Origin of the sequence: Streptomyces sp. NBC_01233, from assembly GCF_035989305.1 — a bacterium.
In the GTDB taxonomy this organism is placed as follows: domain Bacteria; phylum Actinomycetota; class Actinomycetes; order Streptomycetales; family Streptomycetaceae; genus Streptomyces.
In genome coordinates this window covers 170547-226053 of sequence record NZ_CP108514.1, presented here as the reverse complement: position 1 = coordinate 226053, position 55507 = coordinate 170547, and the positions used below count along the sequence as shown (strand labels likewise).

54 protein-coding genes and 7 pseudogenes (2 of these 61 only partly in view) are annotated in these 55507 nt (G+C 71.6%); 29 read left to right on the top strand and 32 right to left on the bottom strand.

What is annotated here, in order from left to right:
* Window positions 1-268, top strand: partial view of a hypothetical protein gene (locus OG332_RS01125; protein WP_327411642.1) — the final stretch only. The gene continues 353 nt to the left of window position 1, outside the view; the window shows 268 of its 621 coding nt (coding positions 354-621); its start codon lies beyond the left edge, outside the window; it ends in the stop codon at window positions 266-268.
* Window positions 269-1171: 903 nt separating this feature from the next.
* On the opposite strand, the gene OG332_RS01120 is transcribed toward OG332_RS01125, so the two are convergent.
* Both OG332_RS01120 and OG332_RS01115 read right to left on the bottom strand, forming a co-directional pair.
* Window positions 1172-1981 (bottom strand): polysaccharide deacetylase family protein, encoded by an 810-nt coding sequence (locus tag OG332_RS01120; RefSeq protein ID WP_327411641.1) that lies wholly within the window; start codon window positions 1979-1981, stop codon window positions 1172-1174.
* A 903-nt stretch (window positions 1982-2884) separates the two neighbouring features.
* Window positions 2885-4357 carry a hypothetical protein gene (locus OG332_RS01115; protein ID WP_327411640.1) on the bottom strand — a complete coding sequence of 491 codons (1473 nt, stop codon included), beginning with the start codon at window positions 4355-4357 and terminating at the stop codon, window positions 2885-2887.
* 204 nt (window positions 4358-4561) lie between these two features.
* On the opposite strand from OG332_RS01115, the pseudogene OG332_RS01110 reads away from it, so the two are divergent.
* The 3 genes and pseudogenes from OG332_RS01110 to OG332_RS01100 all read left to right on the top strand — a co-directional run.
* Window positions 4562-5605: pseudogene (locus OG332_RS01110) on the top strand (diaminopimelate decarboxylase family protein); the annotation flags it as partial.
* 378 nt (window positions 5606-5983) lie between these two features.
* On the top strand, window positions 5984-7180 hold the full coding sequence (gene rocD / locus OG332_RS01105) for an ornithine--oxo-acid transaminase (RefSeq protein WP_327419066.1): 1197 nt from the start codon (window positions 5984-5986) through the stop codon (window positions 7178-7180).
* Window positions 7181-7565: 385 nt separating this feature from the next.
* Window positions 7566-8717 (top strand): sensor histidine kinase, encoded by a 1152-nt coding sequence (locus OG332_RS01100; RefSeq protein WP_327411639.1) that lies wholly within the window; start codon window positions 7566-7568, stop codon window positions 8715-8717.
* Between the two features lie 100 nt (window positions 8718-8817).
* Here OG332_RS01100 and OG332_RS01095 read toward each other — a convergent pair whose 3' ends face one another.
* The 4 genes from OG332_RS01095 to OG332_RS01080 all read right to left on the bottom strand — a co-directional run bounded on the left by OG332_RS01095 (window position 8818) and on the right by OG332_RS01080 (window position 11258).
* On the bottom strand, window positions 8818-9207 hold the full coding sequence (locus tag OG332_RS01095; protein ID WP_327411638.1) for a hypothetical protein: 390 nt from the start codon (window positions 9205-9207) through the stop codon (window positions 8818-8820).
* Window positions 9208-9233: 26 nt separating this feature from the next.
* Window positions 9234-10031, bottom strand: a complete 798-nt coding sequence (locus tag OG332_RS01090; protein ID WP_327411637.1) for an inositol monophosphatase family protein — start codon at window positions 10029-10031, stop codon at window positions 9234-9236.
* Window positions 10032-10035: 4 nt separating this feature from the next.
* Window positions 10036-10680: a hypothetical protein gene (locus OG332_RS01085; RefSeq protein WP_327411636.1), complete on the bottom strand. Its 645-nt coding sequence runs from the start codon at window positions 10678-10680 to the stop codon at window positions 10036-10038.
* Window positions 10681-10856: 176 nt separating this feature from the next.
* Entirely contained in the window at window positions 10857-11258 is a 402-nt protein-coding gene (locus tag OG332_RS01080; protein WP_327411635.1) for a RidA family protein, read from the bottom strand.
* Window positions 11259-11355: 97 nt separating this feature from the next.
* On the opposite strand from OG332_RS01080, the gene OG332_RS01075 reads away from it, so the two are divergent.
* A complete protein-coding gene (locus OG332_RS01075; RefSeq protein ID WP_327411634.1) occupies window positions 11356-12336 on the top strand; it encodes a helix-turn-helix transcriptional regulator in 981 nt (326 codons plus the stop codon).
* Between the two features lie 31 nt (window positions 12337-12367).
* Here OG332_RS01075 and OG332_RS01070 read toward each other — a convergent pair whose 3' ends face one another.
* Window positions 12368-12700 carry a hypothetical protein gene (locus OG332_RS01070; protein WP_327411633.1) on the bottom strand — a complete coding sequence of 111 codons (333 nt, stop codon included), beginning with the start codon at window positions 12698-12700 and terminating at the stop codon, window positions 12368-12370.
* A gap of 557 nt (window positions 12701-13257) precedes the next feature.
* Between OG332_RS01070 and OG332_RS01065 the strand changes: the two genes are divergently transcribed.
* Window positions 13258-13632 (top strand): ribosomal maturation YjgA family protein, encoded by a 375-nt coding sequence (locus OG332_RS01065; RefSeq protein WP_327419065.1) that lies wholly within the window; start codon window positions 13258-13260, stop codon window positions 13630-13632.
* Window positions 13633-13789: 157 nt separating this feature from the next.
* Here the strand turns inward: OG332_RS01065 and OG332_RS01060 are convergent, their stop codons facing one another.
* The 4 genes from OG332_RS01060 to OG332_RS01045 form a co-directional block, all read right to left on the bottom strand.
* A complete protein-coding gene (locus tag OG332_RS01060; RefSeq protein ID WP_327411632.1) occupies window positions 13790-14056 on the bottom strand; it encodes a hypothetical protein in 267 nt (88 codons plus the stop codon).
* Window positions 14057-14120: 64 nt separating this feature from the next.
* The gene (locus tag OG332_RS01055; RefSeq protein ID WP_327411631.1) at window positions 14121-15335 is read right to left on the bottom strand and encodes an FAD-dependent monooxygenase; all 1215 of its coding nucleotides are present in this window, start codon (window positions 15333-15335) and stop codon (window positions 14121-14123) included.
* Between the two features lie 52 nt (window positions 15336-15387).
* On the bottom strand, window positions 15388-15795 hold the full coding sequence (locus OG332_RS01050) for a hypothetical protein (protein WP_327411630.1): 408 nt from the start codon (window positions 15793-15795) through the stop codon (window positions 15388-15390).
* Between the two features lie 105 nt (window positions 15796-15900).
* Window positions 15901-16065: a hypothetical protein gene (locus tag OG332_RS01045; RefSeq protein ID WP_327411629.1), complete on the bottom strand. Its 165-nt coding sequence runs from the start codon at window positions 16063-16065 to the stop codon at window positions 15901-15903.
* 89 nt (window positions 16066-16154) lie between these two features.
* On the opposite strand from OG332_RS01045, the pseudogene OG332_RS01040 reads away from it, so the two are divergent.
* Window positions 16155-16457, top strand: a pseudogene (locus OG332_RS01040) (IS630 family transposase); the annotation flags it as partial.
* A 320-nt stretch (window positions 16458-16777) separates the two neighbouring features.
* A complete protein-coding gene (locus OG332_RS01035; protein ID WP_327411628.1) occupies window positions 16778-17026 on the top strand; it encodes a DUF6087 family protein in 249 nt (82 codons plus the stop codon).
* Here OG332_RS01035 and OG332_RS01030 read toward each other — a convergent pair.
* Window positions 17010-17897: a LysE family translocator gene (locus OG332_RS01030; protein WP_327411627.1), complete on the bottom strand. Its 888-nt coding sequence runs from the start codon at window positions 17895-17897 to the stop codon at window positions 17010-17012. The two genes, OG332_RS01035 and OG332_RS01030, sit on opposite strands and share 17 nt — an antisense overlap.
* A gap of 53 nt (window positions 17898-17950) precedes the next feature.
* On the opposite strand from OG332_RS01030, the gene OG332_RS01025 reads away from it, so the two are divergent.
* The 3 genes from OG332_RS01025 to OG332_RS01015 all read left to right on the top strand — a co-directional run bounded on the left by OG332_RS01025 (window position 17951) and on the right by OG332_RS01015 (window position 20400).
* On the top strand, window positions 17951-18661 hold the full coding sequence (locus tag OG332_RS01025) for an MOSC domain-containing protein (protein WP_327411626.1): 711 nt from the start codon (window positions 17951-17953) through the stop codon (window positions 18659-18661).
* A gap of 553 nt (window positions 18662-19214) precedes the next feature.
* A complete protein-coding gene (locus OG332_RS01020; RefSeq protein WP_327411625.1) occupies window positions 19215-20042 on the top strand; it encodes an NmrA family NAD(P)-binding protein in 828 nt (275 codons plus the stop codon).
* Window positions 20043-20211: 169 nt separating this feature from the next.
* The gene (locus tag OG332_RS01015; protein WP_327411624.1) at window positions 20212-20400 is read left to right on the top strand and encodes a hypothetical protein; all 189 of its coding nucleotides are present in this window, start codon (window positions 20212-20214) and stop codon (window positions 20398-20400) included.
* Between the two features lie 20 nt (window positions 20401-20420).
* Here OG332_RS01015 and OG332_RS01010 read toward each other — a convergent pair whose 3' ends face one another.
* The 3 genes from OG332_RS01010 to OG332_RS01000 are packed head-to-tail and all read right to left on the bottom strand — an operon-like array spanning window position 20421 to window position 23620.
* Complete coding sequence (locus tag OG332_RS01010; protein WP_327411623.1) at window positions 20421-21275, bottom strand: PEP/pyruvate-binding domain-containing protein; 855 nt, start codon at window positions 21273-21275, stop codon at window positions 20421-20423.
* Window positions 21272-22978 carry a PEP-utilizing enzyme gene (locus OG332_RS01005; protein WP_327411622.1) on the bottom strand — a complete coding sequence of 569 codons (1707 nt, stop codon included), beginning with the start codon at window positions 22976-22978 and terminating at the stop codon, window positions 21272-21274. The genes OG332_RS01010 and OG332_RS01005 overlap by 4 nt, the downstream gene beginning before the upstream one ends.
* Window positions 22979-22996: 18 nt before the next feature.
* Window positions 22997-23620: a TetR/AcrR family transcriptional regulator gene (locus tag OG332_RS01000; RefSeq protein ID WP_327411621.1), complete on the bottom strand. Its 624-nt coding sequence runs from the start codon at window positions 23618-23620 to the stop codon at window positions 22997-22999.
* Window positions 23621-23705: 85 nt separating this feature from the next.
* Between OG332_RS01000 and OG332_RS00995 the strand changes: the two genes are divergently transcribed.
* Window positions 23706-24140 (top strand): transposase, encoded by a 435-nt coding sequence (locus OG332_RS00995; protein WP_327411620.1) that lies wholly within the window; start codon window positions 23706-23708, stop codon window positions 24138-24140.
* A 54-nt stretch (window positions 24141-24194) separates the two neighbouring features.
* Here OG332_RS00995 and OG332_RS00990 read toward each other — a convergent pair whose 3' ends face one another.
* Entirely contained in the window at window positions 24195-25331 is a 1137-nt protein-coding gene (locus OG332_RS00990; protein ID WP_327411619.1) for a cytochrome P450, read from the bottom strand.
* A gap of 699 nt (window positions 25332-26030) precedes the next feature.
* Window positions 26031-26501: a hypothetical protein gene (locus OG332_RS00985; RefSeq protein ID WP_327411618.1), complete on the bottom strand. Its 471-nt coding sequence runs from the start codon at window positions 26499-26501 to the stop codon at window positions 26031-26033.
* A 459-nt stretch (window positions 26502-26960) separates the two neighbouring features.
* Between OG332_RS00985 and OG332_RS00980 the strand changes: the two are divergent.
* Window positions 26961-27371 (top strand): annotated as a pseudogene (locus OG332_RS00980) (helix-turn-helix domain-containing protein); the annotation flags it as partial.
* Window positions 27372-27896: 525 nt separating this feature from the next.
* The gene (locus OG332_RS00975; protein WP_327411617.1) at window positions 27897-28370 is read left to right on the top strand and encodes a DUF1772 domain-containing protein; all 474 of its coding nucleotides are present in this window, start codon (window positions 27897-27899) and stop codon (window positions 28368-28370) included.
* 29 nt (window positions 28371-28399) lie between these two features.
* Here the strand turns inward: OG332_RS00975 and OG332_RS00970 are convergent, their stop codons facing one another.
* A complete protein-coding gene (locus OG332_RS00970; protein WP_327411616.1) occupies window positions 28400-29299 on the bottom strand; it encodes an NAD-dependent protein deacetylase in 900 nt (299 codons plus the stop codon).
* A 147-nt stretch (window positions 29300-29446) separates the two neighbouring features.
* Here OG332_RS00970 and OG332_RS00965 point away from each other — a divergent pair, with 147 nt between their 5' ends.
* A complete protein-coding gene (locus OG332_RS00965; protein WP_327411615.1) occupies window positions 29447-30814 on the top strand; it encodes an AMP-binding protein in 1368 nt (455 codons plus the stop codon).
* 95 nt (window positions 30815-30909) lie between these two features.
* On the opposite strand, the pseudogene OG332_RS00960 reads toward OG332_RS00965, so the two are convergent.
* Both OG332_RS00960 and OG332_RS00955 read right to left on the bottom strand, forming a co-directional pair.
* A pseudogene (locus OG332_RS00960) lies at window positions 30910-31110 on the bottom strand (ATP-binding protein); the annotation flags it as partial.
* A 226-nt stretch (window positions 31111-31336) separates the two neighbouring features.
* Window positions 31337-32194: pseudogene (locus OG332_RS00955) on the bottom strand (creatininase family protein).
* 236 nt (window positions 32195-32430) lie between these two features.
* Between OG332_RS00955 and OG332_RS00950 the strand changes: the two are divergent.
* The 3 genes from OG332_RS00950 to OG332_RS00940 are packed head-to-tail and all read left to right on the top strand — an operon-like array spanning window position 32431 to window position 34818.
* A complete protein-coding gene (locus OG332_RS00950) occupies window positions 32431-33369 on the top strand; it encodes a class I SAM-dependent methyltransferase (protein ID WP_327411613.1) in 939 nt (312 codons plus the stop codon).
* A complete protein-coding gene (locus OG332_RS00945; RefSeq protein ID WP_327411612.1) occupies window positions 33366-33890 on the top strand; it encodes a hypothetical protein in 525 nt (174 codons plus the stop codon). Before OG332_RS00950 ends, OG332_RS00945 begins: the two co-directional genes overlap by 4 nt.
* A 46-nt stretch (window positions 33891-33936) precedes the next feature.
* Window positions 33937-34818 (top strand): isocitrate lyase/PEP mutase family protein, encoded by an 882-nt coding sequence (locus OG332_RS00940; protein WP_327411611.1) that lies wholly within the window; start codon window positions 33937-33939, stop codon window positions 34816-34818.
* A 136-nt stretch (window positions 34819-34954) separates the two neighbouring features.
* Here the strand turns inward: OG332_RS00940 and OG332_RS00935 are convergent.
* A pseudogene (locus OG332_RS00935) lies at window positions 34955-35959 on the bottom strand (AraC family transcriptional regulator); the annotation flags it as partial.
* A 103-nt stretch (window positions 35960-36062) separates the two neighbouring features.
* Here OG332_RS00935 and OG332_RS00930 point away from each other — a divergent pair.
* Window positions 36063-37001 (top strand): MBL fold metallo-hydrolase, encoded by a 939-nt coding sequence (locus tag OG332_RS00930; RefSeq protein ID WP_327411609.1) that lies wholly within the window; start codon window positions 36063-36065, stop codon window positions 36999-37001.
* 14 nt (window positions 37002-37015) lie between these two features.
* Here OG332_RS00930 and OG332_RS00925 read toward each other — a convergent pair whose 3' ends face one another.
* Complete coding sequence (locus tag OG332_RS00925) at window positions 37016-37777, bottom strand: 4'-phosphopantetheinyl transferase family protein (RefSeq protein WP_327411608.1); 762 nt, start codon at window positions 37775-37777, stop codon at window positions 37016-37018.
* Window positions 37778-37806: 29 nt separating this feature from the next.
* On the opposite strand from OG332_RS00925, the gene OG332_RS00920 reads away from it, so the two are divergent.
* Window positions 37807-39093, top strand: coding sequence for a hypothetical protein (locus OG332_RS00920; RefSeq protein WP_327411607.1), 1287 nt, complete (start codon window positions 37807-37809; stop codon window positions 39091-39093).
* A gap of 71 nt (window positions 39094-39164) precedes the next feature.
* Here the strand turns inward: OG332_RS00920 and OG332_RS00915 are convergent, their stop codons facing one another.
* The 4 genes from OG332_RS00915 to OG332_RS00900 all read right to left on the bottom strand — a co-directional run bounded on the left by OG332_RS00915 (window position 39165) and on the right by OG332_RS00900 (window position 43216).
* Complete coding sequence (locus OG332_RS00915) at window positions 39165-40160, bottom strand: GlxA family transcriptional regulator (protein WP_327411606.1); 996 nt, start codon at window positions 40158-40160, stop codon at window positions 39165-39167.
* A gap of 121 nt (window positions 40161-40281) precedes the next feature.
* Window positions 40282-41427, bottom strand: a complete 1146-nt coding sequence (locus tag OG332_RS00910; RefSeq protein WP_327411605.1) for a 3-oxoacyl-[acyl-carrier-protein] synthase III C-terminal domain-containing protein — start codon at window positions 41425-41427, stop codon at window positions 40282-40284.
* 43 nt (window positions 41428-41470) lie between these two features.
* On the bottom strand, window positions 41471-41932 hold the full coding sequence (locus tag OG332_RS00905; protein ID WP_327419064.1) for a methyltransferase: 462 nt from the start codon (window positions 41930-41932) through the stop codon (window positions 41471-41473).
* Window positions 41933-41989: 57 nt separating this feature from the next.
* Window positions 41990-43216: a tryptophan 2,3-dioxygenase family protein gene (locus OG332_RS00900; protein ID WP_327411604.1), complete on the bottom strand. Its 1227-nt coding sequence runs from the start codon at window positions 43214-43216 to the stop codon at window positions 41990-41992.
* A 386-nt stretch (window positions 43217-43602) separates the two neighbouring features.
* On the opposite strand from OG332_RS00900, the gene OG332_RS00895 reads away from it, so the two are divergent.
* Window positions 43603-44298 carry a DUF4328 domain-containing protein gene (locus tag OG332_RS00895; protein ID WP_327411603.1) on the top strand — a complete coding sequence of 232 codons (696 nt, stop codon included), beginning with the start codon at window positions 43603-43605 and terminating at the stop codon, window positions 44296-44298.
* Window positions 44299-44388: 90 nt separating this feature from the next.
* Here OG332_RS00895 and OG332_RS00890 read toward each other — a convergent pair whose 3' ends face one another.
* Window positions 44389-45879, bottom strand: a complete 1491-nt coding sequence (locus tag OG332_RS00890) for an MFS transporter (protein WP_327411602.1) — start codon at window positions 45877-45879, stop codon at window positions 44389-44391.
* Between the two features lie 207 nt (window positions 45880-46086).
* Here OG332_RS00890 and OG332_RS00885 point away from each other — a divergent pair, with 207 nt between their 5' ends.
* The 3 genes from OG332_RS00885 to OG332_RS00875 all read left to right on the top strand — a co-directional run bounded on the left by OG332_RS00885 (window position 46087) and on the right by OG332_RS00875 (window position 48604).
* A complete protein-coding gene (locus tag OG332_RS00885; RefSeq protein WP_327411601.1) occupies window positions 46087-47238 on the top strand; it encodes a winged helix DNA-binding domain-containing protein in 1152 nt (383 codons plus the stop codon).
* 152 nt (window positions 47239-47390) lie between these two features.
* Complete coding sequence (locus OG332_RS00880) at window positions 47391-48323, top strand: hypothetical protein (RefSeq protein WP_327411600.1); 933 nt, start codon at window positions 47391-47393, stop codon at window positions 48321-48323.
* On the top strand, window positions 48299-48604 hold the full coding sequence (locus OG332_RS00875) for a THUMP-like domain-containing protein (RefSeq protein WP_327411599.1): 306 nt from the start codon (window positions 48299-48301) through the stop codon (window positions 48602-48604). The genes OG332_RS00880 and OG332_RS00875 overlap by 25 nt, the downstream gene beginning before the upstream one ends.
* Window positions 48605-48637: 33 nt before the next feature.
* Here OG332_RS00875 and OG332_RS00870 read toward each other — a convergent pair whose 3' ends face one another.
* The gene (locus OG332_RS00870) at window positions 48638-49627 is read right to left on the bottom strand and encodes an LLM class flavin-dependent oxidoreductase (protein WP_327411598.1); all 990 of its coding nucleotides are present in this window, start codon (window positions 49625-49627) and stop codon (window positions 48638-48640) included.
* An 89-nt stretch (window positions 49628-49716) separates the two neighbouring features.
* On the opposite strand from OG332_RS00870, the gene OG332_RS00865 reads away from it, so the two are divergent.
* Window positions 49717-50238: an ATP-binding protein gene (locus OG332_RS00865; RefSeq protein ID WP_327411597.1), complete on the top strand. Its 522-nt coding sequence runs from the start codon at window positions 49717-49719 to the stop codon at window positions 50236-50238.
* A gap of 99 nt (window positions 50239-50337) precedes the next feature.
* Here the strand turns inward: OG332_RS00865 and OG332_RS00860 are convergent, their stop codons facing one another.
* Together OG332_RS00860 and OG332_RS00855 are read right to left on the bottom strand one after the other, a co-directional pair.
* A complete protein-coding gene (locus tag OG332_RS00860) occupies window positions 50338-50559 on the bottom strand; it encodes a hypothetical protein (protein ID WP_327411596.1) in 222 nt (73 codons plus the stop codon).
* 123 nt (window positions 50560-50682) lie between these two features.
* Window positions 50683-52310 (bottom strand): annotated as a pseudogene (locus OG332_RS00855) (IS4 family transposase).
* Here OG332_RS00855 and OG332_RS00850 point away from each other — a divergent pair.
* From OG332_RS00850 to OG332_RS00835, 4 genes are all read left to right on the top strand, one after another.
* A complete protein-coding gene (locus OG332_RS00850) occupies window positions 52236-52739 on the top strand; it encodes a transposase (protein WP_327411595.1) in 504 nt (167 codons plus the stop codon). The pseudogene OG332_RS00855 and the gene OG332_RS00850 sit on opposite strands and share 75 nt — an antisense overlap.
* Window positions 52736-53656 (top strand): IS3 family transposase, encoded by a 921-nt coding sequence (locus tag OG332_RS00845; protein WP_327411594.1) that lies wholly within the window; start codon window positions 52736-52738, stop codon window positions 53654-53656. The genes OG332_RS00850 and OG332_RS00845 overlap by 4 nt, the downstream gene beginning before the upstream one ends.
* 191 nt (window positions 53657-53847) lie before the next feature.
* Entirely contained in the window at window positions 53848-54156 is a 309-nt protein-coding gene (locus OG332_RS00840) for a transposase (protein ID WP_327411593.1), read from the top strand.
* Window positions 54153-55049 carry an IS3 family transposase gene (locus OG332_RS00835; protein WP_327411458.1) on the top strand — a complete coding sequence of 299 codons (897 nt, stop codon included), beginning with the start codon at window positions 54153-54155 and terminating at the stop codon, window positions 55047-55049. Before OG332_RS00840 ends, OG332_RS00835 begins: the two co-directional genes overlap by 4 nt.
* A gap of 30 nt (window positions 55050-55079) precedes the next feature.
* Here OG332_RS00835 and OG332_RS00830 read toward each other — a convergent pair whose 3' ends face one another.
* Window positions 55080-55328: a DUF4240 domain-containing protein gene (locus OG332_RS00830; protein ID WP_327411592.1), complete on the bottom strand. Its 249-nt coding sequence runs from the start codon at window positions 55326-55328 to the stop codon at window positions 55080-55082.
* Window positions 55329-55421: 93 nt separating this feature from the next.
* On the bottom strand, window positions 55422-55507 hold the 3' portion of the coding sequence (locus OG332_RS00825) for a VOC family protein (protein ID WP_327411591.1). The gene runs 337 nt beyond the window's last position; 86 of the gene's 423 nt are visible here — the last part of the coding sequence; its start codon lies beyond the right edge, outside the window; the stop codon is at window positions 55422-55424.

Sequence of the window (55507 nt, the reverse complement as noted above, 5' to 3'; positions counted from 1 at the left end):
CGGCACGGTCCTTGGCGTGGTGGGCGCATCCATCAGGCGCCCGGGGCCCGTCGGCCTGCTCGCCGCGCTGACGGTGCCGGTCGGCGCCGCCCTGCAGATGATCTTGATGCCGCCCCGCCCGCACATGACCATGACCCCGGCCATCATTCTGGCCGAGGTCACGGTCTGGACGGCCGCCGCGGTCGGTGCCGGCTGGGCCGTCCACCGATTTCGGACCGCGAGGCATGTGGTCGGCGCAGGGGCGGAGCGCCCGGGTCAGGGCGTTTAAGCCGTAGCCGCGGTCGGACGCCGGAGCGTACGACGCCGCCGAGCGCGCCGATCGCCCCGCGCGCGGCCGCGTTCACGGCGGCGAGCGCATCGAACGCACCCTGCCGAAGACGTTGTTGTCGGCGGGCGTGCCGCCGCATGGGCTTCTGCCGCCTACCGCCCCCACACCGGTTCCAGGGCCCGCCTCAGGCGCTCCAGCCACGCTTGCGCCGTACCCCGTACCTGCGGGTGCTTCGCGCGGAATGTCTCCCAGTCCACGGACCACAGTGCCACCACGTCCAGGCACCGGGCGTCCGCGGCAGCCGTGTTGCCCGGCTCGTCCCGGAACACCTTGCGCAGCAGCCGTGGGGACAGCCTCGTGGCTTCCGCCTCCGCGAGAAGTACGGCGTCGTAGAGGTCCTTGGCCTGCGCCCGGCCTTTCGGACCTTCGTGCGGTGATCGCGGATCCGTTCGGGACCGCCTGCGACGGCGGCCCGTACCTGGGGCGAGGGGTCGTCCGCGAGCCGGGCCCGCTGTTCGGGAGCCGCCCGTCCGCTCGTCGCGAGCTCGACTCGCGGGTACAGGAGGGGATGAGTGCGGACGGCCGCCACGGCCGACTCGGGCAGCCCCGGCCGGTGCAGGGCCTGGAAGGGCGGACCGCCCTCGCCCTCGAAGGCGATCAGTCGCAGCAGCAGCGGTGTGGGGAAGGCCGGGTTGGCGGCGACTCCGTCGAGCGCGGAGGAGTGGAAGGCGACCATGTCCCAGCTTTCCGACCCGTCGCTGCGCGCAGCCCTCAGGACGCCTGGGCGGCACCGGCCTTCTGGGCCAACAGGCCGTCATCCTGCCACGGGCCCGGCTGCCCCCGCACATGATCACCGAGCGCCCCACACCACGTCGCGGGGGTGGGGCCGGCGTCGCTGGGGGCCTACGGGGTGGTGCGGGCCGGGAAGGAGAAGGTGTAGCCGTGTGCGGTGAGCCAGGGCAGGTACTCCTTGAGCGCCGCGACGGTCTCGCTGCGGTCGCCGCCCCCGTCGTGGAAGAGGACGGTCGGCTGCTGGGGGAGCTTGTCCTCGACGGCGGAGATGATGGCGGGCAGGCCCGGACGGCTCCAGTCCTTGGGGTCCACGCTCCACCCCAGCGGCCGCATCCCGCTGGCCGCGGCTATCGCCCGGCTGTCGGGGGTGAAGGCTCCGCCCGGCGCGCGGTAGTAGCCGACGGGGACACCCGGTACGGCCTTCTCGATCATGGCCTTGGCTTCGAGTATCTGCTGCTGCTGGTAGGCGACGGGCTTGTGGTCCATCGTCACGTCGTGGTCGACGGAGTGGTTGCACAGCCGGTGCCCGTCGGCGGCGACCGAGCGCGCCAGGTCCGGGTACTTCTGCACCTTCGTCCCGATCATGCAGAAGGTGGCCTTGACGTGGTTCTCCCGCAGCACCTTGAGGACCTGGGGCGTCCACCTGGGGTCCGGGCCGTCGTCGATGGTGATCGCGACGTCACGGCCCGCGCCCTGCGCCAGCCTGGAGATCCCCAGCGGGACCCCTGCGGCGCCCTGGGCGGGTCCCGGGCCTCCGGCGGACGCGGAGCGGACGGCGGGGGTCGTGACCGGGGACCCGCTCGCCGAGCCGTCCGTGGCGGCGAAGGCCGGGGTGCCGGCTGCCGCCAGGAGGCCGAGGACGGCCGCCGCCGCGGCGGATCCCGCCCGCCGACGACGTGCGGAACTGGTGGTGATGCCCATGGACGCGCTCTTCCTTTGCGCTCGGCCCCCCGGATCTCGCGTTGCCGATCCAGGCTAGGTCATGCGTCCGGGCCACTCCCTCGTCCGATCGGTCCATTCGACGGCCCGGGTGCGCGTCCGCGGTCGACGGTGGACGGCCTACCGGAGTCGCGGGACGACGATGCCGGACGCGGTGGGGGCGGCGTCCGTGAGCCCAGTCCAGTGCGCGAGGGTCTCCCGGTGGGAGCCCGCCGTCGTGGCGGCGGCAACCGCCGCGGCAGCTTCCGCGGTGCACGGCGCCCCGTTCCGTGTGAGCAGTGTCACCGGCCACCGGGGGGCCGGTGGTCGCTGCCCGACCGTCGAACGCGTGCCAGTGCCAGGGGCTGTCGAAGCGCCATGCCCGCCCTGCGGCATCGCCGACCTCGTCGCCGTGGCACAGGAAGGCGTACGGCCGGAACAGTAGGTCGATGGTGAACGGAATGTCGTCGTCCGGGTGCAGTTCGTAGCCGGTGACGTCGACAAGGCTGTCCTGCCGGGACGTCCCGGCAGGACACTCCCCGGGGCAGCACCGTGACGGCCGGACGCGGGCGGGGCAGCCAGCCCGTCTCCAGCGGGGGATCGAAACGGTCGACGGTGGTCACGTGCACCACGGTCGGCGGGACACGCACCCGGCACACGTCGTCCGGCTCCAGTGCGTCCAGCGGCGGTTCGGTGCGGAAGAGTCCCGTCTCGTGCCACACACGGGTATCGGCGTCGACCCCCAGCGCCACGTGGCCGTTCCAGTGGAACAACTCGCTGTCCGGATCCCGCCGCCACACGGCCACTCCACTACGAGGCTGTCCCACCCGAGGCTCGTCACCCTTGTCTCGGTGAACCGGCAGGCCACCGACAGCACGTCGCCCACCCGGAAGTCCGCGTCTTCGATCACGAGCACAGGCCAGGACGCGCCTTCCGAGCCGAACCGGGTCCCCCCGGGTACCGCGCGCCCCGGTGTCCCGCAGCCCCGGGGCCACGGCCGCGAGCGAGGATACGCACGGCGGGCTGCGGCGCACCATGGGGCCGGGCCAGCCGCGTCCCGTTCTCGACGGCCCGTGACGGCCTCGTTCCCGAGGTCTTCTCCCGAGTCGACCGCAAGCGGCACACCCCGGCCCGCAACGCCGGGATCGTCGGGGTGGGCGTGGGGCTGCCGGCCGCCTTCGTGCCCCTCCAGCAACTGGCCGACCTGACCAGCCTCGGCACACTGATGGCGTTCGTCGTCGTCGTCGTCGTCGTCGCCGTCGCCGTCGCCGCGGCCGTTGGCGTCCTGCGGCGTACGGACCCGGACGCGCCGCGCCCCTTCCGACTGCCGCTGCACCCGCTGGTAGCGGTGCTCGCGGTGGCCAGAGCCGCGGTCGAGACCGCGGACGACTCCCCGCCCGCCGCCGTCCCGGGCGGCGCGAAAGCCAGCAATCGGAAGGGGACCCCCGTACGGATCCCGAGGAGCGAGCAGGCCTCCTCCGGGACCGCCCCCGAGTCCAGCAGCGTCAGGAAGGTCTCCCGGCGCAGCCGCCGTTCCGCCTCCGGCAGGTTCAGCAGCCGCAGCAGGTGAGGGGCTACGAGCCGCGCGGTCTCGGAGAGAGCCGCCACGCCCTCCTCGGAGATGCCCCCTTCGGGTTCGATCACCCACAGCGTGCCCAGTGGCAGCGTGCCGGCCCGCACCGCGACGGCCGCGCGCGGCAGCTCCGCGCCCATGGCAGGGAACCGCACCACCGTCTGAGCGGCCAGCACGCGCTGGTACTGCCGCCGCTGCAAGGGCAGTTCCGGCAGGTCCTCGATGCGGCGCTGGAGGATGCCGCGTTTGCGAGGTGCGTCGATGCGGACACCCGGGACGCTCGAGTACGCGATCACGCGCCGCGCCAGGTCCTCCACCACGGCCGCACCCCCCACCACCGACGCCAGATGGTCCGTGAGGGCGTACAGCTCGCCTCCCATGGGCACCGCCCCGAGCAGGGTCGACGTGCCGGCACCAGTGAGCGCGCAGCTCAGCACGGCGTCGATGTTCCGCCACGGCAGGTCGTCCTCGGCGGCCAGCACGGCGACGCCGTGCCGCTCGGCCGCGCCGACGAACGCCCCCATGTCCTGACCCCGGCGCTTGATCACGGCGACGGTGCAGCCCCGGGCGGCCGCCTGGGCCGGCAGTGCGAGTGCGCGGGGATCCGAGGGATCGACGCCGACCAGCAGCAGCAGCCCGCCGGGGGACTCCGCGATCCGGTCCCCGGCGTCGTAGATGACCGTGCCCCGTACGGGGACGCCCAGGCCGGCCGGGGCGGTGAGCATGCGGATGCCCGTGGGCCCGGCGCCGTCCAGCACGCCGCCGAGGGTGGCGGAACCGTCCAAGGGGGTTGTGAGATCGGACAATGGAGGTCTCGTTTCGTAGGCCGATCGGCCGCGGCGCCGGCGCCGAAGCGTTGCCAGGATAACCACAGGAGATCACCCGCCGAACCGAACGGAAACGCGTTCCATGTTCATTGACCGACGTGAGACCACCACGGGAAACGACCTGCTCGGGCTCTTCCCGGACGGCTTTCACCTGGATGAACACGGACACCTCGGGGTCGGCGGGTGCGGCCTCGCCGAGGTCGCCGAAAGGTTCGGCACCCCCGCCCTCGTCGTCGACGAAACGGCACGGCGCGGCCGGGCGCGCGCCTGCCGCAGGCCCTGGAACAGCTTTGGCCGAACAGCCAAGCGGTCTTCGCGTCCATATCCTCCCCCTGCACCGAAGTGGTCCGCACGCTCGTGGAGGAAGGCCTGGGCGTCGACATCGCGGGAGGCGGCGAGCTGGTCACCGCACTGGCCGCCGGAGCCGACCCCGAACGCATCCTCATGCACGGCAACGCCAAGACCGACGAAGAGCTCGCCATGGCCGTAGCCGCGCGCGTGGGCACCGTAGTGATCGACAACCTGAACGACCTGGAACGCCTGGAGAAGCTGGTCACGGAAGGACGCCAGGCCGTACTCCTGCGCGTCATCCCGGAGGTCGAGGCCGACACGCACGCCGCCATGAGGACCGGACACCGAGGCTCCAAGTTCGGCCTGACGGGCACCCAGGCCACGGAAGCCGCGGCCCGCATCCGCCGCAGCTCCCGGCTGCGGCTCGACGGACTGCACGTGCACGTCGGCTCCCAGCTCATGGAAACCGCGCCCTTCCGGCACGCCGTCGAAGCCCTCGCCGCCCTCCCCGGGCTCGGCCGCCACCCCGTGTACGACCTGGGCGGCGGCCTCGGCGTCCGCTACACCTGCACCGACCGGCCCCCGACCATCGAGCAGTACGTCAAAACCCTCACCGACGCCGCGCGCGAACACCTGCCCCACGACGCCCGGCTGATCGTCGAACCCGGGCGTTCCCTCGTGGCCCCGACTGCCGTGACCCTCTACCGCGTGGTCACGGTCAAGCCGGGGGAGCGCCCGCTGGTCGCGGTCGACGGAGGCATGGCGGACAACCTCGAACCGATGCTGTACGGCCAGCGGTTCGAAGCCACCCTGGTGAACCGGGTCGGAGGCGGCGAGAGCCACGACCTGGTCGGCCGCCACTGCGAGTCGGGCGACACGCTCATCCGCGACGTCCCCCTGCGCTCCCCGCGCGCCGGCGACATCGTCGCCGTCCCCGCGACCGGCGCGTACTGCTACGCGCTGGCCAACAACTACAACGGTGCGCGCAGGCCCCGGTCGTCTTCTGCCGGGACGGCCGGGCACGGGAGGCGGTCCGCCGGGAGACCTACGCGGACCTGCCGTGCCGTGACGCCCGCGCCGTCCACCCCCGCGCCCTGCCCTTCCTGCAGCCCCGCCCCTGACGGCCCCGGCGCCCCCTTATCGCCTTCCCCTCCTCGCCTTCCCGTCATCGTCTTCCCGACCGGAGCCCCCATGTCGACCACAGCCCACGTGACCGCCACATCGGCGAGCACCACGTCCGAGACCGTCACGTCCGAGACCGTCACGTCCGAGACCGTCACATCCGAGACCGTCACGTCTGCGACCGGCCGCGCGGTGGACGCCGCCGAAGCCCACAGCGCGCACAACTACCACCCCCTCCCGGTCGTCATCGCCTCCGCCGACGGAGCCTGGACCACCGACATCGAGGGCAGGCGCCACCTCGACCTGCTCGCCGGGTACTCGGCCCTGAACTTCGGCCACCGCAACCCCCGCCTGATCGCCGCGGCCAAGGCACAACTCGACCGCCTCACCCTCACGTCCCGGGCCTTCCACCACGACCGGTTCGCCGACTTCTGCGCGGGGCTCGCGGATCTGTGCGGGATGGAGACCGTCCTCCCGATGAACACCGGAGCCGAAGCCGTCGAGACCGCCGTCAAGGTCGCCCGCAAATGGGGCTACCAGGTCAAGGGCGTACCCCCCGGCCGCGCCCGGATCGTCGTCGCCGGCGGCAACTTCCACGGCCGCACCACCACGGTCGTCTCCTTCTCCTCCGACCCCGATGCCCGCGCCGACTTCGGCCCCTTCACCCCGGGTTTCGACACCGTGCCCTTCGGCGACGCCGCCGCACTGAAGGCCGCCCTCACCGACGACACCGTCGCCGTCCTGATCGAACCGATCCAGGGCGAAGCCGGAGTACGCGTCCCGCCCCCGGGCTACCTCACCCGCGTCCGCGAACTCACCGCCGGGCGCGACGTCCTGTTCATCGCCGACGAGATCCAGTCCGGACTCGCCCGCACCGGCCGGACCTTCGCCTGCGACCACGAACAGGTCACCCCCGACATGTACCTGCTCGGCAAGGCCCTCGGTGGAGGCCTCGTCCCCGTCTCCGCCGTGGTTTCCTCCCGGGCCGTACTCGGCGTCCTGCGCCCCGGCCAGCACGGCTCCACCTTCGGCGGCAACCCCCTGGCCTGCGCCGTCGCGCTCGAAGTCATCGCCATGCTGCGCACCGGCGAGTTCCAGCAACGATCGGCGGAGCTCGGAGCCCGGATGCACGCCCGGCTCCACGAGATGACCGGGGCCGGGCTGATCGAGGGCAGCCGAGGCCGAGGCCTGTGGGCGGGCGTCGACGTCTCCCCGCGCCACGGCAGCGGCAGCGCGGTCGCTCGCCGACTGCTGGACCGCGGTGTCCTGGTGAAGGACACCCACGGCACCACCATCCGACTGGCCCCGCCCCTGGTCATCGACGAGAACGACCTGGACTGGGGCCTCGACCGGCTGGGAGAGGCCCTGGCACATCCCAGCGCCACCTGACCGGATCCCCCACGTGTACGCGTGCCGGCCCGGAATCGGCGCGGAGGGCACCCCGCGCACGCCGGGGAGCTCGTCGACCTGCTGGACACGAGGTGCCGGCACAGATGTCCGCAAGGGCTCGTGACGCCGTCACGCAGCCCGCGGGCATCGGTGCGGCGGCCCATCAGCCGTAACGCCGGCGCCCGCCTTCGCACGGATGATCCGAACGAGGCACCCTGGCCGTGTCATGGCCCGTAAGCTGCGGCGATGCATGCCGGATTCGGGTTCCTCAACCACCTCACGGGGAGGTACCGGTCCCTGGTCGTCGACTCGCTGCTCGCGCTGGGGCTACGCCGGCGCCGGCCTGTTGCTGGGGCAGGAGCGGCCGCCGGTCGGTTGGCAGTCCATGGACGGGCTCGGGGCGGTCCTGACCGTACTGGTGGGTCTGGTCCTGCTGGCCCGACGCATCGCGCCCGCCGGGGTGTTCGCCACCAGCTGTGCGCTGTGGATCCTGTTCATCGCCTGCGGGTACTGGCCGGTGATCAATTCGATGCCCCCGCTCCTGGGCCTGTACACGGTGGCGGCGACCCGAAGCCTGCGCACTTCCCTCGTGTGCGCGGTAGCCGTGGCCGGCACGTGGGTGTACGCGGGACTGAGCAACGCCGCCAACAGCTCCATGCCGACCGTCTTCGCCCAAGCGGTCCTGTTCCCGGCAGTGGTGTTCGTCGTCGGGCGCGGTTCGGGAAGACTTGCAGAGCGGAACCGGCAGTTCGCCGAACTGACCTTCCAACTGCGCAGGCAGCAGGAGGAGAAGGCCCGCCAAGCGCTGACGGAGGAGCGGGTGCGCATCGCGCGCGAACTGCATGATGTGTTCGCCCACCACATGTCCGTGATCTCGCTCCAGGCGGGCGTGGCCTCGTACGTGTTCCCCACGAACCCGGCGCTGAGCCGGCAGGCCCTGGACACCATCGCCGGCACCAGCAGGGAAGCGCTCGAGGAGATGCGCCGCATGCTCGTACTGCTCCGTGTCGGCCAGGAAGGGCTACCGGAAGGGCGCGTGGACCCGGACGACGCCGACGAGGCGCTGGAGGACGGCGGCGCCTACGCACCGGCCCCGGGGTTGGACCTCCTGGACCCACTGCTCGAGCGTGTGCGGGGCGCAGGGGTCCAGGCCACCATGGAAGTCGTCGGTTCCCCCGTACTCCTCCCGCAGGGCATGGGGCTGTGTGCCTACCGGGTGATCCAAGAGGCACTGACCAATGTCCTCAAGCACGCGGGGCCGACCAGGGCGGATGTCACCATCCGCTACGCCACCCGGACCATCGAGGTGTGCGTCACCGACGAGGGGAGCGGCACGTTCCCGCCGAACACGGCCATCACGCCCGGCCACGGCCTGATCGGGATGATGGAGCGCGCGAAGATCTACGGCGGGACGGTCACCGCCGGCCCCCGCACCCTCCGTGGATTCGAGGTGCGACTCGTCCTTCCGGCTCCCACCACCAGTGACCGGCCGACTGCCCTCCCGGCTCCCGGTCGCGGGGATGCCCGTTCCCGATGATCCTCTGGAAGGCCCCCCGGCGGGAGAGCCGGTGTCCCGCCGTCGCTCCACACGGTCGTTCGGGTCCGCTTCAGCGATGAGATGGCGGTGGCAGCCGGAGTCAGGAGCTGCGGTTGGCCTCGACGCTCACGTCCGCGGGCCAGGCCCCGTGTGCGATGAAGTGCGCGACGGCCCGGCCGGCAAGGGCGAAGGTGACGGTGTCCCGGTCGGCGTAGGTGACGATCTGCCCGTTGGACCGTGGGTACCCTCCGGAGCTGCCGTCGGCGTGCGGATCGACGAGGTGCTCCCCCAAGCCGCCTTCGGCATCCGTCAGTACGACCATCGCGCGTTCGCCGTTCGTGATCACGGCCAGCTGCCTGCCCCGGCCGTCCTCGAACGACGTTTCCAGGGTTGCCCAGTCCAGCCGCTTTCCGAGCAGCTGCCGGGCCTGCTCGCCGGAGTAGCCGTGAACGGGGGAGCCTTGCAGATGCCAGTGTGCGGAAGCGGTCACGATGAGTCCTCCCAGCAGGAGCCGAGCTAGCGCCGACCGGAGATCATCGGCAGCAGCAGACCGTGGGTCTCGGCGTCGGCAGCCACCACGAGTCCCCGGCCCGCCCGACCGATCGGGCCGCCGTCGATCCCGGTGACCACGCAGCCGGCGGCCCGGCACACGGCGATGCCGGCGGCGAAGTGCACGCTCCCGGACAGGTCGCCGCCATCGGTGACGTACGCGGCGCGCTTGCCGGCCGCGACCCAGGCCAACGCCAACGTCGTGGACACGACCCGCGGTCGGAACCGCCCGACGAATCCGGAGTTGGCCAACAAGTCCACGGCCCGGAATCCGGGCGCGCCGGGGAACGGCGGATCCAGATTGACGTCGACCAGTCGGGTGGCGGGCGTGGGCGCCAGCTGGGCATCGACCCCCGCGTGCCGCACCCGGGCGGTCTCACCGTCGGTGAAGAAGACCTCGCCGCTGAACGGATCGGCCACCGCCGCCGCCCCGTTGCGCAAGGCCACGTTGACGGCTACCAGCATGGTGCCGACGGCGTAGTTCAGCGTGCCGCACAAGGGATCCACCAACCACTCCCGCACGGCGGCGGCCGCACCCTGCTGCCCGCCTTCCTCACCCAGCACCGCATCATCGGGCCGGGCAGCGCGGAGGATGCCGAGGATCGTCTTCTCGGCCTCCACATCGGCGGCGGTGGCGAAGTCGCCCGCGCCCTTGTCGATGCGGGAGAGCGGCTGCCCGTACATGCGGCGCACCACGTCCGCACCGGCACGTGCGGCGGCTATCGCAACGCCGGCATCATCAAGACCTGCATACGAGTTGGTCATGCACCTATCGTGCCAGCGCGAAGGTGGCGGCTGCGACGGCCTCGCCCACCGCGGCGCCGGCAAGGACTTGGGCCACGGTGTGGTCCTTCAGTGCTACCCGAGACCAGCTGACGACGGCGACCGCGGCGTAGCCGAGGAGCGTCCAGGGCCCATGGACGATGGCGAGCATGGCGACGCTTCCGGAGGACACGGCTGCGTGCACGCTGATCTTCCAGGCAGGGGTCACGGCGAGGAGAGCGGCCAGGGTGACCAGCATGGCCGCGGTCAGCGCAATCATCGTCCGGGGCGCGCTGAAGGCCCACAGCAACAGGGTTCCGGTGGCGACCGAGGCGATGATGAAGGCCATCACGACGATCCGCTGCTGCCTCTGGCCCACGTGCCGGTCGGCCCAGCGGCCGCGACGGATGCCGTACTTGATGAAGGCCAGAGGAACGACCGCGGCGAACAGGCAGCCGACGAGGCCCCATCCGATCCCGGCGAGGCGGCTGGTGTGCCAGCCGATCAGGAGGGTGTCGGCGATGATCCAGGTCTTGGGATCGAGCCCGTCGGTGATCAGGCGCGCGGCCCGGGACGCGCTGGGCCGGGCGATCGTCGTGGTCACGCCGTGGCCTCCGGTCGGGTCGTCGTGCGCCGAACGGGCGATCAACATGTCATGATCATACGGGTTTCAGCATGTCAACTGGTGGGGGCCGAAGGTCGTGCACGCCTCCTCGGCGCCTGGTAGGCGAGCCGTGTGCGCACGCCTGCCAGGCGGTCCCTCGCCAGAGCGCCCCGTTGCCCGCCGCCCGCGCCGGGTTGAACAGCCCGGACGCGGGCGCCGGCGAGTCAGGGTCGGGCGGCCAGGGCCTCGACCTCGAACAGCACGTCAGGCGCAGCCAGGCTCGCGACTCCGATGAGGGTTTGCGTGGGTGGCTTCGTACCCCAGCCCTCCTGCACGGCCCCGGCGATGGGCCCGAGCTTGCTGACGTCATGGTTCACCACGTACGTCCTGAGCTGGACGACGTGGCTGAGGTCGAGCCCATGGGCGGCAAGAGCGACGCCGATGTTGTGGAACGCCTGCTTCACCTGCTCGGCGAAGTCGGCCGAGACCACCGCGCCGTCTGGGCCCGATCCGTACTGGCCCGCGATGAGCACCAGTTCCTCACCTGCGGGGATGACGGCGGTGTGGCTGTAGCCGTACGGGACCGGGTCGTGCAAACCGTCCGGATTGACAAGGGCGTGTGCCATGTGGATCACCTCTCGTGTGCGATGGATCTTTGTCACGCCGGTAAGCCTCGCAACGAAACACGACATCATGTGTCATGTATTCCAGTAGAGTTTTCGTATGCGCGCCGATCGGTTGATATCGCTGGTGCTGCTGCTGCGGCAGCACGGTCGGATGTCCGCGGCCGCGCTGGCCGGCGAGCTGGAGGTGTCCACCCGCACCGTGCTGCGCGACATCGAGGCGCTGTCCGCAGCCGGCGTCCCGGTCTACGCCGAACGCGGTCGGCACGGCGGTTTCGCGTTGCTGCCCGGTTTCCAGACCGAGCTCACCGGACTGAACCACGACGAGGCACTCGCCCTGCTGGTCGCCGGATCGCGGCGCGGCGCGCAGGCATTCGGACTCGGCTCGGCGCTCGCCTCGGCCATGCGCAAGGTGGTCGACGCGCTGCCCGAGAGCTATCGGGCCACCGCGGCCGGCGCGGCCCAGCGACTGCTCATCGACCCGGAGACCGACCTCCTCCAGCGTCGACTGGTGGCCGAGGAGGTGCCCGACACCATCGTGGCCGAGGTCCGGCGCGCGGTGTTCGCCGGACACAAGCTGCGCATCCAGTACGCGGCCGTGGACCAGACCCCGAAGTGGCGCACGGTGGACCCGGTCGGCCTGGTCACCGTGCGCGACCAGGGCTACCTGCTGGCCACGCGGTCCGGCGCGGACCGCACCTACCGGCTGTCCCGCATCCTGGCCGCCGAGGTACTCGCCGAACCGGCACAGCGACCGGACCGGGTCGATCTGGACCGGGCCTGGCAGGAACGCAGCACCCGGTTTCGGACCGGCGGCGACCAAGTCACCGTGCTGGTACGGATGGACCCGGCGCGGCGGGAGGACCTGGTGGGCACCGCGCTGGCCGTCCTCGCCGAGGAAGCCGAAGCTGACGGCCGGCTGCGGCTGCAGGTGACCTTCCAGGATCCGAGACATGCCGAATGGGCGCTGTGGCACCTCGGTACGAACGCGGAAGCCCTGGCCCCGCAGTGGTTGCGCAACTCCCTGCGGAACCGTGCCGCCGCGATCGCCTCCTGCTACGGAGTGTCATCCCGTGCGTAGTCGCCTGTGCGGGACGCCGCCGTGTCCTCGCTCACGTGGAGTGTGTGACGGCCTGCGAAATGATCCAGACGGCCCAGGCGATGGGGATGAGGACCACGTACGCCAGTGGCCGACGGAGCACCGGCGGGCCCGTGTCGAGGTGGGTGCGTCCCGGGGCCGGCGCCGACGGGGGAAGCTTGCTGAATTTCAGGTAGGCCACCAGATTCCATACGAGCGTGAACGGGTTGAAGATCACCAGGGAGAGCGGGCCCCACCAGCCCAGGAACAGAGTCCTCGTGGTCATCTGCCGGACGACGGCTATGCCGCAGGCCCGGCAGAAGGGCCCGTCCAGGTGCTCGAACTTCATCATGATGAGAATGCCCACGTGGGACCGGACCTTGAAGTCAGCGGCAGACTGGGCGCCGCACGCGCGGCAGGCCCGCGCGGCGTGGCGGGTGGGATCCGGGGCGGTGTAACCGTTGGGCGCGGGCCCGTAGTTCCCCGGTGCCGGGATGTGGCCCTGCTCTCCGGGCGCACTGTAGGGGTTGCCCGGCACAGGGCCGTGACTGGACGCGTGAGGGGGTGTTGCCATTTTTGAACGGGTCTCCAGGATTGCTGTGCGTGCCGACACCATCCGCAGGCGGAAGGAGTCCGGGGGAGGGGGCCGGTTCCCCTGCGCGGTGCGCGCCACCCCGGCGGCGATCGTGCGCGGACTTCCGGTGCTGATCTGCCGTGGCGTCAACATTCTGGGGGCGGGCCGCGGGGAACGGATGAGTGCGCGTACTCAGATCGGATCGGCAACGTGCTCAGCCTGCTGAGTTGTCCTGCCTCCCGAGCACCGGTCCGAGGGCTGTTCCTCCAGGGAGCCCTGGTGACTGCGGCTGGCAGTATGACCTCGTGCCCCTCATACCTCGGCCCCATAACTCCGCCGCCGTCGACCGGATGCGGACCCGTCTGGTGGCAGCGGCTGCGGCCGTGGTGGTCGTTGGTGTCGGGCTGGGGCTGCGGGCCGTGACGACGGGGAGCGTGGCCAAGTACGGCGGAGACGCGCTCTACACCGTCCTCCTGCTGACTCTCGTCGTCCTGGCGGCGCCACGGACAACGCCACTGAGGGCCGCCGGAGGTGCGCTGGCCGTCAGTTGCACGGTCGAGTTCCTCCAGCTCAGCCCGGTGCCGGCGGAAGTCTCCCAGCACAGCACCGTCGCCCGCCTCGTGCTTGGTTCGACCTTCAACCCGCCCGATCTCCTGTGGTACGCGGTCGGCGCGGCGGCCGGCTGGCTCGTCCACACCGCGGTGCGGTCCCTCCGGTCACGTTGACGTTCGGAGCGCGGCCGACACCACCCCCGGCCGGGCACGGGCTCGACCCCACGGCCAGGGCGGTGGCGCCCGTGCCGCGGGGCGTGCGGGGTCGAGGGAGCGGGAAGCCCCGGTACCTCCCGTCCCGTCTCGCGGGCCGTGGCCGGTGGGCCGGTTCTCAGCCCGTCTCGTCGCGGATCAGGTTGCGGTGTTGTTCGTAGACGAGCCGTGCGTCGTCGTTGGGGAGTGCCGGGGTCGTGAGGCCGCAGGCACAGGTCACCACCGTGAGGTCGGACAGAGCGCGCAGGGTGTGGCCCTCGGGGCTGGTCCGGGCGGTCCCCGCTGGCTTCTCGTACCGGAGGCTGTGCGGGTAGTGAGGTGTGCGGGTAGCGGCCGGGGTGCTGCCGGTGCTGGTGTTTTCGAGGGTGAAGCGGTGCTCGCTCATGGGTCCAGTGTCGTCTGCCGGACGCGAGTGAGGTGCGCCCGCGCGGCGGAACGCGACGAGAGGATCACCGAGCTGGCGGCGGGTCGCCGCTATCGGGGAGGCGGAAGCCGTTGAAGAGGTCGTCCATGCCGTGCAGGGCCAGGCGGGTGGGCGTGGCACGGATCGCGAGGTCGCGGGCGGCTGCGGCGAGGGGGTTGCGGAGGATGCCCAGGCGGCCGATGCGGCGGGCGCGGACGCGGATGGCGTTGGTGCGGTCGCGGCGGGCGGCGGTGTAAGCGGCGAGGGCGGCAGGGACGGGGTCCGTGGCGTCTGGGCTGTCCGCGGTGTCTCCGGCGGGGAGCAGGTGGGCGAGGATGACCGCGTCTTCGATGGCCTGGCAGCCGCCTTGGCCGAGATTGGGGGTCATGGCGTGGGCGGCGTCGCCGAGCCAGGCGATCCGGCCGTGGTGCAGGCGGGGGAGTGGTGCGGCCAGGTCGTAGAGGTCGTTGCAGAGGATGTCGGCGGCATCGAGGCGCTCGATCCGGTCGAGCAGGGCGGGGATCGGGTCGTGCCAGGAGCCGAAGCGGTGGCGGAGCTCGGTCCGCGGGTCGGCCGGCCGGGTGCCTGCCGGGACGAGGGCGGTGGCGTAGAGGTAGAGCCGGCCGTCGGAGAGCGGGGTGACACCGAAGCGCCGGCCGCGCCCCCACTTCTCGCTCATGGACGCGATGCCCAGGTCCGGGGCGTCCACGATGGTCCGCCAGGCGCTCTCGCCCGTGTAGCGCAGGCCGGGGTGGGCCGGGAAGTGGGCCCGCCGCAGTGGGCTGTTGATGCCGTCTGCGGCGATGACCAGATCGGCGGCGAGGTCGGGGCCGGCCGCGGTACGGACGGTGGGGCTGCCTGTGGCGTCCTCGATGGCGGTCACCCGGGTGCCGTAGCGAAGGGCCCGTGGTGGCAGGGCGGCGGCCAGGGCTGCGGTGAAGGCCGGGCGGGGGACGGCGATCGGGGGTGTGCCGTAGCGGGCGGCCAGGTCCGCGGTGCCGGTCCGGGTGAGCCACTGGCCGTCGAAGCGGCGCAGGCCCATCGTTTCGGGTACGGCGCTGCCGGCGGCGTGGGCGGCGTCGACGCCGAGGGTGTCCAGCGCGCGCAGGGCGTTGGGGGCGAGGCCGATTCCGGCGCCGGTGGTGGGCGGTTCGGGGGCGCGTTCGCAGACGGTGACGTGCCAGCCGCGGCGGTGCAGTGCGATGGCAGCCGTGAGGCCGCCGATTCCGGCGCCCGCCACCACAGCGTGACGTTTCGGCATGGAACACCACTTCCGTTCGGTTCGGTCACCTGCTGCCGCCACTCAGGCCCCCTCACTCTCCAACTGTAGAGTGGAGGCCGTGTCCCGCTCTGCCCGGGGGCGGGTGGGCGGCGAGCGTGTCGCGCAACCGGCGTGCCTGTCTGAGGAGTTGGGACGACCCCGGCCGCTGCGCGAGTGCGGTGATCTCCGGCAGTTCACCGTGTGCACCCGCGTCCCGAGCAGAGTCCGCGGCGACGGCCAGGAGGGCCGCGCGGGCCTGGGGGCGGGTGGAGGCCAGGAACCCGGGGAGTGCGGCGGCCAGGACCGGCCAGAGTCCGGGGCCTGCCTGGGGCAGGGCGGCCGCCGCCCGCAGCGACTCGGTCAGCAGGGGCACCTTCAGCGTGCCCAGCTCCACGAGTTCGGCCAGTTCCCGGCCCAGCAGAGCCCCGTCCAGCCTGCCTCTCGCAGCGAGCAGGGCCACAGCGCCCGTACGGCGGCCTGGCGGTCCTCGTCGGGGACGGAGGCGAGCCCATAGGCGACAGCCAGGTGTACGCGGGTCCGGCCGGGCCGTCGGCCGCGGCCAGCGCTACAAGGAAGGCCGGGGCCCGCGACCGTTCTGGTCGGCCGCCGAGGCGACACCGGTCAGCAGCCGGGCCGCGGCGATCTCCGGATGCCAGGGCAGGGCCGCGACCGTGTGCGCGTCCCGCCCGTCCGGCAGCGACGCGTGCGCACAGCCGATGTGCGGCTCCAACGTGCGAAACAGAGACCAGAAACGCCGGGGGAACGCACTGCGGCCCTGCCGGGACTTGAGATGGCGGCCGCGGTGGGGGGCGTGTCTTAGACGCCGAGCTCGAGCGGATCGAGTACGCGATCAACGAGCGGCCGGACGGCACGTTCGCCTTCGACGAGTTCGGGCCCTTGGGCATCCGCCCGACAGCCAGCTCCTGCTGCGCCGAGGAACACCGTTCCGAACGGCTGCCGGCCACCTACCGCCGCACCCACGGCATCACCTACTTTCACGGCTGCTGCTCGGTCGGCGACAACCGGATGTGGGGCGTCAACCGGCGCCGCAAGGGCATCGACCACACCTGGGCGGCCTTGAGAACGATCCGGGTCGCCCGCCCGGACGGCGCCCCGACCTACGCCTCAAGCCTCGCCGTCCCCACGTCGCACACACCATCCACACCGAACCCGACGGCGCCCCGGCCGCCTGGTGGTACTCCCTCACCGATCGCTCGTGGGTGGCCGTACGGTGGCCGGAGGAGTATGGGCCGGGCATCGTCTACCAGGACGACCCGCGGCGCCTGTGGGACGCCGTGGAGGCAGCCTTCGGGTGGTGGGAGGCCCAAGGCAGCCCCGCTTTGGACCGCTTCGGCCTTATGGTGGGCCCCGACGGTGAGACGCCATGGCTGACGCCCCCGGGAACCTTCTGCCCGGGGCCCGGTAGCGATAGGAGGGGCGACGTGGACGCAGGCAGGGAACCGCTCGCTGCGTGGGCGGAGCGCCGCGACCGCCGACGGGAGTCCGACCGGCAGGTCACCGGCCGCCGCCGAGCCGAACCCCTGGACCCGGCGGCCCGCGGTCGAGCCGCGCATCTCGCCCCCGACGCCCCCCGCGTCCTCTTCGAGCTCGACGAGGAGTCCGGCGCGTGGCTGCCCGTCGGAGTCGCCGATAACGCCGCCGAGGCCGCCGCCTTCATCCACGGGTGGTGACACCACCGCCCCACCCGAACCATCCGCCCTCTGTGCACCGTCGCAGGGGGGGTTCTCTATGCCGAGTGCCTGGTTCATCTTGATGCGAGCAGGTGTGTCCGGATTCAGGAGGGTGTGGGTTGTACGGGGATCTGTGGGCATGGGGGGTCGAGGAACCTGCGAAGACGGCAGCGGGGCCGGACCCGTTCGGTGGGATCTGGTCTGCGTCAGGGCCTACGCCGAAGATCCGAACGCGCCGTGGGGCGATGAGGTTTATTCGCCAAGGGCGAGATGGACGCCGAAGGCTGTCGCGGAGCGCCCGGGCGAATGCGATCAGTACGCCTGACCAGAGCAGGCCCAGCAGGATGTGCATGCCTGCCAGCAGGGTGCCGGTCGTCAGGTGCGGGGCGCTGGCCGGAATGAATTGCGGCAGGACAGCCACGTAGAAGGCGCCCACCTTGGGGTTGAGCAGGTTCGTCAGAGCGCCCCGGCGCCAGCCGCTCCCGAAGCTGCCGTCGGAATCAGGCTTGTGCGCAGCGTCGGCCTGGGCTGGATCCACCCGAGCCCGCCGGCGCCGGGTCGATACCAGGATCCGGCTTCCCATCCACACCAGATACACGGCGCCTGCCCAACGGAGCATCGCGTAAGCGAGGTGGGAGGCGGTCAGGACGGCGGTGATGCCGAGCGAGCTGAACACCCCCCAGGCGAGGGTGCCCGTCTGGATGCCGAGGACGACGCCCCAGGCGCAACTGCGGTGACCCAGTGCAGCGGTGCGCAGGATGAGCGCGGTGTCGAGGCCGGGTGTGAGGGTGAGGAGTCCCACGATCAGCGCGAAGGACCCCAGCGCGGAGGCAGTGATCACGAGTGACCACTGTAACGTCAGAGTGGCCAACTTCCCATTTCCTGCCCGAAATCGGGCAGGAAGACTCTTGTAGCCTCTGCGGAATGGCGTACACCATAGGAACGATCGAGCGCATATGGCGATATCCGATCAAGTCGACGGGAGGTGAGCAACTGCGGCAAGCGGACGTCGACCCCCGCGGTCTCGTCGGCGACCGCCTGTTCGCGGTGCGCGACAGCAAGGGCAAACTCGGCTCAGGGAAGAACAGTCGCCGCTTCCGTCGGATGCCCGGCCTGCTGCAGTTGCGCTCCCGATACGCGGACGGGACGGACCGGCCCGAACTGCTGGATCCGCAGGGCGCGACCGTTGCGGATCCAACTACGTACCTTCGCCAATACCTTGGCCGACACGACGTCGAACTGGCCCGCGAACAAGCGATCTCCCACTTCGACCAGCTTCCTCTCAGCCTCCTGACCACAGCCACCCTCGACTGGGTGCGCGCAACCGTTCCCGGCGTTCCGGTCGACGAGCGGCGCTTCCGGCCGAACCTCCTGGTACGGACCCCGCCCGGTACCCGTCCTTTCGTCGAAGACGAGTGGTTCGGCTGCAAGGCGTGGATCGGGGCTGGCCTGTGCGTGGAGTTCGTGCGCTCAAGCGAGCGGTGTGTCATGACCAACCAGGCCCAGCAGGATCTTCCTCATTCCCCCCTGGTGCTGCGAGTCATCACAAAGGCTCATCACGCCCGGCTGGACGCCCTGGCCACAGTGGTGGCGCCCGGCCCGGTGAGTTCCGGGGACGCTGTCACCCTCATGTGACGCGGGTCGGGAACGGGCTGACAAAAGGTGCAGTGAACACACCACTTCGCGCAGGGGTCGATCTGCGACGGGGCGCAGGCGAGTGCGGGCGCTCTGGTGGAGCTCTGGGGGCATGGACGGTTCCCTGTGGATGGCGGCAGTGCTGGCGAGAACGTTTTCGCGCCGGGTATTCCCCCGCTGGCCCCTTTGGCGCTGGCGGCGAGGGAGGCGGGTCGGATGGTGCCGGGCCCGTAGCGGGCGCGGGCTCGGCCGGTGACCGCTTCGATCGTGATGGTGGCGATCGGCTGGGCGTGGGCGGTGGCTTCGGTGAGGGTGCGGCGGCGGGTGCTGGCGCTGCGATCGGCGCCGTGCTGGAGCCGTTCAGTCGTCCGATCGTCGTCCTGGCCGTGGCGGAGGATCGGCAGCAATACCTCGGCGGCGTCGCATCCGGCGCACACCGCAGTGCCGGGCCGCGCACGTCGAGCGCCGCCGGGGTGTCCAGCGGGCGCGTGGGCTTCTTGACCTCAAGCCGGGTTGAGCTTTTAGCGTCGTCGGGGACGAAAGGGGTTCGACCGTGACGACACTGGTTACGGGTGCCACCGGGAACACCGGTCGGCACGTCGTGGCGGAGCTGGTCCGCCGAGGAGAACACGTCCGGGCACTGACGCGGAACCCGGCTGCGGCCGCGGGGAGGTTTCCGGTCGGGGTAGAGCTGGCGGCGGGCACGCACACGGCACCGGAGGGGCTGGACGCCGCTTTCGCGGGCGTCAGCCGGTTACACATCACGGTGACGGCGGGGCTCGCCGAGACTGGGCCCGAGTTGGTGCGGCGGGCGGTCAGCGCGGGTGTGCGGCGCATCACCGTGGTGTGGGGCGGCTGGGTGGGGCCGGTCGAGCAGGCGGTGGAGAACTCGGGTGTGGAGTGGACACGCCTGGAACCGCAGGAGTTCATGTCCAACACGTTGACCTGGATCGACTCGGTCGGGGGCGAGGGAGTCGTGCGAGAGCCGTACGACTTTCCCAGCGCGCTCGTCCACGAGGCCGACATCGGGGCTGTGTCGGCGGTCGCGCTGCTCGCCGACGGTCACGCGGGGCGTTCCTACAACCTCACCGGCCCCGAATCGCTGACCACGCGGGGACGGATCGCGATCCTGTCCCGGGCGATCGGCCGCGACATCGACTTCGTCCCGATCTCGCACGAGCAGGCCCTCGACAGGCTGACGGCCACCGGTGTGTCCCGGGCGGACGCCGAATACGTCGTCGGCTGGTACGCCGACCCCAGCGATGACGCCACGACCGTCGTCGACACCGTCGAGCGGGTTTCCGGCCGCCCAGCGCGCACGTTCGCCCAGTGGGCGGCCGAACACGCCGGACGCTTCCGCGTGCCGGGCGCCACCGGCTGAGGCAGAAGTCGTCACGAGCTGATACCCGTGCTGCGCGAGACCGTCCTACGCCGGCACGCCGAACTCTTCACCCCCTGATACACGCCTCGGGCTGCAGCGACTTGATCATGGATCGGTACACGGGTGCGCTGTCCCATGGCTGGGTGAGCCCCACCAGCTGGTAGCCCAGGTGCTCATACCAGGCGGCGGCCGGCGCTTCGGGGCGGACGGTGAGAGTGACCCGCTCGGCGGTGACTCCGTCCAGCGGGGCGGTGTGCAGGGCCCGGCCGACGCCACGGCCGCGCGGTACCTGTCCCGGTACGCCGGCAAGGGCTCGGACCGCACGTACGCGCAGCAGTCCATGATCGTCCCGAGCTGAGGTGGGCGGCTACGCAGGGGTCAGTACGGGGGCACGGTCCCGGTCATCGGCCGGCGCTGGAGCAGACGGAGACGGTCGGCGACGAAGGCCCACTCCAGGTCCTGCGTCCCGCCGAAGACCTGCTCGCAGCGGGCGGTGAGTTCCCGCAGGCTCTCCAATCGCGTCTCGTCGAGGCAGAGTCGGTGGATTCGGTCGGCGGGGACCGGGACCTGGCTCGTTCCGCCGGCCAGTGCGGGCTCCACGGCCAGGTCCTTCATGCCCGCCGTGCGCTCGATCACCCGGCCGTCGCGGCGGACCCGGTAGTGATCCGGTACGACCAGGCCGCTGACCACGGCTTCGCCCAGGCCCCAACTCGCCTCGATCACCAGGACGTCGGAGCCGTCGAGGGGGTCTCGGGAGAACAGGACTCCGGCGCACTCGGGTACCACCAACTCCTGTACCACCACTGCCACTCTGGGCCGGCCTGCCAGCCCGAGCCGCTCACGGTAGGCGAGCGCGGCGGCCGAGTGCGCCGAATCTCTCACCATTCGGACCGCTTCGGTCAGCCCGTCCGGACACCGTACGTTGAGGCAGGTGAGGTGCTGTCCGGCGAAGCTCGCCGCGGCCGAGTCCTCGCCCGGTGCGGATGAACGCACGGCCAGCCCAACGCCCTGCAAGTCGGCGGTCGACACGTGCAGGGCGGCGAGCGCCTCGTCGTCGCCGCCTGCGACGGCGTCGACGAACAGCCATTCCAGGGCGATTCCTTCCGGTACCGGCAGACCAGCCCGGGCGGCGGCCGCGAGCTGCGAGGACTTGCCGCCGTACCGGCTCTCGTCGGTGGCCAGGCGGAGCGGGACCGGGGCGGACCACGTGCTCGGCGACAGCGAACCCGTCATCGGACCACCGCCGCCTCTCCTGCCCGGCCGTCGACCCGAACCCAGGCGCCGTCGGGTATCACCGCCGTGGCATCCGTGCATCCGACGACGCCGGGGATGGCGAACTCCCGGGCGACGATGGCGGCGTGGGAGAGCGCCCCGCCGCGATCGGTGACGATCGCGCCGAGCAGTGGCAGGACGATGTTGAAGGCCGTGGTGGTCGCGTCGGTGACCAGGACGTCGCCGGGCTGGATGCGGTCGAACTCGGGCACGCCGCTGATCACCCGTGCCGTGCCCTCGTACACGCCCGGGCTCGCGCCGAGCCCGTGCACGGTCCGCCCCTCGGTCCGGGCTGCCGGGTTGGTGAACATGGCAAGGACGATGGCCCCGAGGGCGCGTTCCAGGCGTGCCGCGGCGGGCGGCAGCCAATCGGGCGGCAGCGGGTCGCCCGGCTGTGGACCCAGCATCGGCGGCGCGTCCCCGTACCGGGCGTGGTCGCGGTAGTGCGCTCGGGCGGCGAGTTCTGCGGCGTCGGGCCCGGAGCCCGTACGGACCAGGGCGCGCAGCTCGGCGTAGCCCGCCTCGGCCAGGTGGGCGGGTGCGTGGATCCGGCCCTGCTCGGTGAGCCGTCGGCCGGCCGCCAGGATGGCGCGCCGGGTGAGGCCGATGGCCGGCAGGTCCGCGCACGACCCGCGCTCGTCGCGCAGCCGGGAGACCAACCGCGCCTCGGCGAGCAGCTCGTCGAAGCGGGAGCGGTGCGCCGCGGGTACGACGTCGCGAAGGTCGGCCGCCGCGTCGGCATGCAGGTCGGCGCGGGCGTCCGCCTGGGGCCTCGTCGAGGAGGAGACCGCCGAGCGAATGGCCGCGAGTACGACGGCGGGCAACTCCGCCACGCAGGGATCGCCCACGTCTTCGCCGTTGACGGGGCGCCAGCCCGCCGTCTCCAGGTACTTGGCGAGGGCGGTACTCGTACGTCCCGCGACGGCCCCCAGCGCCGCCAGCAGCTCCTGGGGTCGCGCCGGGGAGGCGAGCAGCTCGGTCGCCCGGGGGTCCGCTGCTACAGCGGCGGCCAGCTCGGCCAGTTCCTCCCGGTCCGCCAGCGGGTCGGGGCTCGATCCGGCCAGCGGGGCCAGGATCTCGCCGGTGGTGCGCCCGGTCCACTCCTGACAGTGTGCGAGCAGATCGCCCATCGGCAGCAGTGCCGGCATGTTGAACAGGTGGTGCAGGTAGCCGGCTCGGCGCTGGTGTTCCCGGCACCGGTCGAGGTACGCGAGCAGACTACTGGTATCGAGGAGACCGGGCTCGACCCGCTGTAGTTCGCGCCGCTCGCGCTGCAGCCCGGGTCTGACCTCCTCGTCCCAGCGGCGCAGGTCCTCGCGCCACAGCTTGCGCTCGAAGACGGTCGCGCTGGTCGCGAGCCTGGTGCGGATCTCGGGATGATCGGCGGCAAGGCGTTCCCAGACCTCTGCCGGCGGGTGGTCCGTGGCGTCCGGCGGGGCCCCCAGCGGCTGGGGATGGTAGTAGCAGAAACCGTTGACGAAGGCCCAGTCCAGCCGTTCGAGCAGCGACCCGTACCGGCGGAGGCTCTCTCCGAAGCCGCGGTGCAGCTCCTCGACGAAGATCTCGGCGTGGAACCTGGTCACCGGGCGGGTGAAGTGGGTCGGGTCCAGGAACCAGGTACCCGGCCCCGGTGGAGCGAAGGTGCGTTCCGTGGCGATGCTCATGGCTCTCCTCCTCGCCGGTCATCTGCCCGGGTGGCGTAGTGGGCCGTCCGGGTCTCGCCGCAGCTCGTCTGTGAGCACCCGCACCGCCCAGGCGGCGGCCGCGCCGGCCTCCGCCCCGTCGAGCCCCGCCTGCAGCCGCATGGCCTGCCAGGCCGGGGCGCTCACCAGCAGGTACAGCACGGCGACCGCGCGGCGGCGGGCTACCGGGTCGGCCTCGGCCGTGAGCTCGGCCAGCGCCGCCTCCACCGAGTGGAACCGGTGCCTGCGGCCCTGCTCCCGCAGCGGCCGGGCCGCCTTGGAATTCAGCATGGCGAGGATCAGCGGTGCGTGCTCGTCGTACGAGCGATAGAGCTCCGGCGCCACGCGGCGCAGCCCGTCCAAGGTGTCCGGGTAGGACTGCATGAGCACGTGCAGATTCTCCTGGGCCCACCCGCTCCAGGCCGCGAAGAGCGCCTCCCTGGTCGGGAAGTGCCGGTAGACGGTGCGGACGGCGACGCCTGCGCGCTCCGCCACGAGCGGGATGGTCAGCTCCTGGACGCTTTCGTCGGCGATGGCCTCGGTGAGCGCGGCGAGGATCAGCTGCCGGGTCTGCTCAAGCTGCCCGGCACGCAGCGGACTCTCGTACGCGCGCTTCTCTTTCATGGCACGTTGACAGTACTCCAATTCACGCTAAACTGTCAAGAAATGGTATAAATCTTCCCCCGAGGAGGGATGGAGGCCGAGCGAGATGCTGGACGGACATCCGGCTCTCACCGGCTGCGTGGGAGGGTCCGTGAGCGCGAGGGCCGGGAGGTGGAACGGAGCGCGGGGATCATCGACGCGCAGTCGGGTGCGGGCCGCCGCGTCGGTGCCGGCCGCCTCACGCGGCTACGACGACGGCAAGAAAGTCCCGGGCCGTGAGCGGCTCGTCATCACTGACACCCTCGGCCTGCTCCTGGTCGTCGCCGTGACCGCCGCGAACGTCGGTGATCGCGACGCGGCTGTGCCTCTGGGCCGACGGCGGCGGCACCGGCGGCCTCGTCAACTGGGCGAAGGAGAAAATCGCGCTCACCCTGGACGTCGTCAAACGCACCGACGACATGGAGGGGTTCGTGGTGCTGCCCCGCCGTTGGGTGGTAAGGCGCACCTTCGCATGGACCGCACAGGGCGGGCCGCAGCGTAAAGAGCATGGAGGCCACCCGACCCCCGGTACAGCGGCGCCCCGGGTGGCGGGGGTTCAGCCCGTCGCGCGCAGCGACAGCCGTGCGTAGGCAGGGATCAGCACCCCCCGGGCCGGGCGCCGACCCGCTATCACCAGCTCCGGGAAGCCCCGCAGAACCTCGACCACCGCGCGGATCTCCGCCATGGCCAGCGGCATCCCCAGGCAGAAATGCGGACCCGCCCCGAACCACAGCCGGCGCAGACCGGCGGTTTCAGAGGGATCCCGATCCGGGGAGAACGGGCCGTACGCCCCGGTGCACAGCAGCGTTGCGATCACCACCCGTTCCCCGGCCTCCACCCGGACACCTCCGATCCGTCCCGGCCGGGCCGCGCTGCGCAGCATCACCGGGGTTGGCGAGGTGACCCGCAGTGCCTCCTCCACCAGGGCGTCTGTGATCTGATCCGGCCCCCTGCCCGTGTCATGGGCCAGCGCAATCAGCCGGGGCACAAAGGAGACCAGCGTCTCGGTGCCCGTCAGCAGGAACAGGCCGACCGCGCCCCGCGCCTCGGCCTCGTCCAAGCCCAGTGCGCGCAGTCGCCCCGGCACGGCGGACTCGTCGCCGGCCCGGTAGGCCGCCACTGCCGCCTCGCTCAGTCGGGCCAACGCCGCCCGGGCACGCTCTGTCTGACGTCCGGTCAGCGTCGTCCGCCACAGCCGTACGGACGAGATCACCGCGGCGGCCTCGGTAAAGTCCGCTCCGCCGGCGGGGAGGCCGACCAGCTCGCGGATCACTTCGGCGGCCCCCTCCCGGACCACCCGGACGAAGTCCACCTCCTCGCCTGCCGCCAGCCGCCGCTCCAGCCCGCCGAGCGGAGCGCGCAGTACCCGTTCGCAGACGGCCGCCACACGGCCCGGCGTAAACAGCCCTCCCAGCCGCCTGCGCAGCACCGTGTGCTCGGCACCCTCCAAAGTGATCAGCACCCGCGAGCCGAGCACCGGGCTCCACAGCCCGGCCGCCGCGCCCGGCCCCGTCTTCGTGTATCGCTCGGGGTCCGTCAGCACCTCCCGGGCGAGGCGGGCATCGCTCACCACCACCCCGACCCGCGGCACCCGAACCACCGGGCCGCGGGCAGCGACCGCGCGCACCAGCCGATACGCCACAGGGTGAGCAGCCGTCTGCACCCGCCGCTCCCAGCACTCCCACTCCTCCATCCGGGCAAGGTAGCGCCCCCGCGGCCGCAGGGGACCCGTCGCGCAAGGATCTTGACCTGACTGCGGCGCATCGAAGCCGCGCCGTGCTGCGTACTGGGCGCCGCGCCCTGCGCCGCGGTGAGTTGAAGGAGCCCGCACCACGACGCCGGTACTGCGGACCCAAGACGCCGTCGGCCGCCCAATTCCCGCGCCCCGGCGTTTTCGCTGGCGACGGCTACCGGACACGCTGCGACCGGCGCCGATTCATCATTACGGGGCTGTACCGCCCGGGCAGGCCGTTCAGCCGCCCAGTGATCAGTACCGTGCAGCACGTCCGCTATAGACGGCATGTCCGCGTCGCTTCGCGCGGGCTGCCCTGCACATGCCAGTCGTGGCGGCTCCGGACGAGGCGACGACCGTTTGGCAACGGAGCCGCCGTCCAGGCGGCCACCTCCACGTTGCGTCCGCTGGGCACCGTCAGGCCGCGCCCAGAGCGGGCCGGCGTGACCCTCACAAGATGACCGGTCGGCGGGTCCGGCCCGGTGTGCCGAGTGACGTGGCCCGTACGCCGCGGTACAGGAAGCGCTCGACGCAGGGCAGAGCAAGACCGACTGCTGGCAGCAGGAGGGCCGGCCGCGGCTGGTCTGGGCAGGAGGCCACGGTCCTTGTTCTTGAGCTTGTCGGACGGGGCGGTGGTGCTGGTTGGTGGGTGCGTGGCGTCTACCGGCCGAAGAAGATCTTGGCGAGGTTGCTGGAGGTTGAGGGTGAGGTGTTGTCGATGACGGGGCCGGGGTGTGCGTCGTCGGTGCGGCTCTCGGAGCCATTGACCGCGTCCGGGTACCAGGGGCTGGGGTACGGGTGCTGGGGGTCGGTGATGTTCAGGGGATCGCTGTTGGGGTCGCCGTCCTCGTCACCGCCGTTGCTGCCGTGGCCACTCCCCCAAAGACCGTCGCCACCGTCGCCGCTGGTGGGGGGCTGGGTGTCGCCGCCGTTGGCGGTGTTGTTGCCGATCTTGTCTACCTTGCCGCTCTTGCTGAAGGCGTCGAGGAGGGGGTTGTCGCTGTCGGTGGTGACGTTTGCGGTTGTGGTGGTGGGAGCGGCGAAGGCGGTGGAGGAGAGTGAGGCGCCTGCGCCGGCCAGGAGGGTGGCGATCAGGAGGGGGGCGAGGCGGCGGGTCCTGGTGGCGGGCATGGAGAAGGCTCCTCACGAGAGGTCGTGGATTTCGGGGGTCGGATGTGGTGGGGCGGGTTGCCCGCCTGCCGTCCTTCAGCGTCATCCGTCCCTCCATTGCGCCCCGGCACGGGCCCACGGTCACGGCACGGAAAGTCGGGGCTTGACCGCAAGGCCACCCGGCCGTTCCCGCGCTCTGGCCCGCCCGGCTCGACACCGGAACAGGGCTGCTGCTCGCACGGCTGCCCGAGACCCAGCGCGTCGCCTCGGCGGTGCTGCGGCGGATGCCCCGGTCACCTGGCACCCGCACTCCGAGACGCTGCACGTCAGGCCCTCGCCCTCGCGTGATGTCGAACCGGTGTCGCCCGGGCAGGGGGTCTCGGCGACGGGTGAAAACTGACCGCTGAACGGCGGATCAACGGTGACCCGCCTCGCGATCGTCTGATCATCCTGATCTTCATTGAGGGTCAGGAGGAGAGGGTGATTTCCGTGGAGGACTGGGCTGAGATCCGGCGACTGCACCGGGCCGAGCACATGCCGATCCGGGCGATCGCCCGGCATCTGGGCATCTCGAAGAACACGGTGAAACGCGCCCTGGCCACCGACCGGCCGCCCGTCTACCAGCGTCCGCTGAAGGGCTCGGCGGTGGACGCGTTCGAGCCCGCCATCCGCGAGCTGCTGAAACAGACCCCGACGATGCCCGCCACCGTCATCGCCGAGCGGATCGGCTGGGAGCGCGGGCTGACGATCCTCAAGGAGCGCGTGCGCGAGCTCCGGCCGTCCTACCTGCCGGTCGACCCGGTCTCGCGGACGGTCTACCAGCCCGGCGAGCTCGCCCAGTGCGACCTGTGGTTCCCACCGGTGGACATCCCGCTCGGCTACGGTCAGTCCGGCCGGCCTCCGGTCCTGGTGGTTCAGCAGCCGTACCGCGGTGCACCAGCGGTCGTCCTCGGCGTCATCGGCCGGCAGCGGGCAGGGGGCCGGCGGCGGCAGGGCTGCGGGGGTCGGCCGTGCGGTTGTCGGGGGCGCGTCCACACGGCGCAAAGTATCTGCTTGCTCATACAACAATCACCCCCCACCAGCACCCGGCGCCGACCCGGTCGGTGGCAACCAGGGTGCCGGTAACGGGTGCTGACGCTGTGCCGTCTTCTGGGTGAATCCGAGCCGGCGGCCGAAGAGTTGCTCAAAGAAGGACTCAAATCCGGTAGGAAATCGCAAGCGTGGTGTCACGATCGGGCGTTCGTGCCGAGGGTGTTTCGCGCACACGCGTCTGCCGGTTGTCGGAAGTGAGGATGTCGCCATATGAGGAGCGGCCCGCCGTCGTTCACGCCGCCCTCGCCTTCTGGCCGGAAGGCTCCGCCCCCGCCCCCGCCCCCGCCGCCTGGGGGTGGGGGCGGGTTCGCCGTCGTCCTGCTGATGCTGTCCACGGTTCTGGTCGGGCTCATGGCGGGGCTGTTCTTCGCGTTCGACGTTTCGGTGATGCCGGGGCTGGCGGCCGGGGACGAGCGGACCTACGTCACCGCGATGCGTGCTTTCAACGCGGCCGTCGACGGCAACCCGCTCTTCGGCATGGCCTTCGTGCTGGCTTTGCTGCTGGCAGCCGGTTCGGCGGTCGTCGAGCACCGTGCGGGCCGGCGTACCACCGCCTTGTGGGCGGCGGTGGCCGCCGCGGCGTATCTCGTCGTACTGGTCATCACGTTCGCGGTGAACATTCCCCTCAACAACGAGCTCGCGGACGGCGGTGTCGTCGCGCAGATGACCGACTTCACGGTCGTGGAGAGGTTCAAGTCGACGTGGGTCGCCACGAACATCGTCCGGACGCTGTCGTGCACGACGGCGCTGGCCGCGCTCGCCCGAGCCCTGGTTCTCCACGGCCGCGCCACGCGCTGAGCTGGTCTGTCAGTGCTCAGGTCGCTGATTCAGCCGGTCGTCCGGCCGTCGACGGGGATGTTCAGTCCGTCGGCGAGGGCGGTGAGGGTCGTCCCCAGGGGGAGTGCGACGCGGGTGGCGGCGTGCCGGTCGCCTCGGGTCGGGTCCCGGTTGACGATCAGTACGGGCTTTCCGGCCTGAGCCGCCTGGCGGACGAACCGGAGGCCGGACATCACCGTCAGCGAGGAGCCCAGGACCAGGAGTGAGGTCGCCGCATCGACCAGTTCACGGCAGCGCTCGACCCGGCGCGGGGGAACGGTTTCGCCGAAGAACACCACGTCCGGCTTGAGGATGCCGCCGCACTCCGAGCAGGGCATGACGGTGAAGTCTGCGACCTGTTCGTCGGTGAGGTCGGCGTCACCGTCCGGATTCAGTCGGGCGGCCACGGGCTCGAAGCCCGCATTGGCCTCTTCCAGCCTCCGGGCGAGTTCCCGGCGCGTGCTGGAGGCGCCGCAGGAAAGGCAGACGACCCGGTTCAGGCTTCCGTGGAGTTCCACCACGTCCTTGCTGCCGGCGGCCTGGTGCAGGCCGTCGACGTTCTGGGTGATCACTGCCGAGAGCAGGCCGTGCCGCCCGAACGCGGTCACGGCCCGGTGCCCGGCGTTGGGCCGGGCGCGGCCGAAGGCGCGCCAGCCGAGGTGACCGCGTGCCCAGTAGCGGCGCCGGGCATGTGCACTGGTGGTGAATTCCTGGTAGGTCATCGGGGTGTGGCGGCGCAGGCTTCCGCCCTCGCCCCGGTAGTCGGGGATGCCCGACTCCGTGGACAGGCCCGCCCCGCTGAGCACCAGTACGCCGCCGGTCCGGAGCGCGTCGGCGACCGGCTCCGGATCCGTGGTGCCCGGCAGCAGGTCCTCGGTGGGGGTCCAGCTCAGTGTGGGGCGCGTGCGCATGCAGCCAGCGTACGGAACCGGCCGGACACCGGCGCGGAACCGTGCCCCCGTGTGCCAGGTGCCGGTGATCACAGGCTCCTGCCGTCCGTGGGCGCCCGCGTAGGCTGGCGGGGCCTTCCGTATCCACTGCCGAATGGAGTCGCCGCCTTGCTGACCGCTCTCACCGGTGCCTACGGGGACCGGGCGGACGCCATCACCGTCGCCGGCCGCACCGCTTCCTACGAGGAACTCCTCGGTGCGGCCCGCGCCGTCGCAGCGGACCTCGCCGGCAGTCACCCGCCCGCGTTCGCGGTGACGGCGACGCCCTCGCTGGAAACGGTGGCCGCTGTGGTCGGCGGACTCCTCGCCGGCGTCCCGTGCGTTCCGCTGCCGCCCGACGCGGGGCCCGTCGAGCGCGGTCACATCCTGAACGATTCCGGAGCCCGCCTCATCGAGGTCGACTTCGCCCGCCGCTCCACGGCCGCCCCCGTCCCCGCCGCTCCGGTGCGGGGGGCGGAGGATCCAGCGCTGATCCTCTACACCTCCGGTACCACCGGCGCCCCCAAGGGCGTGGTCCTCAGCAGTGCCGCGATCACCGCCGACCTCGACGCCCTCGCCGAGGCCTGGCAGTGGAACGCCGCCGACACCCTCGTTCACGGTCTGCCCCTGTTCCACGTCCACGGCCTTGTCCTCGGCGTCCTCGGCGCCCTGCGGACCGGCAGCCGCCTCGTGCACACCGGCCGCCCCACCCCCGACGCCTACGCCGCGGCGGGCGGCAGCCTGTACTTCGGGGTGCCCACCGTCTGGTCCCGCATCGCCGCCGACCCGCAGGCCGCCGCCGCCCTGTCCGGGGCCCGGCTTCTGGTGTCGGGCAGCGCGGCTCTGCCCGCGCCGGTCTTCCGTGATCTGGAGCGCCTGAGCGGGCACCGCACCGTCGAGCGGTACGGGATGACCGAGACCCTGATCACCGTCAGCGGCCGGGCGGGAGGCCACCTCCACCCGGGCACGGTGGGGACCCCGCTGCCCGGCATCACCACCCGCATCGCCGCCGAGGACAGCGCGGAGATCGGCGAACTCCAGCTCACCGGGCCCACATTGTTCACCGGCTACCTGAACCGGCCCGAGGCGACCGCCGCGGCCTACACTCCCGACGGCTGGTTCCGCACCGGGGACATCGCCGCCGTCGACGAGAGCGACGGCGTGCACCGCATCGTGGGCCGCGCCTCCACCGACATGATCAAGTCCGGCGGATACCGGATCGGAGCGGGCGAGATCGAGAACGCCCTGCTGGACCACCCCCACGTCAGCGAGGCGGCCGTGGTCGGCGTCCCGGACGCGGACCTGGGCCAGCGCATCGTCGCCTTCGTCGTCGCCCGGCAGGTCACCGGGGCCGAGCTCACCGACTTCGTCGCGGCACACCTGTCGGTCCACAAACGGCCGCGCGAGGTCCGCTTCGTCACCGCCATCCCGCGCAACGCCATGGGCAAGCCGCAGAAGCGGCTGCTCCTGAGCGACGAGGGCCGGCCCCAACCCTAGCGACCCGTCAGAAGGGGCTCCGGCCGGCGAGCCGGGTGCGGTCCGACCACGCCGGACATGGGCGTCCGCCCCGTTTCCCGGTGCCTGGCGGCGCAGGTGAGCACCAGCCCGGCGCCGCTGTGGGCGTGGACGTGCGCGTTGGTGACGAGCTCCGACACCGTCAGCAGGACGGAGTGCGCCGTGTCGGGGGCGTCCGTCGTCCACTGGAGGGAGTCCAGGCGTTCCGCGGTCCACCGGCGGGCCTCGCGCACCCCGCGGTGTACCGGGAAGGACGTGGCCCACCCCTTGGCACGCATGGACACCGCGTTCACCTCGCTTGCGCTCTCGTGTGACGCCGGACCGGGCCGGACAGGTCGGGACGCGGGACGCGTCTCAGGACCGGCCCGCCCGGTGCCGGGCACGGTGCCCGCCCCTGCGGTGGACGAGCAGCAGGGCCAGCGCCATGGGCGCGATCAGCAGGACCATCGTCGTCATGGGAGTGCTCCTTCCCTCGTAGTCCGTCCCCTCCTGCGCGTGTGGCCGCTATGGGGCCTCCGAAACCCCCGGGTTGTTCCGCCCCGGCCGCGTCTCCCCCGCCATCTCGTGAGCGGTGAGCGAGCCGGCCACGGCATCGGCCATGGCATGGGCCATGCGCTGGTGGAAGCGCCACAGGAGGGGGTCGCGGGGGCTGGGTGCGCCGAAGTAGCCCTGCGGCGTCACACTGCGGGCGTGCTCGCCGCCCTTTCGCCATTCGGCCAGGTCCGCCGGCCCGAGGCCCGTCGGCTGAAGTCGGGTCATGGCGTCGTAGTCGACGAGCTCGGGGAACCAGCGCATCATCAGCGCGCTCTCGATCTCTTCGGCATGGACGCCGAGTTCGCCGGTGAGTTCCAGGCCCTCGAACAGCGGCTGCATGGCGAACGTGGCCAGGGCGGATGTCTTCGCCGCCCCGCCCAGGCGGTCGGCGATGAAGTCGGGCTCGATGAGGACGACTCCCGTGCTGCCCTCCTCATGCCGGCGCGTGACGACGTCGAGGAGCATCCGATGGTGAGCGATGTCGCCCTGATGGTTGATCACGAAGATGTGCTGGAACCCGTCCGTGGCGAGGGATTCCATGATGTCGAAGTGCAGCGCGGCCGCGGTCTCGGGGCGCGTGCGGAACGTCCCGGCGAAGGCACCGGAAACCTGATTGATCCCTCAGAACACAGGCGGGGCGATCAGCGCCGGTGCCCCCTGCCGGTCGAGCTCGTCCTTCACCATCCGGCACAGCTGGTAGGCGCCGTACGCGTCGGTGCCCAGCGGCAGATGGGGGCCGTGCTGCTCGATGACACCTGTGGGCAGCAGGACGCATGCGCCGGCGGCAGCAGCCGCCGCCTCCACCTGCGGGTATGTAAGGTCGGCCATCGTCCCTGCGAAGAGCGAGTATCCGCTGTGCATGTACCTCCCCCGTAAGCGATGTCATGACCGGCCTGGTCACCGATCATGATCATTTTTGCCAGGACGCGCAGCCGCACACGAGCGGCACCTACGCCGGAAATCACACCCGCGCCTTGTAGGGAGATCACAAATGGCCTCCACGAGACGGAGACGGTGTGGGCGGCCGGCAGGGCTGGACGGGGGAGGCCGTAGGGTTCCGCCTCGTGCACTCACTTGAAATATCCGACCTGATCACGGCGGTGGACCCCCGCACCGGCCACCGGCTCCCCGTCCAGCGCGCCGAGGTGATCCGCCGGCTCCGCGAGAGCGGTGACGAACGCGCCGCGAGGATCGTCGCCGGGCTGCCCGCCGGCCCGGACGGGGTGCTGGACCCCGACGCCGTGGACCGGCTCCTGATCGGCGTGCACACCGAGCTCCAGCGGCTGAGCGAGGAACTCCGGATCGGCGAACGCCTGGTCCAGCTCCTCGGCCCGGTCTTCACCGCGATCCGGGAGACCGACGGCCGGCAGGGCGGCCCGTACCGGCTGGTCGATGTCGGCTGCGGCCTGGGCTACCTCGTCCGCTGGCTGGCGGCCACCCACGCCCTGGGTGCGGATGTCGAGCTGGTCGGCGTCGATCTCGATGCAGCGCTGGTCGGTGAAGCCGGCCACCTCGCCCGCGCGGAGGGGCTGAACTGCCGCTTCGTCCACGGCAACGCCTTCGACCTGCCGCAGGCGGCCACCGTCTACGTCTCCACCGGCGTGCTGCACCACTTCCGCGGCCCCGCCCTGGCCGAGTTCTTCCAGACCCAGGCCGCCTCACCGGCACAGGCCTTCTGCCACTTCGACATCGCCGCGACCCGCCTGGCGCCCATCGGTGCCTGGATCTTCCACCGCGCCCGGATGCGCCACCCGCTCGGCCGCCACGACGGCGTCGTCTCCGCACAGCGCGCACACAGCGACGAAACACTGCTGTCGGCCGCCGCCGCACCCGGCATCCGGCCCCTGCTGTACGAGCCGCGCGGCGCGGCGAACCCGTTCTGCACCACCCTGCGCCCGGTCATCGGAGTGCGCCCGCACCTGGAGGCGCCGCTGCGCCGGGCCCTGGGACGCTCCGCCCGCCGCCTGGTCGGCCCCGAGCACCTCACCGAGGCCAACCGATGACGTGCACCCTGCCCCTCGTCCCCCTCGCGCTCCTTCTCCTGGGTCTTCTCGACGCGACGTTCAGCGGCTTCCGTGCCTATGCCGGCCGCGACGCCCGCATCCGCAAACACCGGGCCACCGCCCGGGCCGCCCTGCGCGGGCTGGCCCTCGGCACCGTCCTGCTGCTTGCCCCCGCACTGACCGCCGCCGGCCTGCTGCTGACCGCATCCGACCGGGCCCGGACCTACCACACCCTGACCGCCGGAGGCCTCGGCTACCTGCTCCCGCTCACCGCCTACGCCACCGCCGTGCTGCTCTCCCTCGCCGCCTACTTCCTCCTGCCGTTCCGGGCCAGCACCCTCGCCATGGTCATCGGCCTCGGCCCGTTGACCCTGCTGCGCCCGCTCGCCGTGGCCGCCGCCTGCCTCGGCGCGTTCCTGGGCGGCGGATGGCCCGCCCTGCTGGTCGGCGCGATCGCGGGCGCCGCCGTCCTCGGCGTGGAACCCGCGGTGCACCGGCGCTGGTACCGGCACGTGCTGTGACACCCGGGCGGGTCCGAAGGCCGGGGTTCCCTGCGAAGATCACGAGATGGACGCCGCCTCTGCCACCCCCGCCCCTTCCTCCGCCTCCGCTGATGCCCGGTACCGGCGGGCCGTTGCCTTCCGGGCCCTGCACGAGGGCCCCGGCCCGTTCGTGGTGGCCAACCCGTGGGACGCGGGCAGCGCCCGCATCCTGACCGGGTTCGGGTTCCCGGCCCTCGCCACCACCGGAGCCGGCCTGGCCCACAGCCTGGGCCGCCCCGACGGCGCGGGCGCCCTCAGCCGCACAGAGGTCCTCGACAACGCCCGCAGCATCGTGGAGGCCACCCGCCTGCCCGTCACGGCCGACCTGGAGAGCGGCTTCGGCCCGACCCCCCAAGACGTCGCCGACACCATCCGGGCCGCCGCCGCGACCGGCCTGGTCGGCGCCTCGATCGAGGACTCCACCGGAGACGACGAGGACCCCGTGCGCCCCCTGTCCGAAGCCGCGGAGCGGGTGGCGGCCGCCGTCGAAGCGGCCGAACGGCTCGACTTCCCCTTCACCATCACCGCCCGCGCCGAGAACTTCTTCCACGACCGGCCCGACCTCGACGACACCATCGCCCGTCTGAAGGCCTATCAGGAAGCCGGCGCCCACGTCCTGTACGCGCCGGCCCTCCCCGACGCCGACGCGATCCGCGCCGTCTGCTCCTCGCTGACCCGCCCGGTCAACGTCCTCATGGGCGGCGCCCTGAACCTGTCCGTCGCCGACCTCGGCGCCCTCGGGGTGCGCCGCATCAGCACCGGCTCGGCCCTGTCCCGGGCCGCACTGGGCGCCCTGACGAGGGCGGCCCGCGAGATCGCCGGGTCGGGCACCTTCGGCTTCGGCGCGGACGCCCTGCCCTACGCCGACGCCAACACCCTCCTCACTCCGCGAAACGCCCCCCGCTGACCACCCCCGCCATCACGGCCCCGGCCTCCGCCCGGACTTCCGGCCCGGCCCCGGCACCGTCCCTGGCCCCGCCATCCGCCTCCGCCACCGGCCGGGCCCCGGCCTCCGTCTCCGGGCCCGTTTCCGGCAGGCCCTGGGCCCGGTAGCGGCCGGGCGTGGTGCCGAACTCGCGGCTGAAGGCGTGCGAGAGGGCGTACGGGCTGCCGTAGCCGACCCGCCGCGCCACCGCGGCCAGCGGCTCCTCGGACCCGCGCAGCACCGCCGCGGCCAGACTCAGCCGCCACCAGGTCAGGTACGCCATCGGGGGCCGGCCCACCAGGGACGTGAAACGCCGCGCCAGGGTGGGCCGGGACACCCCCACCTGTGCCGCCAGACGCTCAATGGTCCACGGTGCGGACGGGTCCGCGTGCAGGGCCCGCAGCGCGGCGGCAGCCACCGGATCGCCCAGCACTGCCGACCACGTCCCGCTCCCGCCCTCGGTCACCCAGGAGCGGATCATGTAGACGAGCAACAGGTCGAGCAGGCCGGGCACCGCGATGCCGGAACCAGGCCGCTGCTCGCCCAGCTCACGGCCCAACAGGTCGATGGCAGACCTTAGTTCCGGCCGCGCCCCCACCCGGGAGGGCAGGTGCACGACCTGCGGCAGCTCCGCCATCAGAGGGTGCGCCCGGCTACGGTCGAGCCGGTACTTGCCGCACAGCATCTCCACCACAGCGCCCTCGGCCGGAGCCCTCGCCCCAGCCGCCACACCCACCCCATCCGACCGACCAGATCCACCGCCCGTCCCCGCCCCCGGCCCGCCGCGCCGGCCCGCCCCAACCGCCGGCCCCGGTACGCCTGTCGTGCGTGCCGCGTCCCACTGTTCGAACGGCACAGCCCGCTCCAGCTCCCGCGCACCGGCCGGACGGTCGGCGATCACGTGGCCTGTCCCGTGCGGCAGCAGCACCGCGTCCCCCGCGCCCAGTGAAAGGGGCGCACCGGCGCCGTCGGGCAGCAGCCAGCAGCTGCCCTCCAGCACGATGTGGAACCCGGCGCCGTCGTACGGGTCCAGGCGGGCGCACCAACTCCCCTTCACCCGCACCCTCTGCGAGGAGGGCCGCCCGATCCGTACGGTCGAGATCGCATCGCTCACCACGTCCATCCCGCCACGCTACCGGGCCGCCGACCCCGCATGAGACGCCCGCGTATCGGTATGAGCCGGGCGGGCATTGAGGAGCTCACCGGCTTCTTTCTAGGGTCGGAGCATGACGAATGAGAACACACAGTCGATCTGGCTGGGCGATGTCGAGGTGATCCGGGTCCGCGAGTGGCAGGGCTTCTTCACCTCCGCCCGCGACTTGGTGCCGGACTCCTCCGGGCTGTGGGAGGACAACGGGCACTGGCTGGCCCCGGACCACTGGCAGCCGGAGCAGGGCCAGGCGGTGATGGCCCTGCAGTCCTGGGTCCTGCGCAGCGCCGGACAGACCGTCCTGATCGACACCGGGGTCGGCAACGGCCGCGAACGCCCCCACACCCCCCATTTCCACCACTGGCAGGCCGACTTCCTGGGCGCCCTGGCCAGCGTCGGAGTCCACCCGGAGGACGTCGACGTCGTCGTCAACACCCACCTCCACGCCGATCACGTCGGCTGGAACACCCACGACGTGGGCGGAGAGTGGGTCCCGGCGTTCCCCCGCGCCCGCTACCTCATCCCCGCCGCGGACGACTTCCACTTTGGGCCCGGCAACTCCCGTGGAAAGGGAAGGAACCCGGACGACGGTCTGGTCTACGAGGACAGCATCGCGCCGGTCCACCAGGCCGGACAGGCCGTGCTGTGGGACGGCGCCCACCGCATCGACGAACACCTCACCCTGGAGCCCGCCCCCGGCCACACCCCCGGCTCGTCCGTCCTGCGCCTGGCATCCCGAGGTGAGCGGGCCGTGTTCGTCGGCGATCTCGTGCACAGCCCGGTGCAGATCGTCCAGCCCTCCTGCAACAGCTGCTTCTGCATGGACCCGGTACAGGCGGCGGCCAGCCGCCGCCGCGTCCTGCAACGGGCAGCGGATGAGAGGGAACTGGTCGTACCCGCCCACTTCGCCGGCCCGGGCGCCCTGAACATCCGCGCCACCGCCGACGCCTTCACCCCCGCCCGCTGGGCCTCCTGGCCCGCTTCCCACGACACGGCCGCCCCGCAGCACTCCTGACCCGGCCGCCCCGCCTAGGTCTTGTCGTCGGTGGTGGCGAGGGCGGCTTTGTAGTCGTGGGGGGCGGGGAGGTCGGCGAGGGTCCAGCCGGGTGGGTGGGCCGGGGCGGGGTGGCTGCCGACGTAGGGGTGGGTGAGGCCTTGGGCCAGGCCGGTGCCGGTGGCCTTGAGGACGGCTTCCTTGCGGGCCCACAGGCGGGCGAGTGCGGTGGGGCGTTGTTCGATGGCGAGGGCGTTCAGCTCGGCGGTCTCCGCCGGGTGCAGGGCGTTGATGACGTCCGCCACCGCCTGCGGGCTCGGGATCGCCTCGATGTCGACGCCGACGGGTCGTGCGGCGAGGGCGAGGTAGGCCATGTCGCCGCTGTGGGAGAGGGAGAAGTGGAGGGCGGCGTCGGCCACGGCGGGGCGGCCGTGCGGGGCGCCGCAGCACGGGCAGTCCTCCCGGATCAGGCGTATGTCCCGCGGGGCCAGCCCCAGGTGGCTGCCGAGGAGGACGCGCAGCCCGAGGTGCGAGGCGAGGTAGCGGTGGCGGTCGGCGGGCTGGACCATGCGAGCGGCCCGGCCGCGTTCGTCCGCGTCGAGTACCGCGCCGGCCTCCTGGACGGGCCGTCCGCCGACGACGTCCGCCGTGGTGCTCCAGGACCACACCGACACGCCCGCGCCCGTGGGGGGCGGCCCGGTCCGCGGTGTCTGGCTGCCGAGTTGCTTCACGTGGTCGATCACATGACCGAGGGTAGACCAGTCGGTCGGTCCGTGGTCTGCCGTACTGTTCTTCATGGCGCCGGTGGTGTGAGTACGGTCTGCGTATGCACTTGAACGCATTGGAGCAGCAGCGAGGGCACGTGCTGCTGATAGCGGGTGATGTGGCTGTGCGGCGGCGTACGGTGCAGCTGGCGCCGAGCGCGAACCTTGCCGCCCTGGCGATGGTGCCCGCTTCCGCCTTGTTGGACAGCGGGCTTCCCAGTGACACGGTCTGCCTCGACGGCGCGCGTGATCCGAACACCGTGCTGACGCGGCTGCGTACGGCTGCTGCCACGCCGGGGCCGCTGCTGGTCTACCTTTCGGGCCGTCTCACGGTGGACCGTCGGGGCCGGCGTCTGCATCTTGCGCTGGCCGGCACGACCGCGGCCTCGGTGCGCTATACCTCGCTGCCCTGGGAGTGGCTGGGCAGCGAACTGCGTGCCCGCCCCGCCGGGCTGACGACGGTGCTTCTCGATCTGGCCGCCGACAAGGAGGCCTGGCCGCTGCTGCAGGAGTACGGCAGTCTGCCGGCCTCGCCCTCGGCGGAGGTGTACGGGGTGATCTGCCCGCCGGCTTTCGCCCCGGCGGCGGGCGCCGCGGTGAGCGGATACACCCGGCACTGGATCGAGCAGCTGCGCCGCGGCCCGGGTCGGCCCGGCAATGTCCAGCTGCATGCCCTGGCGGTTTCGGCTGCGGCGCTGCCTCCGGGGACCGTGGTCCTGCCGACCGCCCGCGAGCTCGGCATGCGTCCCGGACCACAGCAGGAGCCTCACTACTTCCAACAGTCCCACCAGTCCCAACCTCCGCGGCAGCCGCAGCACCCCGCCCCCGTCCCCACCCCCGCGTCGACCGCCGAGCCGGAGCCCGTGCCTGATCCCGCGGCCGTCTCCGGGCCGGTTTCCGCTTCTGGTGGCGATCCGCGGCCTCACATTCACGCACTGGCCACGGCGGGTCGTCACGTGGAGGCGGCACAGCTCGCTCAGGCGTGGGAGGAGTACGTTCTGCAGGCCTGTGGCCACGCCTCTTCGGAGGCGACCGGGTGGGTGGAGATCCGTGCTGATCTGGCGCGGATGGCGGGCGATTTCCCGTTGGCCACCCGGCTGTGGATCGGCGCCGGCCAGGCTCGGCTGGCCCGTCAGGGTGCTGATGCCCCGGAGGTGCACGCCGCGGCGGCCGGTGCACTCTACTGCTGGGCTCAGGTCAGGGACCGGCCTCTGGCGCTGGAGTTCGGGCCCGGGCTGGTCGCACTCCTGGGCGCGTTGCCGTTGGCGGATCCCCGTCACCTGCTCCTTGCCGAACAGCGGCTGCAGGCGCTGCGCACCGCCGACCGCCCCCGCGCCCTTCACCGGTAGTACCCGGGGAGCGCACCGGGGGCGGCCGTCTCGCGGGCCAGGTGGCAGACCTGTCCGTCCATCCGGAACGGTCAGGGGTGGCGGGTGTGCCGGAAGCGGCTGCGGTATTCGGTCGGGGTGGTGTTCAGTTTCCGGCGGAACGCGCGGATCAGGGTGTCGGGGGTGTTGAAGCCGCACGCCGAGGCGACCCGTTCCAGGGTGTCGTCGGTGGACTCCAGCTGGTTGCGTGCCGCCTCGACGCGGGCCGATTCGATGTAGGCGGCCGGGGTCATGCCCAGTTCGGTCTTGAAGATGCGGGTGAGCTGCCGTTCGCTGACATGGGCGTATGCGGCGAGATCGGTGACGGTGAGCCGACCGGTGATGTTGCCGGTGATGTAGTGGCGGAGGTCGTCCATGCGCCGCGTCGTGGAGACGGGCTCGATCGGGACGCTGAACTGGCTCTGCCCGCTGGGACGCTTGAGGTACATCACCAGCTGCCGGGCGACGCGCAGCGCGACCGTCTCGCCGAAGTCCTCGGCGACCAGCGCCAGTGACAGGTCCAGGCACGCGGTGATCCCCGCTCCGGTCCACACGTCCTGGTCGCGGATGAAGATGGGGTCGGCGTCGACCTCGACCGCCGGGTGGTCGGCGGCGAGCTGCTGCGCGGTCGACCAGTGGGTGGTGGCGCGCTTGCCGTCCAGGAGTCCGGCGGCCGCCAACAGATGCGCCCCCACGCACACCGACGCGATGCGCCGGGACCTGCCCGCCAGCTCCTTCACCCAGTGCACCACGGCCGGATCGGTGACGGCATGGACGCGGGCGAGTCCGTCGACTTCGACCGAACCGGGCACCATCAGGGTGTCGATGCTGCGCGCGGCCGCGTCGGCGAAGGTGAGGTCGGGCAGGATCCGTACCCCGGCGGAGGTGGTGACCGCCTCCATCGTCTCGGCGGCCAGCACCACCCGATAGCCCTGCGCGCTGCCGGTCTCCCGCCGCAGCAGGGCGAACACCTCCGGGGGGCCGGTGACGTCGAGCAGGTCGACGCCGTCGAAGAGGAGCACGACGATCAACCGGGTCGGGCTGCTCACTGCGATATCCGTCCAATCGGAGGCGCGGGGTGGAGGCGGGGGAGGGGCGGGCCGCCCCCGGAGCCGGGGCCCCGGGGGCTCGGGGGCTCGGGAGCCCTGGGCTGTGGCTTTCCGCCTTCCGCTACGGCGTCCAGCCTTCGGCCGGGATGTTGATGGTGAACGCCCCGGCGCTGAACGACAGCCCGAACGCGCACACCAGGCCCTGGCCGCCGGCCCGCCGGACCGGTTCGGCGACCATCAGGGGTACGGAGCAGCCCAGCGTGTTGGCGTAGTCGCGCAACACGTTGTAGGAGGCGGCGACCGCCGGGCTGTCGCGGTCGATGAGGAATCCCTCGCACAGGGCGTCGAGGATGCGGGTGGATCCGGTGTGCATGAAGAACACCGACGCCTGGGTCGGGTCGCCCAGTGTGCACGACGGGTCGTCCAGGACGGCGCCGATGGTCTGCTTGGCGTAGTGGGATCCGCGTTCGGTGACGTCGGGGCCGAGGGTGTAGAGGTGGCGCCCGTGGGCCGCCTGGACCACGGGGATGTCGGAGCCGCCGTCGGGGACGGTCCCCAGTTCGGTGTCCTCCGGCACGTCGTTGGTCAGGTTCTTCACCGGCCCGAAGGAAGGGCCCTTGCCGTGGGCGGCCAACACCATCGCCACCGACGCGTCGGCGAACAGGAACGAGTGGAGGGCGTCCACGGTCGACTGCCGCCGGTCGGGCGCCACTTCGCTGAAGTGCCCGTAGCGGCCGGACAGCGGCGGAGACAGCGGGGTGATGGCCTCAGTGAACACGGCCAGGACCCGCTTGCGCGGGTTCACCGCCAGGTACCAGCGGCAGGTCTCGACGACCTTCGCCATGGCCGAACAGCCCATGTACGCGATGCTCAGGTTCGCCACGTCGCGGGGGAGTTCGGGCATGCGGGCGATCACGTCGCACACCAGAGACGGCAGCAGCCGGCCCGGACTGGACGTCACGCCGAGGACCAGACCGATCTCGCCGGGATCGACGCCGGACTTGGCCAGCGCGGTGCGCGCGGACCGGGCGGCCAGGTCGGCGGTGGCGATCTCCAGCTTCGGCTCGGCGCCGCCGAACACGACGTCGGGGTAGTTGGAAAGGACGGAGTGCCGCTTGCCGATGCCCAGGCCGCCCACCATGTCCAGGAGGCGATCGGAGAACAACGGGCGTGCTGCATCGCGGAGTTCGTCGGTGGTGAAGACGGGCCGCGGCAGTTGGGCGGCGACCGCGAGGAGGACCGGATCGGCCTCGGCGGGTGCGGGCATGGAAGTCACCTCAGCAGGCTGGCGGGGACGGGGTCACAGGACATCAGGCGGGCTTGGAGGCGCAGATCACGCTGTGCGCGGGAATCGTGTCGGCGGGGAAGGCGGTGATGTCCTGCTCGGTCACCGACGCCACGGTGAACCCGGCCTCCTCGATCCACGCGACGTAGGCGGCCGTCTTCTGCGGACCGCCCTGCGCCATGGTGCAGCCCAGGAAGTACGCCGGGAAGAATTCCTCCACCCCACCCCCGCCCTGTACGGGATACACCAGGTGCATCGCGTACAGGATGCCGCCGGCCGGCAGCGCCTTGCAGGCGTTGCGCAGGATCCGTACCGCGTTCTGCCGGTCCCACATGTCCGGGAAGTGCTTGATCGTGATGACGTCGAACCCGGCGGGAATCGCGGCGAACGTGTCACCGCCGATGAACGCACAGCGCTCCTCAAGGCCGGCCTCCTTGAAGGTGGCCAGGGCCGCACTCTCCTTCTCCGGCAGGTCGAAGCAAGTGATGTGCAGGTCCTTGTCCGGGTGGTGGCGGTGGGCCGGAGGGGCCGCCCGCCCGCGCGGTCAGTCGCCCGTACCGGAGCCGTCCTGCCCGCACCGCGGGTCGCGCTGCCCGCCCAACTGCCCGAGGAGCCGGTTGTCCAGACACTGCGTCAGGCAGGGCACACCCTCGGTGTCACCCGACCCGCGCGCACTGCCGAGCATCCGCGCGGCGAGGCTGCGGTGCGTGGCCTTCCACTGCTGGTGCCGCTGCTCGAGCCGGCCCTGCGCGGTGTGGAAGAGGTTCCAGTCCGTCCAGCTGAAACGGGCCCTGCGGCGGAGATCGAGATACGCGCGCGTCACCGTGTCGTGGCTCGCGTCGTGCGCCTCGGCCCGTACGCCCGGAACACTCGTGAACGCGGCCGACCCCAGACGCTCGGCGGGCGGAAGGCCGCACAGGATCTCGAACCGCTTGTACTGCTCGGACTGAACGGCACTCGCGCCCTGAGTGAACTCCCGGAACCCGGAGAAGTGCTCCGGCCGCATCGTCGCGACCAGCCGGAACAGCACCGAGGCCCGCTCGAACGAGGCGGCCGCCCGGTCCACACACGTGGCCGCCGGTTCCAGGCAGCCGTCGCGCAACGCCGCGATCGCCGCCCGCATGTCCTGCGCGATCGCCGTGAACACCATCTCGTGGGCCTGCAGGGCCCGCATGAAGAAGTACTCGTCGTGCAGTACGTACACGGGCTGCACCGTCACGTCGAACCAGCGCCCCGCATCCGTCGCGGCGGGCCGGGGAAGCAGGCCGGCCATCTGCGGGGTCAGGTCCTCGAGGTTCAGCCCGTCGACGCCCGGCCCGTCGTGGTCGTGCGCCACGAACCGCAGGGCGTGACGCAGCCGCTTGCGCAAGGTCGCCGCCCCGGGCCGGTCCCGGTCGGCGTCCGCCGGTTCCTTCGGCGCGGCCGCGGTCTGCATCTCGAAACGCGCCACGTCGGATATCAGCCAGGTGGCCAGCCGGTTCGGCCCCGGAGCGTGCCCCGGCTCGTCCGCAATGAGCTCCAGCAGCGGCAGGGAAAGATACGTCCGGTTCCAGTAACGGTCCTCGTGCTTGTCGAGCAGGCAGTCGAGAAAAGCCTGAAGAAAGGGCCGGCGAGCCGTGGCGTGCCGGCGCCGGATCTCGCTCAGCTGAATCAGGAACGGCTGCGGCAGAAAATGCTTCCCGGCCCGCCTCACCTCCTCCGTGATCGCCCGGGCCAGGTGAATCCCGTCCAGATCACCGTCCACATGCCCGGCGGCCGCCCACCGCTCCACTTCCCCGAAGGTCGATGCGCGCGGCCCGACGCGAGGCTGATCTGCACTTTGCTGTGCACGGCATTCGGAATTCATCACCCATCGTCTCCTCGCTCCGGCGGGCCTCACACGCTCCGGGCGAGGCAGGAGATTTCAGTAGGCGTGATCGAAAGCCCTCGCGTCATGTCTCGCATATTCGTGTCTTGACACATGGCGACCGCCGGGCGGGGAGCCCCCGGCCCGGGGCGTGACACGGTCCCGGACGACACCCCGCCGAACCGTCCGTGCCGCCTCCGACCTGCGGATACGCGATGGACGCAGCGGCTCTGGAGGGCGTATGGTCCCCCGACGCTCCCGCTACGGTGAGCGGTGTATCGCAACTCCGTACCCGTGGGGGGTCCCTCGTCATGTCCGCAACCAGCGGGTTGAAGCCACGCCCGTCCCTGCCGGCCCGGACACCGCAGGCGCCGCGGCTCCTGTCTGCCGCCGTGGTGGTGCTGCTGGCCGCGGTCATCCTGACCGACCTGTTCTCGCTGTACGCCGGGACGCGGGCCTACTACCTGCTCGACTGGGAGGGCGGCTTCGCGCATGCCTCCATGGAGGACTGGGACGCCGCCGACACCCTGTACCGGCGCGCCTGGATGTTCCAGCAGTCGGCCGTCATCGTCTGCGGCATCGTGTTCATCGCCTGGTTCCACCGGATGTACCGCAGTGCGGTGGCGCTCGCGCCGGACCGCCTGGGCATCGGGACCGGCTGGGCGATCGGAGCCTGGCTGTTCCCGGTGGTCAACCTCTGGCGGCCGTTCCGGATCGCCCTGGACATGTGGGGGGTCTGCGTACCGGCCCCGGATCCGGCTCCGGCCCCGGGAGAGCCGGGCAAGGCGGCGTTCTGGCCGGTGGGCCTGTGGTGGGGGCTGTTCACCGCCTCGGGGGCGTTCAGCCAGTACACCGTGTGGACGTACGGCCGCGCCGAGGCGATTCCGGACATGCGGGACGCCACGGTGCTGCTGATGGCGGCCGACGTCCTGGACATCGTCGCGGCAGCGGCCGCGATCCACTTCGCCGTCCGCCTGACGTCGATGCTCCGGCGCCGCACCTCCTGAGGCGCGGCCTGCGGCCGCCCGGCGCGGCCTTGGACACCGCCGGCCGCCGGGGTCGACCGACCCTGCGGCGGGGTCGACGTCCGGCGGGGGTCAGAGCCGCCGGCCCGGTTCCCGCCCGGCACCATCGCGGGTCCGCATCGACAGCGGCGCGATCCTGCCGAGCAGCACGAGCCGGTGGCGTACGGCCATGACGACCACCGCCGTCGCGAGGATGACCACCCCGCCCAGCCGCAGGATCGCGTCGTAGGCCTCCTCGGGCGGCCGCTCCGGAGTCATCGCCGAGATCGCCGCCGCCGTGCCGGCCAGGGCGATCGCACCCAGCGTGACCAGGAACGTCAGCAGAACACCCGATGCCTCCCCGGCCCTGGCCGGCGCGACGACCTGCTGCGTGGCCACGCTGGAGAAGGTCCAGCCCAGCCCCAGACCCAGGCCGCACCACGCGAACACCGGCACGTACAGCCACCAGGCGCTGACCTGGGCCAGTGCGTACATCCCCGTGCCCGCGACGGCCCCGGCGAGCGCCATCACCGCAGTCGGCCGCATGTGCCGGGCCAGTCGCGCCCCGAGCGGCCCGCTGAGGGCCACCAGCAGGGCCGGGGCCAGGAACACCGTCCCGGCCAGGAGCGGTGAGAGCCCGCGTACGCCCTGGAGGTAGAGCGTGGCGAGGAAGACGGTGACGCCGTAGCCCATGTTCGAGAGCGAGCCCATCCCGGTCACCAGGACGTACGGGACGTTACGGAACAGCCGCAGATCGATCAGCGGATGCCGGGCCAGCCGCTCGCGCACCACGAACAGCGCGCCGGCCACCACCGCCACCGCGAAGAAGCCGAGGGTACGGGCACTCGCCCAGCCCCAGGCGTCCCCGCGCTCCACGGCCAGGGTGAGGGCGGCCAGCGCGCACACGACCAGCGCGCAGCCCAGGAGATCCAGCTCGCGCGGCGCCGACGTGTCGCGCGAATCCGGCACGTACGCGAGAGCGACGAGCAGCGAGAGCAGACTCAGCGGCGCCATCAGCCAGAAGATCCACCGCCAGCCCGGCCCCTCGGTGAACCCGCCGCCCACGAAGGGCCCGAGCGCGGTCCCGATGTTGGCGATGCCGAACACGGCTCCCAGGGCCCTGGCGCGGCTCTCCTCGGGAAACGTGTTGGTGATCACGGACACCGACACCGGGAAGACGAACGCCGCGCCCACCCCCTGCGCGATCCGGGCCGCCACCAGCCAGCCCAGGCCGGGAGCCAGCGCGCAGCCCACGGAACCGGCCGTGAACAGGGCGGTCCCGGCCAGCAGGGTGCCCCGCCGTCCGAAGACGTCCCCCACCCGGCCGCCGATGATGAAGAAGCAGCCGATGGCGAGCATGTACGCGGACAGGGTCCACTGCGCGGCCGAAACCGTGACGCCGAGCTCCGCCGCGATACCGGGAAGGGCGAGGTTGAGGGCGAAGAAGTCGAGCTGGATGCAGAACAGCGCGACGGCGACGGCAACGAAGGCCCCCGTCTTCCGTGCGGCCGCCGAGGACTCAGCGCGCATGAGGGCGTTCCTCTCAGCCGACACCGCCGGGACACCGCCGATGCCCCCACGCATGCCCTGGTCCCATTGTGGAACGACCCGTCACGCCCCGCAGTCCGGCCGAGGCCACCGAGGCCACCGAGGCCACCGAGGGCCCCGCCGCCCGTAGACCGGTGCCCGTCGCTCGGCCTTCCGGTCGAGGGCGAAGTCACCGCCGTCATCGACCAGGAGACCGGGGGCCGGGCGGCGGCGGGGGAACGGCACAGGGCACAATCCTGCACTGTGACGATCACCGCGCGTGAACTCAACCGGGCAACCCTGGGCCGCCAGTTGCTGCTGAACCGCGAGCCGTTGGCCGTACCCGAAGGGGTGCGGCGCGTGGTCGCCCTCCAGTCACAGCACCCGGCCTCGCCGTACCTCGCCCTGTGGAACCGGCTCGCCGGTTTCGCTCCGGCCGAACTCGACGCCGCCTTCACCGAGCGGTCGGTGGTCAAGGCGACCCTGATGCGGATCACCCTGCACGCCGTGCACGCCGGGGACTACCCGGTCTTCCGCACGGCGATGGAGCCCACGCTGTACGCCTCCCGCCTCGGCGCCCGCTTCGCCGTCGCCGGGCTGACCCCCGCCGACGCCGGAGAACTGCTGCCGGACCTGTTGGCCTTCGCCCGCCGGAGGCGGACCTCGGCCGAGATGCAGGCATGGACCGGGGAGCGGCTCGGCGCCGAGCAGAGGGACGGGGCGTGGTGGGGGCTGAAGGCATACGCGCCCCTGCACCACGCCCCGACGGATGCGCCGTGGTCCTTCGGCCTCCGCCCGTCCTTCATCGCGGCCGAAACCGGACCCGTGCCCGTTTCCCTGCCCGTTCCCGCGGACCGGGCGGGGGAGTCCGAAGCGCTGCAGGCCCTGATCCTGCGCTATCTGGCGGGATTCGGACCCGCATCGGTCGCGGACGTGGCGCAGTTCGCCCTGGTGAAGCGGGCGCACGTCCGCGCGGCACTCCGCGCCCTGGACGCGGTGGTCGAGCAGCTCCAGGGACCGGACGGCGGTCCCCTGTTCGACCTCCCGGGCGCCCTGCGGCCGCCCGCCGAAACCCCCGCCCCTCCCCGGCTCATGGCCATGTGGGACAGCATCCTGCTGGCCTACGCCGACCGCAGCCGCGTGATACCCCCGGCCTACCGCCCCCTGGTGATCCGCCGCAACGGCGACGTACTGCCCACCCTGCTGGTGGACGGTCACGTCGCCGGCGTGTGGCGCCCGCTGCAGGGCGGCATCGAGGCCACGGCCTTCCACCCCCTGTCAGCCGCCACCTGGGACGGGCTCGCCGCGGAAGCCCACTCCCTGACGGCCCTCCTCGACGACCGCGAGACGGCCGTCTACAGCCGCTACCACCACTGGTGGGCCAAACTCCCCGACGCAGACGTTCGCATGCTCTGACCGGCTATCCCGCGCCTGCTGCCTGCTGCCTGCTGCCTGCTGCCTGCTGCCTGCCGCCCGCCGCCCGCCGCCCGCCGCCCGCCGCCTGCCGCCCGCCGCCGCGGCAGGGGCTGCCCTCCTGGGGGCGGGCATGCCCCTGCTTGAATGACCGGATGGATCCCGACACGTTCCGGGCCCTGCTGACGGACGAGGGGCAGAGCCTGCTCGCCGTCCTCCAGGCCACCGGCCCAGCCGAGGAACCCGTGACGGTGGCCGCCCTGTGCCGGGCCCATCCTGCCGAGCTGGTGGCGGCGGCCCGGGAACAGGCGCGGCTGCGACGGCAGGCCGCGGCGAAGTTCGGCAGGCACGCGCCGCGCCTGTACTTCACCCCGGACACCGTGGAGCTGTCGTCCCACCTGGCCGTGTCCGACTACAAACTGGACCGCGTCCTGGACGAGATCGGCGTCGTGATGATCGACGCGATGGGTCTCGGCAGCGGTGCCGACGCCCACGTACTGGGCTGGTCGCACGCCACGAGCGCGGTCGACGGGGACCGGCTGACCGTCGAGATCGCCGCGGCGAACCGGAAGGGGATGGACGAGCCGATGCTCGGCCTGACCTGTGCGGACGTCACCACGTTCGACTGCCAGGGCGAGGCCGTCTTCATCGACCTGATGCGGCACGCCGGCCCGGACGGGGGCCACGACCCCGAGCGGTACGACCCGCCGCTGTCCCGGGCACTGGAGCGGCTGCACACGACCGGGGCGGGCTGGATCAGGCTGACACCGGGTGTTCCCGACCAGGCCGTGCCCGACCTCGGCCGGGCCCACGAGGCCGAGTGGATCTCCTACGACGGCCACATCCAGGAGGCGGTCCTGTGGTTCGGCCTGGACGGACTGCGTACCCCTCAGCCCACCACGGTGCGCAAGCCACGCTGCTGCCCGCCGGTGAGTCCCTCACCGGACGCGGCCTGCCGCATCCGGCTGTGCGGCCGGCCGGCCGCTACCTCTACGCACCGGACCCCGCCGTCGCCCACGCGCGGCTGCTCGCCGAGCTCTCCGAGGACCTCGCCGCGGGCCTTTTGGACGAGGACGGCACGCTCCTGACCTCCGACGCACTGCGGCCCACCCCCTTCGCAGCCGCGTACGAGGTCACGGAGGTCCTGCCGTTCGGCAGCGCCGGGCTGAAAACCGTGCTGCGCGAGCGCATGGTCGGCCGGGTGACGGTGGCGGCGACTCATGGCCATGGCCTGCAGAATGAAGCGGACGCGTTCCGCCACGACCTGACTCCCCAGGACCCCCGGGCGGCAACGGTGTTCGTCGCCGGGCCCGCATCCCGCCCCATCACGCTGATCACCAAGCCCGCCCCCGCCGCACACAAGCCCTGAACGGGGGGCGCGGGCACCGTCCCGGCGGTGTTCCTAGGGCGCGGTCGCGGCGGATCCGGAGTACTTCCTGATGAGCTCGTAGGAGCCGAGGCGGTCGCGGAAGGCGTAGACGGGTGTGGTCAGCATCAGTTCGTCCGCTCCGGTCTCACCGGCCAGTTGCGCCAGCCGGTTCACGACGGTCTCCGGCGTCCCGACGGCCTGTTGCGCACGGAATCCTGCCAGGGCCTGCCGCTCCTCGGCCGTGAAGGGGTGGGTGGCGGCCTGCTCGGGCGTGGGGAAGGGGGTCTGGCTCAGTCCCTTGAGGAGCCCGGCTTTGACGACGTTCATCGGTCCTGCCCGCCAGGCGGCTTCCTCTTCGGTCTCGGCGCACACCGCCTCGACGCACAGCAGTACCCGGGGCCGCTCGCACCAGCGGGAGGGGGTGAACCGGGTCCGGTAACACTCCAGTGCGGCACGGGTGTTGTCCGGCCGGATGTGGTGGGCGATCGCGACGGGCAGGCCGAGGGCGGCGGCGAGGGCGGCTCCTGCGGGGCTGGAGACCAGCAGCCATGGCTCGGGCAGCGGGCCGAGTGCGACCTCGTCGACCAGGAACGACAGGATCGCCGTGATGTCGTCGCGGTATTGGGCATCGGTCGCCGGCCCGGCTCCGCGGCGGAGTGCCCGTGCGGTCGCCTCGTCGAAGGTGCCGGGACCGCGGCCGATGCCCAGGTCGATGCGGTCCTCGTGCAGGGCGGCCAGCGTCCCGAACTGCTCCGCCACGGTGATGGGCGCGTGGTTGGGGGCCAGCACGCCGCCCGACCCGGGCCGGATGACCGAGGTCGAAGCGGCAGCGTGCGCCGTCAGCACCACGGGCGGGAACGCGCCGATCGCGGGGGAGTGGTGGTGTTCTGCGTACCAGATCCGGTGGTAGCCCAGCCGTTCCACCCCCTGCGCGAAGGCCGCGGTGTCCCGCAGGGTCTCCACGGCGCGCGTGCCCGTCTGGACCATCGCGACTTCCAGTGCTGAAAGAGGTATGTCGAGCATGCCGCCAGCATAGGGATCATGCGCGCGGGCGAGGGCGGCGATGATCGCTTTCCCGCCACTGCGACGTCACAGCGCTAGCATCGGGACCCATGATCGTATGGCTCAACGGCACCCACGGCGCAGGCAAGACGACGACCAGCGCACTCGTGCAGCCACTGATCCCGGATTCACGGGTGTTCGATGCCGAGAAGGTCGGCGAGACACTCATGGACATCACGCCGGGGCTGCCGGGGACGGACAACTTCCAGCACTGGCCGCCGTGGCGGCCGCTCGTCGTCGAAACCGCCCGCCGCGTACTCGACTACACCGGCGGCACCCTGGTGATGCCCATGACGGTCCTGGTCGAGCAGTACTGGCGCGAGATCAGCACCGGCCTCGCCCAACATGCCATCCCGGTACGACACTTCGTCCTCCACGCCGACCAGGACACCCTCCGCGGGCGCATCGAGGGGGACACTCTTCTCGGCCCCTCCCCGTTCCGTCTCAAATACCTCGAGCCCTACGCCGAGGCGGCCCGCACCTGGCTGCACCGCGAGGCCGAGGTAGTCGACACCACGCACCTCACGCCGGCCCAGGCCGCCCTGCAGATCACCGAGGCCGTCGGGAGTTGAGGTGATCCTCTGCCGGGAGCACAAGCGCCTCTTCGTGTTGCACCGGTTCGACCCGGACGGGCGTCACACGGGGTCGGAGACGGGACGGCGGGGCGGGGCTCACGGGTGCGTGCCCAGGAACAGGGCGGCCAGAAAGGGAAGCCGTCGGATCATTTCCCTGTCGTCGTCGAAGTCGAAATCCTCGCCCATGTCGACCACGTTGCCGCCCTGTGCATCCGCCCCGCGGAACCCGTGCCAGGCTTCGTAGAAGGCATCCGCATCGCCGGTGATCCGTTCGAACGCGCCGCTGGCCGCATAGTTCACGTCCTCGTAGAACAACACCTCGCAACGGTCCCGGAGTGAGCTTCCCCCGAGATGCGGGGATGGGTGACAGAGGGTCAGATGGGTCTCATGAGAGGAGCCCAGACGATGCCTGCGCCGAGGAAGTATCCCAAGACCACGGAGTTATGGCTTGTCCGGCGCTGTCAACAGGGGCGGGGACAGGGGCTTGTGGAGGTTGGGGTGGTCCACTCGGGGTCGAGGGTGTAGAGGCCCCGGCCGGTGCGGCGGAGGATTCCTTCGCGGACCCAGCGTCCCAGTTCTGCGCGTAGTCCTTGGGGATCCTCCAGTCCGATACCGCGGGCGATTTCACATGCGCGCCAGGTGCGGTGGGGATCGGTTCGCAGGAGTTGCAGTGTGCGGTCGCGGCGTCCGTCGGGGCCTGGGCCAGCGGAGGGGTTCACGGTGACACTGATGCTGGTGATCCTGGATGCGCCCAGGACTTGTGCCTGGTGGGGCGGGGCGGCGTAGCGGGAGATCGGGCATTTGACGCGGCGTGGGTTGACGCGGGCCCGGCGGGGTGGGAGCAGATCGTGCAGCAGGGCCGGTGTGATTCGTCCCGGTCCGGTGTCGGGCAGTACGTCGGCTGCGGCGATGAGCTGGTCTTTTGCGGTCTCCAGGGCGACGGTGAAGGAGGCGCGGTCCGGGTCGGTGCCGGGGAGGGTCTCGACGGCCTCGGCCATCGCGCGGCGCAGTGCCTGGTAGACGGTCAGGTGAGCCCAGAGTTCTTGTTGGATCCCGGTCGCGTCCTGGGATCGCAGCACCAGGCCGTGCTGCAGGGTGTGCCGAAGCGAGTAGAACGCGGACTCGATCTCCCATCGCTCGTGGTAGAGCTCCACCAGCTCTGCGGCGGGGTAGCGACGGTGATCGGTCAGCGTGGTGGCCAGTCGGTAGTGGCCTTCCAGCCTCAGCCCTTTGGCGGTCGTCACCGCGATGTGCGCATCGATGATCCTCAGCCGGGTCCCGTTGATCCTGGTCAGGAATGACCCGTCCGGCAGTAGTGCCCAGCGTGCGGGTGTCCGGGTTCCCTTGAGGCGTACCAGCAGCTGGGCGCCGGTGGCCGCGGCCTTCGCGAGGAAGTCGTCGGAGTCGAAGCCCCGGTCGTTGAGCAGCAGCATCCTGTTGTCCAGCAGTGGTAGCAGCTGCTCGGCGTAGCCGGTCTCCTTCTCGGGCGTCGGTCCGAAGACCGCACCGAGCAGGGCCCGGGTTCCGGTCTCGCACAGCACCATGATCTTCAGCATCGGATATCCGTCCGTGCCGTAACGATGCTTGTGTTTGCCCAGCCAGGCGCAGACTCGCGGCCGGTCAGGGGCCTTGGTGGAGCTGCAGCCGTCGAAGGCGACTGTGCGCCAGCACCTGTATCGCACCCCTGGTGTGATCGGCTGTGCCACGGGACCGGCCAGTGTCTCGAAGAGCAGCCGCAGCGGCGCGGCGCCCAGCCGCCGGCGCACCTCTCGCAGCGCCTTCTCCGACGGACGCGGTGGAAGGAGCCCGCGCAGGCCGCAGGTGAGTTTGTCCCACACCCGCATGTAGCCCAGCTGCGGGAAGAGAACCAGTGCCAGCACGAAGTAGACACCCACCCTCGACGGCAGCAGCCTCAGCCTCCGCTGGGTTCCGCCAGTACGTTCCAGCACGTCATCGACCAGTTCAAAGGGCAGGTGCCGGGTCAGCTCGCCCAGATGCCCCGGAGCGAAGACCCCGTCGGCGACGGTGATGGACGACGTGAGCGTGACGGTGGAACACTGAACGGGCAACGGGGCTCCTTCAGGCGGGAAGACCTTGGTCGGCTTCCTCGCTCTACCAGGAGTCCCGTTGCCCTGACCGGCACTTCTCCCAAATACCTCGCCCCTGTTGACAGCGGCCGACAAGCCATAACTCCGTGGTCTTGGAAGTATCCGCTGGAGTTGCGTGAGCGTGCGGTACGGATGTACCGGACCGCCGAGCCGAAGCCCGTGATCCGCCGCATGGCCGAGGAACTCGGCGTGCACCACGAGGCTCTGCGCAACTGGATCCGGCAGGCAGAGGCCGACGCCGGCGAACGCGACGACGTGCTCACCACTGGCGAGCGGGAGGAGCTTGCCGCCCTGCGGAAGGAGAATGCACAGCTCAAGCGTGCGAATGAGGTCCTGCGGACGGCCTCGGCTTTTTTCGCGGCCCAGCTCGACCCGACCCGGCCCAGGTGACGGCGCTCGTTGACGAGCACCCGTATCTGGGGGTCGAGCCCGTACTCCGGGAACTGAACATCCCCTCCTCCACCTACTACCGGTGGCGCCAGGCCGAGACCGAACCGTGCGAACGGCGCCGCCGGGATGCCGAGCTGACCAGCAGGATCCGGCAGGTCCACGAGGAGTCCGGCGGGATCTACGGCTCACCCCGCGTGCACGCCGTCCTCAAGCGTGAGGGCGTCCACGTCGGCAGGAAGCGCGTCGAGCGGCTCATGCGCCAGGCCGGCCTGGCCGGGATCAGTCCCCGCCGGGGCAAGGGTTTCACTCGCCGTGACCCGGACGCCGATCTGGCCCCTGACCTGGTGCAACGCGACTTCACCGCGGCCGGGCCGAACCGGCTGTGGGTTACCGACCTGACCATGATCCCCACCGGGGAGGGGCCGTTGTGGCTGTCCGCGATCCGCGACGCGTTCTCCCGCCGGGTGGTGGCCTGGGAGACCTCCGCCCGCGCCGACGCCGATCTGGTCCTGACCTCGCTGGAATACGCCCTGGCCAGCCGCGAGGTCGCCCCCGGAGAGCTTATTCACCACGCCGACCACGGCTGTCAATACACGTCCGTGAAGCTCACAACACGCCTGGTCAGGGCCGGGATCCAGGCTTCCATGGGCTCGGTCGGCGACTCGTACGACAACGCCCTCGCGGAGAACCTGTGGATGGTCATCAAGACCGAGTGCATCCGCGGCCGCGTCTTCGCCACCAGGGCCGAGGCGAACCTCGCGCTCTTCGAGTACATCGACGGCTTCTACAACCCCCGCCGCATCCAGAAACGGCTCGGCTACCTCAGCCCCATCGAGTACGAGGAGAAGCACTACGCCAACCAGGCAGCGACCGAACAAGTGAACCTGAAACCACGTCAACCCACCCTGACCAGCTAGTCAGCCCCTCCCGCAGTGCGGGGGAACCTCAGAGCGCGGCCGCCCGGATCGCACCAGGGTGCGCAGCCAGGCTGTCCGGGGCCGTGTCCACACGCTGGTACCAGTCACGTCCCGAAGCGATCACTGAAGCTTCCCCTTGATCGTGGACACCTGGAGACTGGGATCTGAGGTTCCAGAGGAAGTAGTGCCAGGTGGGAAGCAAGTACACGAAGCGGTACTCGGACGAGTACAAGCGGGACGCGATCGAGCTCGTGCGGTCGTCGGGCCGGACGGTGACCGAGGTCGCCCGGGAACTCGGGATCAGCTCGGAGTCCCTGCGGGGCTGGGTGAAGAAGGCCCGGGCCGCCCAGGACAACGGATCGGGACCCGGCGCCGTGCGGGCCGCCGACGACCGGGACGAGGAACTGGAAGCGGCTGCGGAAGCTGACCGTAGAGCAGGCGAAGACGATCGAGATCCTGAAAAAGCGACCGCCTTCTTCGCGAAGGAGAGCGACCGGTGAGCACGATATGCCGGTTCATCCACGCGGAGAAGGCGAACTACACGATCGTGCTGCTGTGCACGGTGATGAAGACCGCCCGGTCCACGTACTACGCGTGGGTGGCCGGAGCCGAGGCCCGCGAAGCCAGGCGACGGGCGGATGAGACCCTGGCACACGAGATCACGGTGATCTACATCGCCTCCCGGCGGAACTACGGCGTCCCGCGCGTCACCGCCGAACTGCGCCGGCAGGGCCGGGTGGTCAACCGTAAGCGGGTGGCACGGGTCATGCGGGAGAACGGCATCGCCGGGAACAGCCGGCGCACCGGACGCCGCGGCCTGACCAAGGCCGACACCAAGGCCGCCCCGTCGCCGGACCTGATCGGCCGGGACTTCACCGCCATCCGTCCCGGAACGAAAATCGTCGGGGACATCACCTACATCCCCACCGCCGAGGGCTGGCTCTACCTCGCCTCGTGGCTGGACCTGGCCACGCGCGAGGTGATCGGGTACTCGATGGCCGACCACCACCGCGCCGACCTCGTCGTCGACGCGCTGGACATGGCAGCCGCGCTGGGCCGCCTGGAACCCGGCTGTGTGATCCACAGTGACCGCGGATCGGAATACACCTCCGGTCAACTCCGCACAAAAATCAGCAAGTTGGGGCACCGGCAAAGTATGGGCCGGACCGGGAGCTGCTTCGATAACGCCGCCGCGGAGAGCTTCTGGGCCGTCCTGAAAGAAGAGATCGGCACCCGCTTCTGGCCCGACCGGGCCACCGCCCGCGCCGACATCTTCGACTTCATCGAGACCTTCTACAACAGACGCCGCCTACGCAAGCACATCCACTGGGGCTACCTCACACCCCACGAAACCCGCCTGCGATACCGGCAAGACCAGGCCCTCGCAGCGTAACAACACCGTGTCCAAGATCACGGGGAAACTTCACACACCGGCGCGGAAGTCGATGAAGCTGTCGTCGGAGCACCCGCCCCCGATGAGGTAAGCAGCCGCCCACACGTCCCAGCGATACAGGGCGTCATGCAGTTCGTCAAAGCGTTCCGCATACTCCAGGATCTCCTGCGGCCGTCTGCCGGCGAGGTGGTTGACGAGGACTTCGTCGAACGGCTCGCCCGCTTCCGCTGCCTCGGACCGCGCAGTTTCGATGATCTCCCAGAACGTGTCGATGCCCATGCCGCGCACTCTGCCAGGACCCTGTGACAATCCATCCCGGCCACCCGCCGGCATCCGGCCCCACAGCTTTGGGGCGCAGGGCCTTCAGGGCCTTCAGACGACCGGTTCGCCGATGCCCAGCAGATTGCCCTCGCTGTCGCGGAACCAGGCGCCGCGCTCGCCCCGGGCGCCCTTGCTCG

Coding starts and splice junctions, on each gene's coding strand:
- OG332_RS01085 (WP_327411636.1), bottom strand. CDS start 10,680: ATGTTGATCGCCCGTTCGGCGCACGACGACCCGACCGGAGGCCACGGC.
- OG332_RS00990 (WP_327411619.1), bottom strand. CDS start 25,331: ATGGAGGAGTGGGAGTGCTGGGAGCGGCGGGTGCAGACGGCTGCTCAC.
- OG332_RS00925 (WP_327411608.1), bottom strand. CDS start 37,777: ATGAAGAACAGTACGGCAGACCACGGACCGACCGACTGGTCTACCCTC.
- OG332_RS01065 (WP_327419065.1), top strand. CDS start 13,258: ATGCGGACCCGTCTGGTGGCAGCGGCTGCGGCCGTGGTGGTCGTTGGT.
- OG332_RS00945 (WP_327411612.1), top strand. CDS start 33,366: ATGACGTGCACCCTGCCCCTCGTCCCCCTCGCGCTCCTTCTCCTGGGT.
- OG332_RS00865 (WP_327411597.1), top strand. CDS start 49,717: ATGATCGTATGGCTCAACGGCACCCACGGCGCAGGCAAGACGACGACC.
- OG332_RS00985 (WP_327411618.1), bottom strand. CDS start 26,501: ATGCCCGCCACCAGGACCCGCCGCCTCGCCCCCCTCCTGATCGCCACC.
- OG332_RS01090 (WP_327411637.1), bottom strand. CDS start 10,031: ATGACCAACTCGTATGCAGGTCTTGATGATGCCGGCGTTGCGATAGCC.
- OG332_RS00880 (WP_327411600.1), top strand. CDS start 47,391: ATGGATCCCGACACGTTCCGGGCCCTGCTGACGGACGAGGGGCAGAGC.
- OG332_RS00895 (WP_327411603.1), top strand. CDS start 43,603: ATGTCCGCAACCAGCGGGTTGAAGCCACGCCCGTCCCTGCCGGCCCGG.
- OG332_RS01055 (WP_327411631.1), bottom strand. CDS start 15,335: ATGCCGAAACGTCACGCTGTGGTGGCGGGCGCCGGAATCGGCGGCCTC.
- OG332_RS00975 (WP_327411617.1), top strand. CDS start 27,897: ATGCTGTCCACGGTTCTGGTCGGGCTCATGGCGGGGCTGTTCTTCGCG.
- OG332_RS01120 (WP_327411641.1), bottom strand. CDS start 1,981: ATGGGCATCACCACCAGTTCCGCACGTCGTCGGCGGGCGGGATCCGCC.
- OG332_RS00890 (WP_327411602.1), bottom strand. CDS start 45,879: ATGCGTGGGGGCATCGGCGGTGTCCCGGCGGTGTCGGCTGAGAGGAAC.
- OG332_RS00995 (WP_327411620.1), top strand. CDS start 23,706: ATGCTGGACGGACATCCGGCTCTCACCGGCTGCGTGGGAGGGTCCGTG.
- OG332_RS01005 (WP_327411622.1), bottom strand. CDS start 22,978: ATGAGCATCGCCACGGAACGCACCTTCGCTCCACCGGGGCCGGGTACC.
- OG332_RS00910 (WP_327411605.1), bottom strand. CDS start 41,427: ATGCCCGCACCCGCCGAGGCCGATCCGGTCCTCCTCGCGGTCGCCGCC.
- OG332_RS01075 (WP_327411634.1), top strand. CDS start 11,356: ATGCGCGCCGATCGGTTGATATCGCTGGTGCTGCTGCTGCGGCAGCAC.
- OG332_RS01100 (WP_327411639.1), top strand. CDS start 7,566: ATGGACGGGCTCGGGGCGGTCCTGACCGTACTGGTGGGTCTGGTCCTG.
- OG332_RS00830 (WP_327411592.1), bottom strand. CDS start 55,328: ATGGGCATCGACACGTTCTGGGAGATCATCGAAACTGCGCGGTCCGAG.
- OG332_RS00970 (WP_327411616.1), bottom strand. CDS start 29,299: ATGCGCACGCGCCCCACACTGAGCTGGACCCCCACCGAGGACCTGCTG.
- OG332_RS00850 (WP_327411595.1), top strand. CDS start 52,236: ATGCCCCGGAGCGAAGACCCCGTCGGCGACGGTGATGGACGACGTGAG.
- OG332_RS01080 (WP_327411635.1), bottom strand. CDS start 11,258: ATGGCACACGCCCTTGTCAATCCGGACGGTTTGCACGACCCGGTCCCG.
- OG332_RS00920 (WP_327411607.1), top strand. CDS start 37,807: ATGCACTTGAACGCATTGGAGCAGCAGCGAGGGCACGTGCTGCTGATA.
- OG332_RS01060 (WP_327411632.1), bottom strand. CDS start 14,056: ATGAGCGAGCACCGCTTCACCCTCGAAAACACCAGCACCGGCAGCACC.
- OG332_RS01000 (WP_327411621.1), bottom strand. CDS start 23,620: ATGAAAGAGAAGCGCGCGTACGAGAGTCCGCTGCGTGCCGGGCAGCTT.
- OG332_RS01010 (WP_327411623.1), bottom strand. CDS start 21,275: ATGACGGGTTCGCTGTCGCCGAGCACGTGGTCCGCCCCGGTCCCGCTC.
- OG332_RS00870 (WP_327411598.1), bottom strand. CDS start 49,627: ATGCTCGACATACCTCTTTCAGCACTGGAAGTCGCGATGGTCCAGACG.
- OG332_RS00940 (WP_327411611.1), top strand. CDS start 33,937: ATGGACGCCGCCTCTGCCACCCCCGCCCCTTCCTCCGCCTCCGCTGAT.
- OG332_RS00930 (WP_327411609.1), top strand. CDS start 36,063: ATGACGAATGAGAACACACAGTCGATCTGGCTGGGCGATGTCGAGGTG.
- OG332_RS01025 (WP_327411626.1), top strand. CDS start 17,951: ATGGCGTACACCATAGGAACGATCGAGCGCATATGGCGATATCCGATC.